The organism is Aurantiacibacter xanthus (genome assembly GCF_003584015.1).
In the GTDB taxonomy this organism is placed as follows: Bacteria; Pseudomonadota; Alphaproteobacteria; order Sphingomonadales; family Sphingomonadaceae; genus Alteraurantiacibacter; species Alteraurantiacibacter xanthus.
The window spans coordinates 1-57043 of sequence record NZ_QXFM01000135.1 but is presented as its reverse complement, the minus strand read 5'-3'; the positions used below and the strand labels follow the sequence as shown (position 1 = coordinate 57043).

Below are 57043 nucleotides of genomic sequence, written 5' to 3'. Positions count from 1 at the left end.
TTAATGCTGCTATGCAACATGGGTTGGGATTCCTGCGCATCCGGCCAAAATCCTTGTTATTTCGAGACTCTTGGCGCAGAAAATTCGAGCGTTATTGCCGGATTTTTTCCGGAATGTGTCTGAAGTGTAATCGAGATGCCACAGGTCGGGCCGGGCCGTGCGCGAATCGGTGCGCGCCTCCCCAAATGCCAAGCGGCGACGAGCAATGCTCCCGTGCAGGAGTGCCGCTCATCGCCTTGGCTTTGCTGGGGATTGCGAAGGGCGGTGTTCAGTTGCTGGCCGCAGTCCACCATGTCAGCGAATGGACGTCGTGGGCGCTGGTCCAGATGCCTTCCGGCGTATAGCGCAGCGCGCCGCTGCCTTCGGCGCGGCCGACACGCGCGATCACCTCGGCACTGGCGGCGTCGATCACCACGAAGGTCTGGTCGTCGGTGGTGCGCAGGAACACCTTGCCGTCGCCGGTGTCGATGTCGCCCCACTTGAGGTTATCGCCGACCTTGGTGCGGCCGACCACCGTGCGCGTTTCCGGGTCGATCCGTGCCAGCGTGCCGTCGCCCTGTTCCTGAATCCACACCATGCCTTCGCCCGCGACGAGGAAGCCGGGAGTCTTGCCCAGCTCGATGGTGTCGGTGACGGTGTTGGTCTGCGGGTCGATCCGCTGCATGGTGCCGCCTTCGCCGCTCGCTGCCCACAGTGCGTCGAAGCCATAGGCGAGATAGGTGGTGCCGGCGGCGACCGGGATGCTGGCGATGATGGTGTTGGTTTCCGGGTCGATGCGCGAGATCGTGCCCTTGGCCTGATTTGGCGCCCAGACCGAGCCTGCGCCCGCCACCACGTTCTGCTCGCCGCTCGGCCCGATGCCGGCGGGGATTTTCTCGAGCACCTCTCCGGTGCGCGGGTTCACCCGGTAAAGCTCGCCGCCGTCGCAGTTGCCGACCCACAGCGACTCCGCCGCCATGGCCATCGTGCCGCAGGGGCGCGGCACCGCGACCGAGGTCACCTTGCCCATGGTCGACCACTGCTCGATCCGGCCCTTGTTGGTGGCCCAGACCGTGGCTCCGTCCACCAGCAGGAAATCGGCAAAGTCGGGCACTTCGATCACCTGTTCGGCATATCCGCCGTTCGCCGCGTCGCCATCGGCGGGATCGGCCTCGGCAGCGCTACAGGCACCGAGCAACAAGGCGGCAAGGGCGATGGATGTCTTCATGGGTAAGCTCCTCAAACGAACCGCGCCGGGCTCAGCTGTAGCGGTAGGGGTTGACGTCGATGGTGGTGGTGCCGCGCGTCTGGTTGCACAGGAACACGGTGCCGGTGAAATAGATGCCAGGTTCGGTGATGGTCTTGGCGAATTCGTAGGTTTCGCGCAGTTGCTCGACGGTCATTTGCACGGGCGCTTCGTCGGGTTGCCAGGTCATGCCATAGGGGTAGTCCTGACCGTCCTTGCTGATTTCCACGTGGCAGCCCATCACGTGGGTCACCGGATGGGTGTCGACGAAATCGATCAGCCGACCCATGCTTGCAAACCACGGCTCCCAGAAGCTGATGTAGCAGCGGCCGCGGTAGAACATGTCGCCGGTGTAGAGGATCTGGGTGTAGCTGTCGTAATAGGCGAATTCGGAGATTACGTGGCCGGGCGAGCCCCAGATCAGGATTTCACGCCCGCCGAGATCGAGCGTGACCTGCTCTTCGGGAAAGTTGGTCATGCCCCAGAAGCCGACCATCTCTTCGTGGGTCAGGCCCATATAGCGGGTCTTGGGCCGGTCGGCGAACTGGTTGACGGCGGCATAGTGGTCGGCGTGCAGGTGGCTGAAGGCGACCAGCAGCTCCATATCCGCCGGATCGCGCCCGTTGCGTGCGCACCAGTCGTTGATGCATTCATCCACCACGCCGCGCAGATCCCAGTCGTTGCGCCAGGTGGTAAAGCCCTCGTCCAGCAGCAGCACCCGGTCGTTGCCGAAGTAGAGCGGGGCGAACGGCGCTTCGTAGCTGTAGGCCTTGTTCTGCCGCAGGATCGCGGAATGGGCATTATACCAATGGACCTGAACCGGCGGATCGGTGTTGTCCATCAAGGATTCCGAACCGCATATCCACTTGTCGGGAAAGCTGCCGGGAGCGGGCAGGTTGCTGGTGAAGTCGATCGGCTCGGGGCTGGTGGCGGCCTTTGCCGCGCTGCTGAAGGTGGTCAGCGCCGTCGGCACGGCGACCGCTGCGGCATTGTATGACAGGAAGGTGCGACGATCCATCTGCTTGGGTCTCCTGCGAAAATCTTAGTAGGGCCGGGGCGGATTGATGTCGGGCACGCCCTCTGGCCATTCGCCCGCGCGTGCATCGGGGCTGACCCCGTTGAACAGGACGAAATCGGGCCGGATGAACTTGACCTCGCGCCCCTGCACCGCGCGGGCGCTGGCGAGCGCATCGTCGATCAGGGCAGGCGTCATTTCGAGCACCCGCTCATACGGTTTGTAGGCGGCAAAGCGGGGGTAGTGCTTGCCGGGGACGAACATCATGTCGATGTGCCCGCCGAGGATCCATTGCACCGGATTGGCCGCCGCAAAGCCCTGCAGGCGTTCCAGCGAGGTGATGAAATCACCCTCGTTGCTGATGTTGATGCAGCCGGGAAACAGCAGGTCGCCGGTGAACAGGATGTCGCAATAGGGATCGTAGAAGCTGACCCCGTCCTTGTGCGTGCCGGGCGTGGGGATGACGGTGATTACGCGGTCGCCAAGGTCGATGGTGCCGGTGCCATCGGGCCAGCTCGATGACAGGCCATAGTGCTGCTTCATCACGCCCAGCGGCTTGGGCACCACGGTGGTGTCGGGCCGGTCCATGAACTGCACGAGGCCCTGATTTTGCGCCACGTCCTCGCCACTGGTGAAGGCGATGGTCAGCGGCACTTTCTTGCGCCCGCGCGCATAGGCCCAGCGTTCGATCACCGCATCGACGGTTTCGCGCAAGGGGTAGTAAGCGCCATTGGCGGTAGCGCCGGTGTCGATGAGCAGTGCGCCCTTGTTGCCGAACAGAAGGTGGGTGAAAGGGGCCTGCCAGTCGATGCAGACGTTCTGGCGCATCACGAAGGTATCCTCGTTGTATTGCACCACCTGCACGCGCGGATCGCGGTTCTTGGCCGCGACGTTGCTGCCATAGGTCCAGCGGAACCCCAGCTGGCCGGCAGCGGGGCCCTCGGCATCGTAATTGTGCATGACCGGCTCTGCCGGATGCAGCGGCAGCGCCGAATCCGTGTTGCGCACGCCGGGCGGGTTGTAACCCGCATCGGGGTTGCCGTTCGGATAGCTCCGCGACGTCGCCGATTGCGGATTCCCTGACAGCGCGGGGCTGTAGGTCGGCTGGGACTGCGGCATCGAAAACTCCATGCTTGGGCCGCCGGGTTGGCGGCCGTGCCTGTGCCTTCGATGCATGCCCTCATCCTGCGGAGGGTTCGCGCCCCTCACGTCTGAATGGCCGCGAGCATATGGATATTACGCAAGATGACAATAGTAATAAATTGCGCTGGACATGCCTTGCGTTTGCGGCAATGCTGCGATTGCGAAAAAGGAGTTGTGCCGATGATGAGTGCTGTACGCCGCCTTGGTTCTATCGCGATGATGGCAGGCGCTTTGATGCTGGCCTCGTGCTCCTCGGGGGGCGAAGAGGCGGCCGAACCGAAGACCTCGTTCAAGATCGGCTGGTCGATTTACGCCGGGTGGATGCCCTGGCCCTATGCCGAGCAGGCGGGAATCGTGAAGAAGTGGGCCGACAAGTACGGCATCGAGATCCAGATCGTGCAGGTCAACGACTATGTCGAATCGGTCACCCAATATGCCGCAGGCCAGCTCGACGGTGTGACCGTGGCTAACATGGACGCACTCACCATTCCGGCGGCGCAGGGGCACGATACCACCGCGATCATCGTCGGCGACTATTCCAACGGCAATGATGGCGTGCTGCTCAAGGGCAGCGACCAGCTCTCCGCGATCAAGGGGCGGCAGGTCAATCTGGTCGAGCTTTCGGTGTCGCACTATCTGCTGGCGCGTGCGCTGGAAAAGGAAGGCCTCGCGCTGACCGATGTGCGCACGGTCAACACCGCCGATGCCGATATCGCCAGCGCCTTCACCTCGCCGCAGGTGACCGCGGCGGTGGCGTGGAACCCGCAGCTCACCACCATGATGCAGCAGCCCGATGCGCACCTCGTGTTCAGCTCGAAGGATATCCCCGGCGAGATTCTCGACCTGCTGGTGGTCGACACCAAGGCGGTGGAAGCCAACCCCAATCTGGGCAAGGCGCTGGCCGGCATCTGGTACGAGACGCTGGCGCTGATGGAGCAGCAGAACGAAGCCGGGGCCAAGGCCCGAGCCGCCATGGCCGAACTCGCGGGTACGACACCCGCAATGTTCGACAGCCAGCTGGCGACCACCTTCCTCTATGTCGATCCGAAGGCGGCGGTCGAAGCGACCCGCTCGCCGACGCTGATCGAGAACATGACCCGCGTGCGCGACTTCAGCTTTGCACAGGGCCTGTTCGGGCAGGGCGCCAGCTCCGCCGACGCCATCGGCATGGCGTTCCCCGGCGGCAAGACGCTGGGCGACACCAACAACATCACCCTGCGCTTTGACGACAGCTTCATGCAGATGGCTGCCGATGGTGCGCTCTAAGCCCGCGCTGTTCCGGTTCGGCTCAAGCAAGCAGGAGATTCCATGCGCTGGGTAAACCGCCATGTCAGCCGCAGCCGTTCGGCGATGATGGGCGCCATCCCGATCGTGCTGCTGGTGGTGCTCTACCTCGTGATCGCCGCCGAGCGGCACGCAGCCAACCCCAGCGACAAGATCCTGCCGCTGCCCGGCGCGATGGTCGAGGCGATGTGGGGCCTGCTGTTCGTGCCCGACCAGCTCTCCGGGCGGCTGCTGTTCTGGGCCGATACGCTGGCGAGCCTGCAGCGGCTGTTCCTGGGGCTGGGCATCTCGACGCTGAGCGCCCTGTTGGTGGGGCTGTTGCTCGGCCTGCTGCCGCCGGTCCGGGCGACCTTCGGCACGCTGGTGACAGGCATTGCGGTGATCCCGCCGATTGCGCTGCTGCCGATCCTGTTCATCGCCTTTGGCCTCGGCGAAACGGCCAAGGTGGCGCTGATCGTGATCGGCATCGCGCCGTTCATGATCCGCGACATCGCCGGCCATGTCGCCGCCCTGCCGCGCGAACAGATCCTCAAGGCGCAGACGCTCGGGGCGAGCACCTGGCAGCTGATGATCCGTGTGGCGCTGCCGCAGGTCTTGCCGCGCCTGATCGAGGCGGTGCGGCTGTCGCTCGGCCCGGCCTGGGTGTTCCTGATCTCGGCCGAGGCCATCGCCGCCGATATCGGGCTCGGCTACCGCATCTTCCTCGTCCGCCGCTATCTCGCGATGGACGTGATCCTGCCCTATGTCGCCTGGATCGCGCTGCTGGCCGCAGTGCTCGACATGATCCTCGTCTGGACCAACCGCAAGGCCTTCCCCTGGGCGCATGGAGGCCGCCGATGACCGCGCTGCTGTCGTTCAAGGACGTGTGGGTCGAGTATGGCGACAAGATCGTGCTCGAACGCATCAACCTCACCATCGAGGAGGGGGCCTTCGTATCGGTGATCGGGCCTTCGGGTGCGGGCAAGAGCAGCCTCCTGCGGCTGGCGCTCGGGCAGGAAGCGCCGACGCGCGGCACGATCCTGCTCGACGACATTCCGTTGGCTCCCGAATGCGGGCCGGATCGCGGGGTGGTGTTCCAGCACTATTCGGTGTTCCCGCACCTCACCGCGCTGGGCAATGTGATGTTCGGGCTCGAATGCGCGCAGTCGCCGCTGCTAGCCAAGCTCACCGGAGCAGCCCGGCGGCAGGCGCGCGAAGAGGCTGCGGCCATGCTCGAAGAGGTCGGGCTCAAGGAGGCCATGCATTCCTACCCGGCGCAGATGTCGGGCGGGATGCAGCAGCGACTCGCCATCGCACAGGCACTGATCAAGCGTCCGCGCATCCTGTTGCTCGACGAGCCGTTCGGCGCGCTCGATCCGGGCATCCGCAACGATATGCACCAGCTCATCACCCGGCTCTGGACCGACTACAAGCTGACCGTGATCATGGTCACGCACGATATCGGCGAGGCCTTCAAGCTGGGCACACGGGTGCTCACGCTCGATAAATGGCGGCATGACCCGCACGCCCCGCACCGCTACGGCGCCAAGGTCGTCTACGACATCCCGCTCGAACGCAACAAGCAGGAGAGCCTGTCGCAAGACGATGCCACACAACCCCTGTCGATTGTGCCGGATGACGCCGGTATTACGATTGACAGATTCGATAATAACTGAGAGGACAAAGCCATGTCCACCGAACCTACCAGCCTTGCCCGTCTGAGCATGAGCCTGCCCGCCGAACTGTTCCGCCAGCTTGATGCGATGGTGGAAGAGCGCGGACTGCCTTCGCGCTCGCAACTGATTGCCGAACTGATCCGCCACGCGCTCGTGGCGCACGAGGCGAACGTTCGTCCTGAAGAGACGATAGCGGGAACTATTACATTGGTTTACCGCGGCGATCGTGGCTCGATTCGCCAGCAATTGGCGAAGACGCAGACCGACTATCTGAAGGAGGTCATCTCCTCGCAGCACGTGTTCCTCGAAGAGGACCAGTCGCTCGAGGTGCTGCTGGTGCAGGGCCCGGCGGTGCGCCTGAAAGAGTTGTGCGATGCCTTGCGCAGCATTCGCGGCGTGCACCAGCTGCAGCTCGTCTCGACCACCGCGCTGCTCCCGCCGCTGCACGATCACAGCGAGGATGAGAGCGCCGAAGCGGCGGCCAAGGATGATGCCGAGGTCGTGCCCGTCAAGAAGGGCAAGCGCGGGAGGGCTGCGGCATGAGCGACACGGCAACCAGCCCGCTCGCCAACCCGCTGGCCGCGCGCGACCATGCTCGCGCCATGGCGGGGACGAAGGTCGAGGCCATGCCGATGTTGCCGCCCGAGGCGGACGACCTGCCTGAAGGCGTGTCGGCGGACGATCTGCTGTGGGAAGAGACCGTGGCCGCCGGGGGCTATTCCTCGCGCAAGCTGCCGCGCGGTTCGCGGCTGCGGCTGATCGACCTTGCGGGCGATGCCTGCGCCTCGCTGCTGATCTACAACGCCGAAATGCCGACCGAGCGGCTCAACGTGGCCGACACGGTGAAGGTGCAGTGGAACGCCTATCTCGGTGAGGGCAAGCTGCTGCTCAGCGACATGGGCCGGGTGCTGATGAGCATCACCGACGACAGCGCGGGCACCCACGACGCCTTCTGCGGCACCTCGAACGCCGCCACCAACGCGGCGAAGTATGGTGAGGGCCGCAACAGCGGGGCCTATCCCAACGGGCGCGACCGGCTGCTGTTAGGCTCGTCCAAGCACGGCCTGCTGCGCCGCGATGTCCACCCGTGCGTCAACCTGTTCAAGGGTACGAAAATCGAGCCCGATGGCACGATCACCCCGCAGGTCGGCCCGTTCGCGGGTGGTCGGCAGGTGGTGCTGCGCGCCGAAATGGACGTGATCGTGGTGATCGCCAATTGCCCGCATGTGCTCGACCCGCGCGACAGCTGGAGCGTCACGCCGCTGCGGCTCACCGCCTGGCGCGGGGCGACTACGCCGGCGGGCGATCCCATCCGCCTCGCCACGCCCGAGGGCCTGCGCGCCTTCGAGAACGTCGAAGATTACTACCGCCGCTAAACGGAAAGGTTTGCCCAACGATGACTGCTGACCCGGGAACTGAAGGCCTTTCCGGCACCATAATCCACGACGAACTGGTGCCCGCTCGCGCGCCATGGCTGCACCACGTGGCCAAGGGCCAGACCCTGCGCATCGTCGATGTCGAGGGCAATCAGGCGGTCGACTTCCTGCTCTATTCCGCCGCCGACGATGTCGAGCGCTACAGCGCGCAGGACACCGTCTCGGCGCAGGGCAACCTGTTTCTGCGGCAGGGCAGCGTGCTGCGCTCGAACGAGGGGCGGCCCATGGCGACGATCACCGGCACCTCGGTCGACTATCACGATACCATCGGCGGCGCCTGTTCGTGCGAATCGAACACGCTGCGCTATGGCCACCACACCAAGGCGCAGCATGCCTGTGTCGACAACTTCCTCGAAGCCAACCTCACCGAGGGGCGGGGCAAGCGCGACATGGTGCCCAACATCAACTTCTTCATGAACGTGCCGGTCGAAGCCGATGGCTCGCTGGGCATTGTCGACGGAATTTCCGCGCCCGGCCTCACGGTCGATCTGCGCGCCGAGATGGATATTATCGTGGTCGTTTCGAATTGCCCGCAGATCAACAACCCGTGCAACGCCTTCAACCCCACCCCGGTGCGGATGATCGTCGCAGCATGAGCAAGGGCACGGTTCTGATCGCCAACCGTGGAGCGATCGCCACCCGCATCATCCGCACCGTCCGCCAGATGGGGCTGCGCTCGGTCGCGGTCTATTCGGAAGCTGACGCGGAATCGCTTCACGTGGCGCAGGCCGATGCCGCCGTGTGCATCGGCCCGGCAGCGGCGGCGGAAAGCTATCTCAACGTGCCCGCGATCCTCGCCGCCGCGAAGGAAACCGGCGCGACGATGATCCATCCGGGCTATGGCTTCCTCGCCGAGAACGCCGAATTCGCCGAGGCCTGCGAGGCGGCGGGCATCGCCTTCGTCGGCCCGCGCCCCGAGCATATCCGCGTGTTCGGCCTCAAGCACAGCGCGCGCGCCTTGGCCGAGGAGCACGCGATCCCGCTCGCGCCCGGCACCAACCTCCTCACCGACGAGGACGAGGCGGCGGCGGCGGCGAACGCCATCGGCTATCCGGTCATCCTCAAGGCGACCGCTGGCGGCGGCGGCATCGGCATGCGCATCTGCCAGAGCGAGGCCGAGGTGCGTGACGGCTTTGCTGGGGTCGCACGGCAGGGCGGGGCGAGCTTCGGCGATACGGGTGTGTTCCTCGAACGCTACATCGCGAAGGCGCGCCATATCGAGGTGCAGATCTTTGGCGACGGCGAAGGCCGCGTCATGGCGCTGGGCGAGCGCGACTGCTCGCTGCAACGGCGCAACCAGAAGGTGGTCGAGGAAGCGCCCGCGCCGCTTCTGCCGCAGGCGGTGCGCGAGAACCTGCTGGCGGCGGCAGTGCGGCTGGCCGAGGCGGCCAGCTATCGCTCGGCGGGGACGGTGGAGTTCCTCTACGATGCCGAGCGTGAGGAGTTCTACTTCCTCGAAATGAACACCCGGCTGCAGGTCGAACACGGCGTCACCGAAGAGGTGATGGGGATCGATCTGGTCGAATGGATGCTGCGCGGCGGCACGGGCGACTATGCCTACCTCGACGCCCCCGCGCCCGAGCCCAGGGGCCACGCGGTGCAGGTGCGCGTCTATGCCGAAGATCCGGCGCTCGACTATCGCCCCACCACAGGCACGCTCACCGCGCTGCAATTCCCGGCCAATATCCGCGCCGATACCTGGTGCGAGGCGGGCAGCACGGTCAGCGCCTGGTACGATCCGATGATCGCCAAGCTGATCACCCATGCCGAGAGCCGCGAAGCCGCCATTGCCGCCATGCAGAGCGCGCTGGGCGAAAGCCGGATTGACGGGATCGAGACCAACCTGCGCTGGCTGCGCGATGTCGTGCGCGACGAGCGGTTCGCAAGCGGACAGGTCTACACCCGAATGCTCGACACCGTGGGCTATCACCCGCGCTCGGTCCGCGTGATTTCCGGTGGCACCGCGACCACCGTGCAGGACTGGCCGGGCCGCGAGGGATTGTGGTCGATCGGGGTGCCGCCGTCAGGTCCGATGGACGATAACTCGTTCCGCATGGGCAATCTGGCGCTCGGCAATCCGGAAGGGACGGCGGGGCTCGAAGTCACCTTCACCGGCCCGACGCTCCAGTTCAACGCGCCCGCCACGCTATGCCTGACCGGGGCCGATTTCGGTGCAAAGCTCGATGGCGAGCCGGTGGCGCGCGGCGTGCCCTTCTCGGTTGCCGAGGGGCAGACGCTGGCGCTGGGCCGGGTGAGCGGCGGCGGGATGCGCGGCTATATCCTGTTTGCGGGCGGGCTCGATATCGCGCCCTATCTCGATAGCCATGCGACCTTCGAGCTGGGCCAGTTCGGCGGCCATGCCGCGCGGCGTCTGCTGGCCGGCGATACGCTGCACCTTGGCGGCGCTCCGGTCGATCCGGCGCTGGCCGAGGGTGTGGGCGCGCAGGAGGACTATGGCCAGCGCTGGGAAATCCGCGTGCTGTACGGCCCCCACGGCGCGCCTGACTTCTTCACCGAGGCCGACATCGCCAGCGTGGTCGAGGCCGAGTGGAAGGTGCATTACAACTCCAACCGCACCGGCGTGCGGCTGGTCGGCCCCAAGCCCGAATGGGCGCGCAAGGACGGCGGTGAGGCGGGGCTCCACCCCTCGAACATCCACGACAACCCCTATGCCATCGGTGCGGTCGACTTTACCGGCGATATGCCGATCATTCTCGGGCCGGACGGGCCGTCGCTGGGCGGGTTCGTCTGCCCCTTCGTGGTGATCGCGGCAGACCGGTGGAAGATCGGCCAGCTCGCGCCGGGCAACCGGCTGCGCTTCTTGCCGGTCGATATCGCCACGGCAGAGGCGGCCAACCGCGAGGCGCTCGCTTTCGGCAAGCCCGAGGTGGCGGAGAGCGGCAAGGCCGTGGCCGACCTCTCGCCGGTGCTCGCGCAGACCGAGGCCAGCGGGCACCGTCCGCGCACCGTCTATCGCCAGCAGGGCGACCGCAATATCCTCGTCGAATATGGCCCGATCGTACTCGATCTGGAGCTGCGCATCCGCGTCCACGCGCTGATGACGGTGCTGGAGGCCAAGGCATTGGCGGGCGTGATCGACATCGTGCCCGGTATCCGCTCGTTGCAGCTTCACTTCGATGGCAAGCAACTCGATCAGGCCGCCGCGCTCGCGGCGCTGATGGCGGCGGAAGAGGAGCTGGGCGAACTCGACGATTTCACCATCCCCTCGCGCATCGTCCACCTGCCGCTGAGCTGGCGCGATCCGGCGACGCTCGAAACCATCGAGAAGTACATTGCCGCCGTGCGCAAGGACGCGCCCTGGTGCCCCGACAACATCGAGTTCATCCGCCGCATCAACGGGTTGGAAGACGAGGACGCGGTGCGCTCCGTGGTGTTCGACGCCAGCTATCTGGTGATGGGTCTGGGCGACGTTTACCTCGGCGCGCCGGTCGCCACGCCGGTCGATCCGCGCCACCGGCTGGTGACGACGAAGTACAACCCCGCGCGCACCTGGACCCCGCCCAACGTGGTCGGCATCGGCGGGGCCTATATGTGCATCTACGGGATGGAGGGGCCGGGCGGTTATCAGCTGTTCGGGCGCACCATTCAGGTGTGGAACACCTATCGCCAGACCGACGCCTTCGTCGATGGCAAACCGTGGCTGCTGCGCTTCTTCGACCAGATCCGCTTCTATGAGGTCAGCGCCGAGGAGCTGGAGGAATGGCGGCGCGATTTTCCCGCCGGTCGTCGCAGCATCGAGGTCGAGCAGTCGGAGTTCCGGCTGGCCGACTACCGCCAGTTCCTCGCTGATAACGCGGAGTCCATCGAGGCCTTCCAGCAGCACCGCCAGGCCGCGTTCGACGCCGAACGCGCCGAGTGGGAGCGTAACGGAGAGTTCGACCGTGTGTCCGAACTGGTCGAGGATGCGGAGGGCGCGGTTCTGGACGAGCCGGCGGTCGAGGTGCCCGAGGGCTCCGAGGTGGTGGAGGCTCCGTTTGGCGGCAACGTGTGGAAGCTGCTGGTCAAGCAGGGCGACGCGGTCGAGGCGGGCCAGACCATCGCCGTGATCGAGGCGATGAAGATGGAATGCCCGCTCGAAAGCCCCGCTGCGGGGACCATCTCCGCGCTCTATATCGAGGAGGCGCAGAACATCACCCCCGGCGCGCCGCTGCTGGCGCTGGCGGCTGGCGCATGAGCGCGCTCGAACGCCTGAGCGCGGGGGCTATCGCCGCCAAGGTCAATGCCGGGGAGACCTCGGCGCAGGACGTGATCGCCGACGTGCTCGAACGGCTTGCGCTCTACGACAAGGTCCAGCCGCAAGCATGGATCAGCCGTGCCGAACCTTCCGCGCTGCTGGCGGCGGCGCAGGCGGTCGATGCGCGGATTGCCGCGGGCCAGAGCCTGCCGCTGGCGGGCGTGCCCTTCGCGGTGAAGGACAATATCGACGTCCTCGGCTTCATGACCACCGCCGCCTGTCCGGACTTCGCCTACGATCCCGACGATTCGGCCACGGTGGTGCGCAAGCTGCTGGCGGCGGGGGCGATCTGTGTCGGCAAGACCAACCTCGATCAGTTCGCCACCGGGCTGGTCGGCACGCGCAGCCCTTATGGCATTCCGCGCAACACCTCGAACCTCGCTTACGTAAGCGGCGGATCGAGTTCGGGCTCGGCGGTGGCCGTGGCGGCGGGGCTGGTGGCCTTTGCGCTCGGCACCGATACCGCCGGTTCGGGCCGGGTGCCTGCGGCGTTCAATCACCTCATCGGGCTCAAGCCGAGCAAGGGGCGCTGGAGCACGCAAGGACTGGTCCCGGCCTGCCGCACGCTCGACTGCATCTCGGTGTTCACCGACAAGCTCGACGATGCCGCGCTGGTCGACGAGGTGATTGCCGGGTTCGATCCGGTCGATGCCTATTCCAAGCCACTGGTCGACCGTCCGCTGCCCTCGACGCGTATTGGCGTGCCCATGCGCAATCAGCGCCAGTTCTTCGGCGATGCGCGCTCAGAATACCTCTACGATCAGGCGCTGGAAAAGCTGGCGGGGCAGGGCGAGATCGTCGAGATCGACACCGCTTTTCTCTCCGAAGCGGCGGCCTTGCTCTATTCCGGCCCGTGGGTGGCCGAGCGCACCGCCGCCATCGAGGCGCTGCTCAAAAGCAACCCCGAGGCCATCGACCCCACGGTTCGCACCGTGGTCGCGCCGGGGGAGGACATTTCGGCGGTCGCGTTGTTCAACGGGATCTACCGCCTTGCCGCACTGCAACGGCAGGCCGAGCAGATGTGGGAAGAGGTGGGGATGCTCGCCTTCCCCACCACCGGCACCACCTACCGCGTGAGCGAACTGGCCGCCGCGCCGGTCGCGCTCAACTCGAACCTCGGGGCCTACACCAATTTCGTGAACCTGCTCGACATGGCCGCGCTCGCGCTGCCGGCGGGCCAGCGCGCCAACGGGACCGGCTTCGGCATCACGCTGATCGGCCCGGCGGGCAGCGACCTGGCGCTGGTCGAGGCCGGAAAAACCTATCTCGCCGGAGCGGAGCTGCCTGCTCCGCCGCCGCTCGACATGGAGGGAAAGATGGAAACCGTGAAACTGGCCGTCGTCGGCGCGCACCTCAAGGATATGCCGCTGCACTGGCAGCTGACCTCGCGCGAGGCAAAGTTCGTCTGCGCGACCGAAACCGCGCCCAGCTACCGCCTCTATGCCATGGCCAACAGCGTCCCGCCCAAGCCTGCGCTGGTCTACAGCGAGGATGGCGCGGCCATCGCGGTCGAGGTCTATGAGCTGGATGTCGCCGCCTTCGGCAGCTTCACCGCCGAGGTGCCCGCGCCGCTCGCCATCGGCACCGTCACTCTCGCCGACGGCACCAGCGTAAAGGGATTCGTCGCCGAGCCGCGCGCCACCGATGGAGCGGAGGAAATCACCTCTCTGGGTGGTTGGCGTGCTTATATCGCGCGCGGTTGAGCCGCAATCGTGCGTGGTTGACTCGCAAAAATTGACTTTTCCTGCGTTATTACGCTTGACCTGATCGTTAATACCTATAGCCTCCTCTTCATAGCCATAAGAGCACAACGTTCGCCGGGAGAGATTCTGCAATCGCCCGGGCCGCAGAGGCCCGGCAAATGGAGAATGCGCATGGCCGGGGTCCGAGTAGGGAACAGAATCATTGGCACCGAAGCACCGGTAACGGTGGGTTGGGAGAATGTACCGAAGGTGCAGGGCGGGCCGTGGAAAGTGGCTTTCTTCACCTATTTTCAGCCCGCGAGTCTGCTCGCGCTGCTGGCCTTCTGGTATTACGCGCCAAATTCCATCGCCACTGCGCAGACGGCGATCATCATCAGCCTGAGCTTCCGGGCCTTCCTGATTGCGCTCGAATTCATGGCGCCGCGCCACCGCAGCTGGATGTTGACCTGGAAAGAGGCGGTGACCGACCTGTTCTACGTCGGCATGGGCTACACCGTCGTGCGCATGATGGGCGCCTATCTGGGCGACGATGTCATCATCGAGGCGGTGCAGGGCGCCGCCGACTGGAGCAAACTGGACTGGTTCGCAGGGATGCCGCTGCTGATACAGGCGCTGGCGATCTCGCTGCTGTTCGACTTCGGCCAGTACTGGATGCACCGCGGGATGCACAACTGGTATCCGCTGTGGCTGACCCACGCGCCGCACCACTACATCACCCAACTCAACATCAACAAGGGCGCGGTCGGCAACCCGGTCGAGTTGTTCCTGATCGGCCTTGGCGTCGGCGGCTTCTTCGACTTCCTGCCGCGTGCGGCGCTGCTGGCGGGCACCTTCGGCCTCGCTATCGGCACCTATCAGCACATCAACGTGCGCTTCAATACGCCGGGCTGGTGGCGGTTCCTGTTCAACACCACCGAGCATCACAGCGTGCACCACTCGCAGGACTATGAAGCCAGCCGCAGCAACTACGGCTCCACCTGGATCATCTTCGATCGCCTGTTCGGCACCTGTGTCGATGGCGAGGCGGAAAAGCTCGGCATGGAGGGTGGCCGCCGGATGACGATCTCGGAAGCCATGCATTTCCCGTTCTCCGAGGGATACAACACCACCAAACAGTGGCTGCGGGCGAAGTTTCACAAGCCGAGCGCCGTACCCGCTGAATAATACCCCACCCCCGGCCTGACACGCGGGCCGGGGGCCCCAGCCAAGTTCATTGCAAGCACGCCGTCACCACCTCGCCCCCTGTTCGGGCGGGACGGTCGGCCTGTGCCTGCGCGCCAGGAACCGGAGATTGCCACAGTGAACCTGCCTTTCATCGACTGGGCCTGGCGCACCCGCGGTGCGATCGCCATCGACCCGCCGCTGACCACCGAAGAGACCTTCGCCCGGCTCAAACCGCTGGTCGACGAAGACAGCACCCGCTGCGACTATGGCGACAACACGCTGACCTATGTGAAGGGCAATCCGGCGGCGCAGGACCGGCTGGCGACCTTCTCCCGAGGCGTGTTCGCCGTCGAGCAGCAGGGTGGACTGACCCGGCTCCTCTACGATGTGAAGAGCAATGCGCTGGCGCTGGTGCTGCTGGCACCGCTGTTCTTCGTGGGTTTTGCGCAGATCGCGGTCGCCATCAACCATTGGGAAGACCGCAAGGCCGAAGCGGTGGAGGCCAAGGGCGAGAAGGCCGGTGACGAGGAAGAGAAAGAGCCCGCGCCGCATCACTGGATCGACGAGGCGCTGGGCGCACCGGCTCCCGAAACGCTGGAGCAGAAGAAGGCGCGGATGGAACAGGAGGGCGAGCAGAAGAAGGAAAAGCTGCCGACGACGCCGTCCTATGTTCTCGCCGGTCTGTTCGTTGCGCTCTATCTTCTCGGCCGCTTCCTTGAGCCCTACCTGTTCCGCCGCACCCTCAGGCGCGCGCTTGATCTGGAGCTGGCCGAGACGGCGGACAGCCCGGCCGAGACACTGGAACCCGGCCACGCAGGCTGAGCCTGCACCGCAGCATCCATCTACACCCGGCGCGATCCGCGCCCACAGGAGCATTGTGCAATGATTACGTTCACCCTCACCGATCGCGATGGGAAGACCCATGCCATCAAGACCACGCCCGATGGCACCTTGATGGAGGCGATCCGCGACTATGGCCTGACCGACGAATTCGCGCTGTGCGGCGGCCATTGCTCGTGCGCCACCTGCCATGTGATCATCGACGAGGCCTTTCTGCCGCGGTTGTCGCCGGTTTCGCGTGACGAGGGCGGCCTGCTCGACGGTTCGGACCATCGCGCGGCAGGTTCGCGTCTGGCATGTCAGGTGCCGCTCGACGCGACGCTCGACCTTGCGCACATCACGGTCGCGCCGGTCGACTGAGCCAGCGCGGTTCCGGCAGCCAATTGTCAGGTGGTCGGGAGCGATCCCGGCCATCTCCTCTTCCGTCTTGCCCGGCGAACCTCTAGGCGGACTTCGAACGAAGCGAGAAGAGGACCGCCTGTGAGCGAGAAGCCCAGCGACCGCGATTTGGTCGACCACAAGTTCTATCATGCCGATGCCGAAGCCGGGTTCGCCGACCGTGCCCCCGAGGATACGGCGCAGACGCGCCACCCCAGCTACAAACTGGCCTTCCGCGACACCGATTTCCTGTTGCGCGAGGAACTGCGCCCGATCCGCTTCCAGCTTGAACTGCTCAAGCCGGAGATGGTGCTGGAGGAAGCGCGGGTCGGCTCGACGCTGGTGATGTACGGTTCGGCCCGCATCCCCGCGCCCGAGCAGATCGACGAGGTGATGGCGCGCGCAAAGACGCCGGAAGAAAAGAAGATTGCCGAGAAGCTGGCGGAGAAGTCACGCTACTACGTCGAGGCGCAGAAGCTGGCGAAGCTGGTGAGCGAGAAGAGCATTATCGAGAACGGGCAGCGCCAGTTCGTGGTCTGCTCGGGCGGCGGGCCGTCGATCATGGAGGCGGCCAACCGCGGCGCGAGCGAGGCCGGGGCCGAGAGCGTCGGACTCAACATCGTGCTGCCGCATGAGCAGGCGCCCAACACCTATGTGACGCCCTATCTGTCGCTCAACTTCCACTATTTCGCGCTGCGCAAGATGCACTTCCTGATCCGCGCGCGGGCCGTGGCGGTGTTCCCCGGCGGCTTCGGCACCTGTGACGAGCTGTTCGAACTGCTGACGCTGATCCAGACCGGCAAGATGAAGCCGATCCCGGTGCTGCTGTTCGGCAAGAATTTCTGGGACCGGGTGATCAACTTCGAGGCGCTGGTCGAGGAGGGCACGATCAATGCCGCCGACCTTGACCTGTTTCAGCGGGTCGAGACGGCCGAGCAGGCGTGGAAGCACATTGCCCAGTTTTACGAGCTGGAGGCTTAGGGGAACACCTCCAGTCTTTTTCCCGCTCATGCTGAGCTTGTCGAAGCATTGTTCTTTGCCTTGAACCTTGGCGCGGAAGGAAAAGCAGTCCTTCGACAAGCTCAGGATGAGCGGGTTTGGTGTGCTTAATCCAGCCGCACCGCCTGATGCCCCATCGGCCCCGCGCCGCCACCATAACCGGGCGCGGCGTGGAGTGCCTCGCGCACGAACTGACGGGCTTTCTCAATCGCTTCCTCAAGCGGAGCCCCGCGCGCGAGGTGTGTCGCGATCGCGCTGGCGAGCGTGCAGCCGGTGCCGTGGGTGTGGCGGGTGACGATGCGCGCCTCGCTCCACACCTTGTCCGGCTTGCCCGGCAGCACGAGCCGGTCTTCCACCATCGGTCCATCGGCATCGCCGCCCTTGGCGAGAAAGGCAATGCCCTTGCTCGTCAGCGCCGCTGCACCGCCAAGCACTTCGAGTTCGGGCACATTGGGTGTCGTCAGCGTGGCCAGCTCCATCAGCCACTCGAACACCTCTATGGTGGCTTCGTCTGCCAGCACCGAGCCGCTCGTCGTCACCATGACCGGATCGAACACGATCGGGCAGGGCAGGTCTTCCAGCCGGTCAGCCACGACCTCGGCGACATCGGCATTGCCGAGCATGCCGATCTTCACCGCCTCAACGCCGATGTCCTCCATGCAGGCGTCGATCTGCGCCGCCACGAAGTCGGGCGACAGCACCTCCACCCCGCGCACGCCGCGGGTATTCTGTGCGGTGACGGCGGTGATCGCGGTCATCGCATAGCCGCCGAGCATGGTGATGGTCTTGATGTCGGCCTGAATGCCCGCGCCGCCGGAGCTGTCCGATCCGGCGATGACGAGGACGCGGGGAGGGCGCTTGCTCATTGTCGCCCCTCCCGCTCATCCTGAGCTTGTGGAAGGATAGCCACAGCCCTTGCCGCAATGTGGTGGCTGCCCTTCGACAAGCTCAGGGCGAGCGGGGGTGGGCTCAGGGCGAGCGGCTGGACAGTCACGCCGCTGCCTGCACCGCGTCGCAGATCCGGTCCACCACCGCCTCGACCTGCGCCGCATCGTCACCCTCGGCCATGACGCGCACCAGCGGCTCGGTGCCCGACTTGCGGATCACCAGCCGGCCCTTGCCGACCAGCTCGCGCTCGGCCTCGGCGATCACCGTCTGCACACTGTCCGCCGCCAGCGGGTCGCCGCCATCGTAGCGCACGTTCTTCAGCAGCTGCGGCACCGGATCGAACAGGTGGAGCAATTCGCTCGCGGGCTTGCCGCTCTGTACCAGCGCCGCCAGCACTTGCAGCGCGGCCACGGTGCCATCGCCGGTGGTGGCGTGGTCGAGCAGGATCATATGCCCGGACTGTTCGCCGCCGACGTTGTATCCGCCCGCCTTCATCGCTTCGAGCACGTAGCGGTCGCCGACCTTGGCGCGCACCAGCGCCAGCCCGCGCGCATCGAGGAAGCGTTCGAGCCCGAGGTTGCTCATCACCGTCGCCACCACGCCGCCGCCCTTGAGCTGGCCGCGTTCGGCAAGGCGCGAGCCGATCAGCGCCATGATCTGGTCGCCGTCGACCGCCTCGCCTTTCTCGTCGATCACGATCAGCCGGTCGGCATCGCCATCGAGCGCAATGCCAAGGTCGGCCCCTTCCGCGACCACGCGCGCCTTCACCGCATCGAGCGAAGTCGAACCGACGCCGTCGTTGATGTTGAGGCCATTGGGTTCGACACCCATGGCGATGACCTTCGCGCCCAGCTCCCAGATCGCGGTGGGGGCGACCTGATAGGCCGCGCCATGGGCGCAATCGACCACGATCTTGAGGCCGTCGAGCCGCACGTTGCTTGGCAGCGACTGCTTCACCGCGTGAATATAACGCCCGCGCGCGTCTTCGATCCGGCGGGCACGGCCGATGTCGGCCCCCTCGGCGAGAGTCTGTTCCTCGCCGAGCAGTTGTTCGATCTGCCGTTCGTCCTCGTCCGACAGTTTGAACCCGTCAGGGCCGAACAGCTTGATGCCGTTGTCACCGAAGGGGTTGTGGCTGGCCGAGATCATCACGCCAAGATCGGCGCGCATTTCGCGCGCGAGCAGGGCCACAGCGGGGGTGGGCAGGGGGCCGGTCATGATCACGTCCATGCCCACGCTGGTGAAGCCTGCCACCAGCGCGTTCTCCATCATGTAGCCCGACAGGCGCGTGTCCTTGCCGATCACCACCCGGTGCCGGTGCGTGCCGCGCAGGAAGTGCTGGCCCGCCGCCATGCCGACCTTCATCGCCAGCGATGCGGTCAGCTTTTTGCCGTTGGCGCGGCCGCGAATGCCGTCGGTTCCGAAGTAGGTGCGTCCCATTGAATTCCCTGAACTTGTCGAAATGCGCGTGCTGGCTCTGCTTTGCCGCTTGAAATCGGGCTTGTCACGCCCGAGATGGCTCCTTGTCTTGCTTATGCAACCCGGCTGCGGTTCGCGCGTTGGGAAATCAGTTACGACCCGAGAGACAGGAAGGACCCTCAAATGGCATTCACCCTTATCGACCTGCCCTACGACAGCGAAGCGCTGGCCCCGGCCGTCACCGCCGAGACGCTCAGCTTCCACCACGGCAAGCACCACAAGGCCTATATCGACAAGACCAACGCTGCCGTCGAAGGCGGCGAGCTTGATGGCAAGCCGCTCGAAGACGTGATCGTGGCCGCGCGCGGCTCGAACCAGGGCCTGTTCAACAACGCGGCGCAGAGCTGGAACCACGGGTTCTACTGGCACTCGCTCGCTCCCTCGACCAATGGCCCCTCGGGCGATCTCGCCAGCAAGATCGACGAGGCTTTCGGCTCGCTCGACGAGCTGAAGACCAAGCTGAAGGATCGCGGCGCCGGTCACTTCGCCAGCGGCTGGGTGTGGCTGGCCGAGAAGGACGGCAAGCTCTCGATCGAAGAGACCCACGACGGCGACACGCTGGCCGACAGCGGCTTCAACCCGCTGCTGACCATCGACGTGTGGGAGCACGCCTACTACCTCGATCACCAGAACGCCCGCCCGAGCTATCTCTCGGCGGTGGTCGATGGCCACCTGAACTGGGACTTCGCGGCGGATAACCTCGCCCGCGGTTCGGCCTGGACCTACCCGGCCTGATCTGACGGTCCGATAATCACGAAAAGACCCGCTCTGGCATCAGGCCGGGGCGGGTCTTTTCGTATCGGCGTCAGTCGTCGTTTTGCAGATCGAGCACGTTGGCGGCGAACAGCGGCTCGCCGAACAGGAAGCCGATGAAATTGGGCCGGCCGAGGTGATCGATCAGCGCGGTCAGCGTCAGCAGGATCGGCACCGACAGCAGAGCGCCCGCCACGCCCCAGATCCACCCGAAATAGGTGAGAGCAAGCAGGATCAGCACCGGGTTCATCGTGAAGCGTGCGCCGAGCACGGCGGGGGTCACGATATTGGCTTCGATCGTGTGCAGCCCGAGATAGGCAGCCGCCGGAATGAGGCCGACCAGCAGGTGATCCGCCGAGCCGATCCCGAACAGCGACAGCAGCCCGACCATCGCCAATGGGCCGACATAGGGCACGAAATTGAGCAGGGCAGCAAGGCCGCCCCACATCATCGGCGCATCAAGACCCATCACCCAGGCCCCCAGCGTTACCACGACACCGACCCCGGTGTTGATGAGCCCGACGGTAAGGATATAGGCCGCGACCCGGTCCTGCACCTCGCGCATGGCGCGCGCGGCCTTGAGGCTGGCGCCCACCTGCTGGCGATCAAGCAGCAGGCGGCGGCGCAGGCGAATGCGCGCTTCGATCATGAAAAAGGCCATCATGAAGGTGAGCAGCACCTCCAGCAGCACGGTTGGCGTGGCAAAGGCCAGCTGTTCGAGGAAACTGGGCGTCGCCAGCACCACCTCGCGCACTTCCTTGCCCTCGTCGAAGCCGCCGAGTTGCTGGTTGAGGTCGGTCACCCAGCTGAAGGTCACGCGCAGTTCGGCAAAGTGCTTCTGCACCTGCGCCACCATGGCGGGTACGTCGTCGAACAGCGACACCGCCGGTTGCAGCACGACCGTGAGGGCGAGTGCCAGCACGCCGAGAAAGGCCAGCAGTGCCAGCAGCGACGCCGGGAAGTTCGGCACCCCCCAGCTCGCCAGCTTGTCGGCCAGCGGCGAGAGGATAATGGTGAGGATCACCGCCGAGACCAGCGGCAGGAACACCACCGAGCCGATCGACAGCACAAAGGGCAGCGCGAGAAATAGCCCCAGCGCCATCAGGAACACCAACGCCGAAATCAGGCGCAGCTCTTGCGCGGCAAAGCTGAGTTGCTGGCCGGGCTGGGGATCAGGTTCGGCCGTGTGGCCCGTCGGCTCGACGCTCACCCGACGCTCACCGGGTGCTGGTCATCGGGTCGGTTCGGCCACGCCCATTCCGGCGGCGACCCTGCCCAGCTCATCGAGAATGGCGCGGTGGGCGGATGGATCGTCGCTTGACCGGTCGGGAATGTTACCGCTTTCGAGCATGGCCGACAGTGCCGAGCGGGCCCGGCCCACGCGGCTCTTGATCGTGCCCACAGCACAGCCGCAGATCTCGGCAGCCTCTTCGTAAGAGAAGCCGCCTGCGCCGACCAGCAGCAGCGCCTCGCGCCGTTCTGCCGGCAGCGTCAGCAGCGCACGGTGCATGTCCGACAGGTGCATCGGCTCTTCCTGACCGGCGGGCTCGGTCAGCGTGCGTTCGGCCACGCCTTCGTCGTATTCGCCGCGGAAACGATTGCGGCGCATGTCGGTGAGATAGGCATTGCGCAGGATCACGAAGGTCCATGCGCGCATCGACGTGCCCGGTTCGAACCGCTCTTGCGCGGCCCAGGCTTTCATCAGCGCTTCCTGCACCAGATCGTCGGCCATGTCGGGCCTGCCGCACAAACCGCGCGCAAAGGCGCGCAGGTGGGGGATGACCTCGGTCAGTTCCCGTTTGAAATCGCTACGATCAGCGGCGCTACGCTCGCGCTTGCTCGGCGCTTCCCTCACAGAGCCGCTCATTGCTGTGCGCTGCTTTCTCCCTGGGCGCTGCCGTCGAGTTTGGACAGAAGATCGCGAAAGGAATCGGGCAGTGGTTCATCCACGACGGAGTCATAAAGTTGTTTGAGCCCATTGGCCCATTCGGGTTCACCCATCGCTTTTTCCTTGCCGGTTTGGCCTTTCGTCATCGTTGGTCCGCACTTTTCCGTTTATCAGAGTGTGCCCATCGGTGTTCGGGCATATGAATTGGCTTTCTTGGAACGAAACGGCTCGCGTCTGGTTCCCCGAATTGCTTGTGAAGTAAATTGAGCCGGAGAAATTGCCAAGAGGGCTGATCCGGCTATGGGCAGTTACAGGATGCCACGAGTGACGGTAGTGTGCGCATCCGGGGTGTTGAAGGGCAACTGGTGAACTCTCAGCAGCAGGGCAGACGCAAGGATGCGAAGCGGTGGCTGGTGCAGTTCCCGCGAGCCCTGCCGCTTGGCATTTTTCTGCTCATCAGCGCCATCGCCGTGCTCAGCGCTTTCGCCATTGAGCGTGGCGAGGCACAACGCGCTTCGGCGCAGTTGACCGCGCGCACCGATGCGATCGCCTCCGCGCTGGAACGCCGCGCCAATGCCTCCAGCGCTTACCTGCGCGCCGGTGCCGCCCTGCTGTCGACGCTTGGCGAAATCCCGGAAGGGGAATTCCGCCGGTTCGTATCCGAATTGCGGCTCGATTCCGATTTCCGCGGCAACGACGGCATCGGTTGGGCGGCAGTCGTGCGGCCAGGCGAGGAGGATGCGTTCAATGCGCTGATGCTGCGCGACTACGGCTCGCCGCATCCGCTGTATCCGCGCCCTGACGGCAGCCAGCCCTTTGCCGTCCCGGTCACCTACCTTCATCCCCAGAACGATCGTGCGCTGCGTGCGCTGGGCTATGACATGTATTCGGAGCCCTTGCGCCGGTCTGCCATGATCGAGGCGGCGGTCTCGGCCAGCCCGACGGCGAGCGATGCGGTGGTGCTGCAGCAGGAAGGCGGCGGCGATGCGCCGGGCTTTCTGATCTACATGCCCGTCTATTCTCCGGCCCGCGGCGGGCGTGCGCTCAAGGGGTATATCTACAGCCCCTTCAGCGCCGACCAGTTCCTCCACGCGGCGCTCGAACTTGAGGAGGCCGGGCAATATGGCGTCCAGCTGTTCGATGGCGACCGGGCCCACCCCGGCACGTTGATGGCGAGCACGATCGGCGAAGAGGACCCCGGCGCCCATCGCAACCGGCGCGAAGTGACCATTGCCAACAACACCTGGCTGCTGGTGGTAAGCCGCAGCGGTGGCGGATTGCTGTCGGGCCTTGCCTTTGCGACGCTGATCTTCGGCCTGCTGGTGGCAAGCCTGCTGGCCGTGGTGGTGCGCCTGCTCACGCAACAGGCCGAGGAGGACGAGGCGGCGCTTGCCTGGTATGGCGAGCAGGCTTCGATCCGCAATTCTCTCACGCGCGAGCTGAACCACCGGGTGAAGAACACGCTCGCCAACGTGCTGTCGATCATCTCGCTGACCCGCCGTCGCAGCGAGGATCTCGACAGCTTCGCCGAATCGCTTACCGGGCGCATCCGCGCGCTGTCGGCCACGCACGATCTGCTGACCCAGTCCGATTGGGGATCGACCCCGGTCGGCGCGGTGATCGAGGCCGAACTGCTGCCCTATGCCACCAGCGGCGATCATACGCTGGTGATCGAAGGTGAGGCGGTGAACCTGGCCCCCAACGAGGCCCTGTCGCTCGGGCTTGCGGTGCACGAGCTGGCCACCAATGCCGCCAAATACGGCGCGCTCAGCGTGCCCGATGGCAATCTGCGGGTGACTTGGGAGATCGTCAGCGCCGAGCTGGTGCGGATCGAATGGCTGGAGCGCGGCGGCCCGCCGGTCAAGCAGGAGCGCGGGCGCGGGTTCGGCACCGATCTGATCGAGCGTATCGTTGCCCACGAACTCAGCAACCCGGTCGAACTGACCTTCGAGCCCGAGGGCGTGCGCTGCGTGATGTGCGTGCCGATCCGGCGTCCGCGCGAATTTGCCCTGCGTGCAGGAGCACTCACGAAGCAGGGCAAGCGTGCGCGCAAGGGGCGCATCGCTTCGCGGGTCGAGGCGCAAGGGCGCTAGAAAGCTGCATTCCCGTCAGGCCGGTATCGGCGTTTGCGATGGACCTGCCATATACATGGATATATAGCGTGCGGAACATGCGCAGTTTTCCGTCATTTTTCGCCCTGTTTCTGGCTCTGGTCAGTGCCTTGCTGGTTGCTTGCCAGGGCGAGAGCGAGGCGAGCGATGCGCCCGTGGTGCTGGCCGCGGCAAGTATGCAGGAAGCGCTGGAGGAAGCTGCCCAAAACTGGGCCGACACCGGCCATGCGCGTCCGCTGCTGTCCTTCGCATCGAGCGCGGTTGTCGCGCGTCAGGCCGCCGAGGGCGCGCCGGCGGATCTGGTCGTGACCGCTGACGAGCAGTGGATGGACTGGATGGAGGGCGAGCACCTGCTGCGCCCCGGCACGCGGCGCACTGTCGCGGGCAATACGCTGGTGCTGGTGGCACCGGGCAAGCCTGAAAGCAGCAGCGCGGAGGCCGCTGACGTACTGCGCGCCTATAGCGGACGCCTTGCCATCGCCGAGCCGGAGACCGTGCCCGCGGGTCGCTATGCCATGGCGGCGCTCACGCAGATGGGTCTGGCCGGGAGTTTTGCCCAACGGATCGTCCCGGCCGAGAACGTGCGCGCCGCGCTGGCGCTGGTCGAGCGGGGCGAGGTCGACCTTGGCATCGTCTATGCCACCGATGCGCTGGCTTCGGACAAGGTCAGGGTGCTGGCTACCTTCCCCCCTGAAACGCATGAGCCGATCCGTTATCCGATGGCTGCGCTGGCTGCTTCCAACCATCCGGAGGCAGAGGAGTTCGCCACGTACCTGGCATCCCCCGCAGGTCAGGCGATTCTTGCCCGGCACGGCTTTTCCGCCAGTCGATGAGCGGCTGGTTGTCAGCAGCCGAATGGGCGGTGATCGCCCTGTCGCTCAAGGTGAGCCTCGTGGCGGTGCTGGCGAGCCTGCCGGTGGCCTATGCGCTGGCCTGGCTGATCGCGCGGCGGCGGTTTCCGGGGCGGATGCTGCTCGATGCCGCGGTACACCTGCCGCTGGTGCTGCCGCCGGTGGTGACGGGCTGGCTGCTGTTGCTGGCCTTCGGACGCAACGGACCGATTGGCCACTGGCTTGAACAGACCTTTGGCATCTCGCTGGTGTTCACATGGGCCGGCGCGGCGCTGGCGGCGGCGGTGATGGCGCTGCCGCTGATGGTGCGCGCGATGCGGCTCTCGATCGAGGCGGTGGACCGCAAGCTGGTCGAGGCGGCGCGCACGCTGGGGGCATCGCCCTTGCGCGCCTTCGTCACGATCACCTTGCCGCTCAGCCTGCCGGGGATTGCGGCGGGCGCAATGCTGGGCTTTGCCCGCTCGCTGGGCGAGTTCGGCGCGACCATTACCTTTGCCGCCAATATCGCGGGGCAGACCCGCACCCTGCCGCTCGCCATCTACACCGGGCTGCAAGTCCCGGGCAGCGAGGGGGCGGTGGCGCGGCTGGCGATCATGGCCATCGTGCTGTCGCTGGGGGCGCTGATGGTGTCGGAGTGGCTGGTGCGCCGCTCGGGCGGGAGCCGTGCCCATGTCCTTTGAGGTGCGGCTGAGACTGTCGCTGGGGGAGGCGGAGATCGCCGCCGACTTCGCCTCCGAGGCGCGGCTGACCGCGCTGGTCGGCCCCTCGGGCGCGGGCAAGACCAGCGTGCTGAACGCCATCGCCGGACTGCTGCGCCCGCACGAGGGGCGGGTGGTGGCCGCAGGCGAGGTGCTGTTCGACAGCGCACAGCGGATCGACCTTGCCCCCGAAGCACGCCGGGCCGGTTACGTGTTTCAGGACGGACGGCTGTTCCCGCATATGAGCGTGCGTGCGAACCTTGCCTATGGCGAGCGGCTGGCCCTGCCTGCTGAGCGCTGGATCACGCGCGACGAGGTGGCGGGCCTGCTCGACATTGGCGATCTGCTGGACCGGCGGACCGCCAATCTCTCGGGCGGCGAGGTCCGCCGTGTGGCGATTGCCCGTGCGCTATTGGCGGCCCCGCGCTTCCTGTTGCTCGACGAGCCGACCGCTTCGCTCGACGCCGCCCGCGCCGAGGCGCTGCTCGGCCTGATCGAGCGCATTCGCGATGCGATAGGCGTGCCGATCCTGCTCGTCAGCCACAGCCGCGCCGAGGTCGAGCGGCTGGCAGGGCAGGTGGTGGAGATGGGGTGAGGGAGGCGAGGGTCGTGCCCTCTCCGCCTTGCCTCGGCCCACACGTGATGCGGGCCGGGGCGCAGCTTCTGATGACATTACGCTGATCCACCTTGCTCCCCTCCCCTTGGGGAGGGGCTGGGGGTGGGGGCTCGACGCTGGCTGGCGTGGGAACCCCCATCCCAACCCTTCCCCACAGGGAAGGGCTTTGGGCGTCGATGCTATGGCATCCCACTCCAGGCCAGGAAAGCCTGGCCCCGCATCAAGCGCGGGGTGACGGATCGGGGCGGGGTCAGGAACCTGAGTCCTGACCCGTCACCCTCAGGCAAACAGGCTCGTATCGATCGGCAGGCTGCGCACGCGCTTGCCGGTGAGGGCAAACAGCGCGTTGGTCAGCGCCGGGATCACCGGCGGCAGGGCCGGTTCGCCAAGCCCGGTCGGCGCATGGTCCGACTTCACCCACTCGATGTGGATCTGCGGTGTCATCGGCATGCGCGGCAGCGGGTAGTTGTGGAAGTTCGACTGCTTCGCCGCGCCGCCCTCGATCTCGACCGCGAGCTGCATGGCCTGACCGATGCCGTCGATGATCGAGCCCTGCACCTGATTGAGCGCGCCGAACGGGTTGATGATCTGGTTGCCGACATCGCCCGCACACCAGACATTGTGCACCTGGACCTGCTTGCGGTCGGACAGCGACACCTCGACCACCTCGGCGAAATAGCCCTGGTGGCTCCAGTAATAGCCGAAGCCAAGCGCGTGCCCGTCAGCCACCGGCTTGCCCCATTCGGCCATGTCCATGACCTTGCGCGTGACTGCGCGCAGGCGGTCGGGGTTGAAGCCGGGGGTGGGGCCGGTGAAGCCCATGGTGGTCGGTTCGGTCTCGGCGCCCTCCACGATCTCCATCAGCAGCGTCGGCAGATCCTTGCCCGTTTCGTGGGCCACCTCGTCGAGGAAGCTCTGCGTGACGAAGGCCAGCGCGTTGCTGTTGGGCGCGCGCAGGGCACCCATCGGGATCGCGGTCCGCAGCATGTCCTGCTCAAGCAGCAGGTTGTCCATCAGCTTGGCGGGGAAGGTGTCGGGCGCCATCAGCGCCGGATTGAACGGGCTGTCGCCCAGATCGAAGGTGACGAAGTGGTCCTTCAGGCCCGTCATCTTGCCGTCGGCGTCGAGCGAGGCGGTCAGGCGGTGCCAGCCGGCGGGGCGATAGAAGTCGCTCCGCACGTCGTCCTCGCGGCTCCAGATCAGCTGCACCGGGGTGCCGGGCATTTCCTTGGCGATGGCCGCGACCTGCACCATGTAGTCGTTGTTCAGACGCCGCCCGAAGCCGCCGCCCATGCGGGTGATGTGGACGATCACCTTCTCCGGCGGCACTCCGAGATACTCCGCTACGGAGGCAAGGCCGCCCTGCGGAGTCTGCGAGGGAGCCCACATCTCCATCACGCCGTCTTCACGCATCAGCGCGGTGCAGTTCATCGGCTCCATCGCCGCGTGGGCGAGGAACGGATAGGCATAGTCGGCCGTGACGACCTTGGCCGCCGAGGCGAGCGCTGCGGCCATGTCGCCGCGTTCGCCGAACACCTGGGCCGCCTTGCCGCCGTCCATCAGCTCCTTGGCCCGCGCGGCATAGCCTGCGGTGGAGTGGCTGGCCCATTCGCCGTTGTCCCACTCGGGCTTCAATACGCTGCGGGCGCGGTTGGCGAGCCACCAGTTGGAGGCGACCACGGCCACGCCGTCGACCAGCTCGTCGGCCTTGCCGTTGCCGCGCACGATGAAGGCGTCGATCACGCCGGGCTGGGCCTTGGCGGCCTCGACATCGGCGCCCTTGAGCGAGGCACCGAACACGGGCGAGCGCTCGTAGGCGGCATAGACCATACCGGGCAGCTGCGTATCGACACCGAAGATCGGCTCACCGCGCACGATCTTCGGGCTGTCGATCCCGCCGATGGCGCGACCGATGATGCGGAAATCGGCCTGATCCTTGAGCGTCAGGCTCTCGGGATCGGGCACCGGCATGGTGGCAGCGAGACTGGCCAGTTCGCCATAGGTCGCCGAGCGGCCCGAGGCTTTCTCGACCACCTTGCCCGGCTCGGTGCCGAGCGAAGCGACGGGGACACCCCACTTCTGCGCCGCGGCGGCGATCAGCATCGCGCGCGCCGTGGCGCCGGTCTGGCGCATCGGCATCCAGTTCATCGGAGTCGAGAACGAGCCGCCTGCCAGCTGAGGGCCGTATTTGGCCATGTTGGTATCGGCCATCTCGATTCTGACCAGATCCCAGTCGGCATCGAGTTCCTCGGCCACGATCATCGGCAGCGAGGTCTTGATGCCCTGACCGATCTCCGGGTTCTTGCCGATGATGGTGATCGTGTTGTCGGGCGCGATGGTGACGAAGGCCGTCAGCTCGGCCGGAGCCGCCGCCTCGGCGCCAACGGCGCGGGCGACCATCGGCATGGTGGCGCTCAGCGCAAAGCCGCCGCCGGCCAGCGCCGAAACCTTGAGCAGGGTGCGGCGCGAAAGGGTGGTTGCCTCAGACATTGACCGTGTCCTCCTTGCGCGAGACCTGCGCGATGGCGGTCTTGATCCGGGTGTAGCAGGCGCAGCGGCAGATGTTGCCCTGCATGGCCGCGTCGATCTCGGCATCCGAGGGGGTGGCGTTCTTGTTGAGCAGCGCGGTGGCGCTCATCAGCTGTCCGGCCTGGCAATAGCCGCACTGCATCACGTCCTCATCGAGCCACGCCTGTTGCAGCGCCTGTCCGACCTCGGACTGCGCGAGGTGTTCGATGGTGGAGACTTTCTTGTCGCCAATAGCCGAAAGCGGCAGCGAGCACGAGCGCACGGCCTGCCCGTCGAGGTGGACGGTGCAGGCACCGCACATGCCGATGCCGCAGCCGAACTTGGTGCCGACCATGCCCAGTTCCTGGCGCAGCGCCCAGAGCAGGGGCATCTCGCCCGGCGCGTCGATCTCGCGCGTTTCGTTGTTGATGGTGACCGTGATGGCCATGTCGCTATTCTCCCGCATTCATGAGCGCCCGGGGCAGGCACAGTGATCCGCTTAGCAGCCTATCGGTTTTGTGCTTTCAAGCCAATGACAAAGGACGATGCGCGCGCTGTCTCGCGAGCCCTGAAGCGGACGCGCTGGAATTGGCCTGCGGGATTGTGAGCTGGCGGGAGCGGTCTGCTGGCGCTCAGGAGAGCAGGTGGAAGCAGGCAATTGCGGCGAAATTGCCGAGCATGATGCCAGCCAGTCCGCACAGGATCGACGGCATGACGAGGTCTTCACGCCCCTGCGCCGCAGCGACGGCGGCAGCCGAGGGCGGGCCGCCGACTCCGCACAGCGAGGCGAGGAACAGCTGGTGCGGATCGGCGCGCAGAATGCGTCCGCCGATCAGCAGCACCACCAGATGGATGACCAGTGCCAGCGTCGCAAACAGCGCGACCTGCAGCGCCTGCTCGCCCATGCTGAACACGTCGATCTGGGCGGCGATGGCGCTGACGAACAGGAACATGAGGACAAGGCCGAGTTCACGGTCGCCGCTGACAAGTCGGCGGATCCCCTTGAACAGGTTGGGCACTGCAATCGCCACCACGGTGATCGCGAGGATCGTCAGGTGGCCAAGGCCGAGTGCGCGCATCACCCAGTCCACCGCAACGAAGATGCCGATGCCATAGAGCAGCGCGATCAGCATCCCCATTGGCGGGCGCGGCGGGGCCTGTTCTTCGACCGGTTCGGCTTCGGCGACGGAGGGCGCAGCGGCGGCGAGGCTGGAGCCGGGGGCGGCGCGCAGGAACCGTCCAAGCGCCTCGCTGCGCATCAGATAGGTGGCCGCGCCGAGATAGGCGGGCAGGACAAAGGCACAGCCCGCAATCGCGGCGGTGAGGAAGGTTGGGTCCATCTGCACGGCCTGCGCGGTGGCCACCACATTCACCGTGCTTCCGGTAAGATAGGCGACCAGAACCGCCGCCACATCGGCCCCGTGTACGCCCACATCGACGGTCATGAAGGCGATGCCGATGCCGATGTAGCTGGCGAGCAGGCCGACGAAGAACAGGCCGAGCATGCTGCCCGAGCGGCGGACGATTTCGCCGATGTCGGCGCGCAGCAGCAGCAGCGCAACGCCGACCGGCACGCTGAACTGGTAAATCGCATCGTATTCGGGCGCGGACGAGGGGATGACCCCCAGATTGGCGAGCGCACAGGGGATGATGATCACCGTGACCGGGCCGGGCAGATATTTCTTCAGCCGGCTCCGTTCCAGCGCCAGCGTGAGCGCGATGATGGCCAGAAAGACCCAGATGATCGGAAAGATCGCGCCTGCCGGGATGAGTGGCGCGCTCACATGGCCCTCGCTTGCGGACATGGCCCGGCACATGCGGCTTCCGATTCAGGCCTGCCCCCTGCGGCAGAACGAAGCAATCCGATCATTTCGACAACCCTCCCAAGGTCATTCAAGTAATCGTTTACTTACCATCCTCGAGCTTGGCAACCGGTCTCCGTCGGCGAAATGACGAAAGAGCGGGGCGGGAGGTGCCTTACTCGTCTCGCGTGGGTTGCAGCAGGAGCCGCCCGACCTTCTTCAGCGCCTTGCGGTAACGCGCCTGGAATTCCTCGCTTTCGGGGTCTTCGTTAAGCGCGATGCTGACCGACTGGGGGAAGCTCATCGGGTAAATCGCCAGCGCGACGAGGATCAGATAAAGCACTTCGGGCTCGATCTCGGACGAGGCTTCGCCGCGTTCCTGCGCCTCGCGAATCGTGTCGACCCGGCGTTGCAGGGCGGCCCTGCGGCCCTCGACATCGGTCACGTCGCGGCTCGGCGGGCGGTCGGCGCCGACAGCGGTCGCTTCGAGCGCTTCCCATTCGAGCAGGCGCACCCGGTGGCGGTCGGAGGCATAGCCGTCGAACAGGAACAGCAGGAAATCGTCGATCCGCTCGGGCAGCGTGCCCATCTGTTCCTGGCGGCTGAGGAAGATCTCCGAAAGAACCGCTTCGAGCAGGCCGAGCTTGTTGCCGAAATGATGGTAGATCATGCGGACGTTGACGTCGGCGGCGGCGGTGATGCGCTCGATCCGCGCGCCCGAAAAACCGTTCGCGGAAAACTCCTCGTAGGCGGCCTTGAGCAGTCGTTGCCGGCTATCGGGCCCCGCCGCGCCAGTCTCGCTCTTTTGGTCGGCTTGCGCCTTTTTCGTCTGACGTTTCACGGTATCACTGTCGTCCTTGATGGAACCCGGGCCAATCGGGGGGGCGCTTTGGCAGCGCATCCCGTCGGCGCGACCTGGCATTCCTGCCAACTTCCCCATGCGCCGATGGAGGTCAACCCCGCTCCGCGCTCATCCCCGCCAATTGCGCCGTGCGCGGTACGAGCGGGGAAGGCCGACGCCTCCCGGCCGGAGCATGCAGCGCACTCTTGACGAATCGATACGTCAATGTAAGCATTTACTTACTGTCTCGTCTTGGGCGCTTGTCAGGGCGGGGGAGAAGAGGGTGCTGCTTGTCCAAATATGGTAAGTAAGTACTTATTGCGAATGCCGGTGAAGAGTGCTGTCGACCCGCTGCGAAGGCTGCTCCAGGCAAGCGGAAGAGGAGAACAGAGGATGACAAAGGGCTTCGCGATTGCCCTGATGCTGTGCGGATTTGCCAGCCCGGCGATTGCCCGGATCGATCGTCCCGTGGCGGTTGACGGCGGCGAGGTGGTTGGCGTGGCGGCGGGGGGCCTTGTCGAGTTCAAGGGCATTCCCTTCGCGCGCCCGCCGGTCGATGCACTGCGATGGCAGCCTCCGCAGCCGGTCGAGCGCTGGCAAGGCGTCTTGCGGGCCGACCGTTTCGCTCCTGCCTGCCCGCAGCTCGGCGGTGGGGCCATGGCGGGCGACAGCGCCGTGCTTCCCGAGCGCGAGAACGAGGATTGCCTCTACCTCAATGTCTGGACCGCAGCGGACAGCGCGGAGGAGAAGCGGCCGGTCATGGTCTGGATCTACGGCGGGGGCTATCGCGCCGGGGCCACCGATCTGCCCCAGTATGACGGGGCGGCGCTGGCCGGGAAGGGCGTGGTCTTCGTCAGCATCGCCTATCGCGTGGGCGTGCTCGGCTTTCTGGCGCATCCGGGGCTGTCGGCAGAATCGCCGCGGCATGTCTCGGGCAACTATGGCTTGCAGGACCAGATTGCCGCGCTCGACTGGATCAGGCGGAACATCGCCTCGTTCGGCGGCGATCCTGAGCGGATCACGATCTTCGGCCAGTCGGCGGGGTCGATGTCGACCAGCTATCTCTCGGCCTCGCCGCTCGCCACGGGCAAGTTTCACCGGCTGATCGGCGAGACGGGGGCGGGCTTCGGCCTGCTCACCCCGCGTCCGCTGGCGCAGGCGGAGGCGGAAGGGCTGAACTTTGCCCGCAAGGTCGGCGCCGAGGGCGTGGACGATCTGCGCTCGCTCCCGGCAGCCACGCTGGTGCGAGCGGCGGGGCCTGCCTCGGGCAGCTTCGAGCCCAATCGCGACGGCTGGCTCGTGCCTGCGACGCTTGCCGAGATCTACCGCAACGGCGCGCAGAACGATGTCGATATGCTGATCGGCTCCAACGCCGACGAGGCGGGCGAAGATCCCGCGATGACGCTGGCCGCCTATCGCGACCGTCTGCAATCGACCTATGGCCGCGATGCCGAGGCGCTGCTGCGGCTGCACCCGGCCACCAGCGATGCCGAGGCGCGCGCCAGCCATCGCCAGCTCTCCACCATCACGCTGGGCGACTACACGATGTACAGCTGGGCGCGGGCGCAGGCGCGCACCGGCACCGCGCCGCTATACGTCTATCGCTTCATCCAGAACCCGCCGATCCCGAAATCCGAACGGCCCGGTGGCCCGGACGCGGCTTCTCCGGGGGCCTGGCACGGGGCGGAGATTGCCTACGCGCTGGGCAATCTCGACAGCAAGGCCTGGCCCTGGTCTGCCGCCGACCGCCGGCTGTCTGACCAGATGATGGCATACTGGGTGAACTTCGCGGCGAACGGCACCCCCAACGGGCCGGGCCTGCCCCACTGGCCGACCTATCACGAGGCTCCCGACAAGGTGATGCAACTGGGCGGTGAGGTCGGCGCAACAGCGCGGCTGTTCCTGCCCACGATGGAAATTCTGGACCGGCATCTGGGTCGCTGAAGGCGGGGCGTGCCGGCGCTTTGAAAACACAACAGGTGAGAGGGAAATACCATGAGACATGCCAGCTATAGTTCATTGATGTCGCGCCGCTGCCGCAGCGCATTGCTCGCAGGCGTGGCGGCGGCCTTGCTGCCGTGGGGCGCGGCCAGCGCGCAAAGCGCGGACGAAGGCGCGCAACAGGCCGGGGATGGCGAGGTCATCGTCGTCACCGGCAGCCGTATTCGCGGGGTGGCACCGGTCGGGTCCAACCTCATCCAGATGGGGGCCGCCGACATTGCCAAATCGGGCTCCACCACCGTTTCGGATGTGCTGCGGCAGGTGCCACAGGTCACTTCGCTGAGCATCAATGCCGAAGGCGCGACCGGGGCGGGGGCGAGCAGCAATATCACCCGCGCCACCGGGCCGAACCTGCGCGGGCTTGGCTCCACCGCAACGCTGGTGGTGTTCGATGGCCTGCGCGTGCCGGTCTCGGGCACGCAGGGCAATTTCGTCGATCCCTCGTTCGTTCCCTCGCTGGCCCTGCAACGCATCGAAGTGATCGCTGACGGGGCCTCGGCGATTTACGGGTCGGATGCGGTGGCGGGTGTCATCAACCTCATTCCGCGCAAGAATTATGAAGGCGTTGAGGTGAGCGGCCGGGCAGGCTTTGCCGATGCCTATTCCGAGTATCAGATCGGCGGCCTTGCCGGCACCTCGTGGGGCAGCGGCAATATCGTCATCGCCGCCGACTATGTGCGTAACGACGCCCTGCTCGGGACCGACCGCGATTTCGTCTCGTCGGACCGGCGGCATGGGGGCGGCGCGGACGGGCGCTCGGTCGCCTGTCAGCGCTCCACGATCAGCAGCGGCGGTGTCACCTATGCCGTGCCCGACAGCGCCACCGGGGTGCTCGACTTCAATGACCTTGCGGCGGGCACGGTCAACCGCTGCGATCTGGTCAAGCCGAGCTTCCTGATCCCGCAGCAGGAGCGGGTCAGCGTCTACGGCAGCCTGCAGCAGAGCCTTGGCGAGGTGTTCAGCGTGTTCGCGCAGGGCTTTTACACCCGGCGCGAATTTTCGGGGCCCTGGACCCTTTCGGCGGTCAACAACGTCGTGGTGCCGACCAGCAACGCGTTCTACCCCACCAATGCCCCGGCCACGCCGATTTCGATCAGCACGAACTTTGCCGATGCCAGCGGTGAGCGGAACACGCAGGGGCTGTCGAAAAGCTATCTGATCAATGGCGGGCTGCGCGCCAGCCTCAAGGCCTGGGAAGTGACCCTCGCGGGATCCTATGGCGAGAGCTACGACGAGGAAAAGCGCGATCCCACGCTGAGTGCCTCGGCGCTGTCCGCTCTGCTGGCCAATTCCGATCCCGCCACCGCGATCAACCCTTTCGGCACCACGCCGTTCGATCCGGCCCTGGCCGATGCGGTCTATGTCGATACCTTCAACCCCACGGCCACGAACCGCCTGAAGTCGGTCGCGCTCGACGCCAATGGCCCGCTGTTCAGCCTGCCGGGCGGGGAAGTGCGCATGGCGCTGGGGGCCGAGTATCGGCAGGAGCGCCAGTTCGGCGCCTTCACCTTCGGCCGCGTCACCGCGCCGATCAGCCTGCCGACAGATATCGATCGCGACGTGAAGGCCATCTTCACCGAGGTGTTCATTCCGATTGTCGGGGACGACAACGCCAGTCCGGGGCTGGCGCGCCTCGATCTGGTCGCGGCGGTGCGGCATGAGGACTACAGCGACTTCGGCTCGACCACCAATCCGAAGATCGGCCTCAACTACAGCCCGATGGACGGGGTGGTTCTGCGCGGCAGCTATGGCACCTCGTTCCGCGCGCCGGGCCTTGCCGAAGTGAACGCGAATTCGAGCGGGGCGGGCATTCGCACCCAGTCGCTCAATGTGCCGGGCAACCCGGTGCCGCGCACCTTTGCCGTGCTGGCGGCGGGCAACCCCGATCTCCAGCCGGAAACCGCGACCACCTGGTCCGCCGGAATCGACATCACCCCGACCGACGTGCCCGCACTCCGGCTCAGCGCGACCTATTTCGACGTGAAATACGAAGCGCAGGTGCTCGACGTTTACACGATCCTGCCGCAGGTTCTGGCCGAGCCGCAGAACTTTGCCGACATCCTCACCTTCAACGACGGCAGCGCGAACTGGCAGGATGCCGTCACCTGGCTGAGCGGCACACAGTATTATGATCCCGGCTCGATCAACTTTGCCCAGCTCGATGGCATTATCGATGCCCGCAAGGCCAATCTCGGCAACACGCTGGCCAACGGCATGGACTTCGAACTGGGCTACAGCTTCGCGGCGGGGCAGAACGACTTCAGCCTCGCGGCCAATGCGACCGTGTTCTTCAGCTACAGGAACTCGACCGGCTCGGGCCAGCTGATCGACCGGCTGGGTACCTACGGCTATCCCAACGATTTCCGCGCGCGGGCCATGTTCGGCTGGGATCGCGGCCCGATCGCGACCCGCACAACGGTCAACTATCTCGGGGCCTACCAGAACATGACCAGCAATCTGGTGCGCGACGTATCGAGCTATCTGACCGTCGACGTCGACCTCAGCTACAGCTTCGGTGACGGCACGGGCAGTGTTGCCGACGGGGTGAGGCTGGGCGTGAATATCCGCAACCTGTTCGACCGCGATCAGCCCTTCGTCGATGCCGGGCTGGGCTACGATCCCTCCTCGGCGAGCGCGCTGGGGCGGGTGGTCAGCTTCTCGCTGGCCAAGGCCTTCTAGGTCAGGCACTCAGGCCGTCATCGGTGTTCGCGCCGATGACGGCCTTTCTTGGTGAAGAGCCGCAGCTGCCTTCAGGTGGGCAGCTGCGGCTCTTGTCGTTTCGTCTGCCTCAGAAGACCGAGGTTGTTGCGCCGCCGTCGATCACCAGGCTTTGCCCCGTGATGTAGTTGGCCTGCTCGCTGCAGAACATTGCGACGAAGGCGCCGACATCGTCGCAATCGCCGAAGCGTTCGGCCGCGATGCGCCAGTCCTGCGCGAACTCTTGCACCACCTCGTCGTAGGTCTTGCCCGCCGCTACCGCGCGTTCGCCAAACTGTTTCTCCACGAAGGCGGAGTGGTGCATGCCGGGCAGCAGGTTGTTGATGACGACATTGTGCTTCGCCACCACCTTGGAAATCGCCACCGTGTAGTTGGCGAGCGCCGCCCGCGTGCTGCCCGAAAGCAGGCGGATTTCGGCCGGATACTTGGCGGCGACCGTGGCGATGTTGACGATCCGCCCCCACTTGCGCTCGACCATTCCATCGAGCACCTCGCGCATGAAGCGGATCGGCGACAGCAGCGAAATGTCGATCGCCGAGCGCCATTGCTCGTCGGTCACGTCGCGATAGTCTGGCGTCATCGGCGGGGGCGCGCAGGTGCCCACCAGAATATCGGGATCGGGGCAGGCGGCGAGAATGCGCTGGCGGCCTTCGTCGCTGCTGTGATCGGCGCAGACCGGCGTCACGCTCGCGCCGGTCTCGCGGGCGATTTCCTCGCAGGCGGCAACAAGCCGATCCTCGGTGCGCGCGGTCACGAAGATGTCTGCCCCTTCGCGCGCCAGAGCGAGCGCCGCGCTGCGGCCCATGCCCGCACTGCCCCCATTGATAAGCGCCTTCCGGCCTCGAATTCCTATGTCCACCTGTGCTCTCCTTTCTGCAATCCAGGCAGGCGGCCAGCCACCGTCATTCCCTCGCGGATTGTGCTGGCAATCGCCTTGTCGGCTGAGGCGGTCATGCCACTTTGATAGCGGGTAATAAAGTACTTACTTTCTTAATCTGGCTTGGTTATGAGGAAGAGGAATCATGGTCTCCCGATGGCTGTGGTCGGCCTCCGCCAGAAAGGGCGGCGGCGGCCGGAGAGGCCGTCGGAATTGAATGCGAACAGCTGAAAGGGAAGCGAAAATGCGCGAACTGGAAACCACCAGGATCAACGGAGTTGCCATCATCGACCGGCTGCAAATCCTCGATGAGGTGAACCGCTATGCCTGGGCCTGGGATAGCGGCGATATCGAGGAGTACCTCGATTGCTATGCCGAGGATGGCGCGCTTGAGCATCCGACCAAGGACGGCAAGCCCGGCTACCACACCGGGCGCGATGCGGTGCGCGCGGCGATTCTGGCCAATATGGAGGCCCGCCCCACCAATGCCTACGGGCTACAACACCATTTCGGTTCGCCACGGCTCGAACCCGATGGCGACGATGTGATCGTCAACGCCTATTGCGCGGTGCTGCGGCACGAGTTCCACCGGACTTACTGGCCCAGCGGCCCGAGCTTCCGGATCGGCACCTGGCATTGCCGCTATACCCGCACCGCCGCGGGATGGCGCATCAAGGTGCTTTCGGTGAAGATGTGGACCGACACCGCCTTCAATTCCGGTATTGCCATTCAGGATCGCAAGCCCGGCATGGTGGGCACGGGCACGCCGTTCGGCTGACCCGGCCTGCTCCGGCACCTGAGACTGCAACTTGAAAGATGGGAATTTCCAAATTGGCCGCCACACCTTCACTTGAACATGCCTTCAGCGTACGCCTGCGCTTCCCCGAGGGGCCGCGCACGCGCTTCCAGCCCGCCTTTTCGCAGTTTACCCGAGGCTTTGTCTCGGTTGCGGGGGGTGATGTCTACGGACCGCAGCTGAACGGCATCGTGGTTCCGAACTCGGGCGGCGACTGGCCGATGATGTGGGCGAGCGGGCTGATCGATTTCGAGGCCCACTACATGCTCGAAACCGATGATGGCACGCCGATCTATGTCCACAACCGGGGCATCGCCTATTCGTCGCCGGAAACGCTGCGCAAGATCGAAGCGGGCGAGCCGGTGGCACCGGAGGATACCTATCTGCGCATCACGCCGCGTTTCGAGGTGCCGGCGGGCAAGCATGCGTGGCTCGGGCGTACGATCTTCGTAGGCACGGCCGAGCGGCAGGGCAACGAGACGCAGTTCGAATACTACGCCGTGCGCTAGGCGGCGGGCCGCCCGATTGCCATGCAAGGTCCGGCGGCGGGCGCGCCTTTGCCGCTCAGGCAGCGCACAGCGGCCATCTGCCGGACCTCTGCGATTGGCCTGCTAGCCAAAGGGCAGGTTTTGCTCAAAGGCCGTCGCCATTCGGGGTGAACCGGTGGCGCCGAACTGACGGTCCTGCTCCGGTCTTTTCGCTTGCGCGCGCGCCTGATGCAGAACCGGCTCGGTGTAGCCCGAAGGCTGGCACGTGCCTGTGAAAATCAGGTCGCTGGCTGCGGTGAGGGCGATGGAGCGCGGCCCATCCCGCACCATCGGGACATAGTCCGCGCTGCCGGCATTCTGGGCATCCACCCTGGCCGCCATGCGTTGCAGCGCCTCGTCGACCATGGAGCGGTCAACCACGCCGTGGAGAAGCCAGTTGGCAATATGCTGGCTGGAAATGCGCAGCGTGGCCCGATCCTCCATCAGCCCGATGTCGTTGATGTCGGGCACCTTGGAGCACCCGATCCCGGCATCGATCCAGCGCACCATATAGCCGAGAATGCCCTGCACGTTGTTGTCGAGCTCGGCCTGAACCTCCTCCGGCGACCACCTGGGGTCTTCCGCCAATGGCACGGTGAGCAACTTCTCGCACGGCACCACCGGTTCAGCGCGGCGTTCCTGCTGGCGCTCGGCAACGTTGCAGCGATGGTAATGCGTGGCGTGCAGCGTGGCCGCAGTGGGGGACGGAACCCAGGCCGTGCTCGCCCCGCTCATGGGGTGCGCGATCTTGTCGGCCAGCATCGCGTGCATGGCATCGGGCGCGGCCCACATCCCCTTGCTGATCTGCGCCCGCCCGGCAAAGCCGCAGGCAAGGCCGATCTGGACATTGCGATCCTCATAGGCGGCGATCCACTCGGCCTGCTTGATGTCTGCCTTGCGCAGCATTGGCCCTGCCAGCATCGAGGTGTGGATCTCGTCGCCCGTACGGTCGAGGAAGCCGGTGTTGATGAAGAACACCCGGTCCTTCACGGCATGAATACACGCGGCAAGGTTGGCGCTGGTGCGCCGTTCCTCGTCCATTACGCCGATCTTGAGCGTGTGGCGAGCGAGCCCGAGCATGTCTTCGACCGCGTCGAACAGGTCGTTGGCGAAAGCGCATTCTTCGGGGCCGTGCATTTTCGGCTTCACGATGTAGATCGCGCCGCTCTCGCTGTTGCGCAGCGGCCCGAGCCCCTTGAGGTCGTGCAGCCCGGCGAGCGCGGTGACGGCGGCATCGAGCACTCCCTCGAACATCTCCGAGCCATCGGCAAGCCGCACGGCGGGCGTGGTCATCAGGTGGCCGACATTGCGGACCAGCAACAGGCTGCGGGTGCGCAACGCGCGCTCTTCCCCGTGAGGATCGCGATAGGTGCGGTCGGGCTCGGCCCTGCGCTCCACTGTGCGATTGCCCTTGGTGAAACTGGCCGTGAGGTCTCCGCGCAGGGCGCCGAGCCAGTTGCGGTATCCGGCAACCTTGTCCTCACCATCAACCGCCGCGACCGAGTCTTCGAGGTCGATGATGGTGGACAGCGCGGATTCGAGGCGAATATCGGCAATGCCGCCGGGGTCGCTGGCGCCGATGGGGTGCGCGCGGTCGATCACCAGTTCGATCAGCAGGCCATTGTTGCGGAGCAGAATGTTGTCTCCTGCCGTGCCCGCGAACTGCTCGTCGTCGGCCAGTTGCGGCGCACTGCCAGTCCAGTCCGACCAGCTGCCGTTCGCCAGCGGAACGCACGCGTCGAGAAAGGCCTTGCCCCAGGCGATGACCTCGGCGCCGCGACCGGGATCATAGCCACCCGCTGATGGCAGCGAGCCGTCGACAGCGTCGGTGCCGTAAAGCGCATCATAGAGGCTGCCCCAGCGCGCGTTGACCGCGTTGAGCACGAAGCGGGCGTTAAGCGCGGGCACGACGAGTTGCGGCCCCGCCAGCGCGGTGATCTCGCGGTCGAGGCCCTGCGTGCCGATGGTGAAGGGGGCCGGCTCCGGCGCCAGATAGCCCATTTCGCGCAGCAGGCGCGGGGGCACTCCGGTTCCGCTCTGGGGGTTCTGCCGGTGCCAGTTGTCAATCGCGGTTTGCAGGTCTTCGCGCCGTTCGAGCAGGGCCCGGTTCCGGGGCGTGAACGCATCTGCGAGGCGCGCGAGGCTGGCCCAGAAGCTGTCGGAATCGATGCTCGTTCCGGGCAGCGCTTCGGTCTCGATGAAGCGGGCAAGAACCGGATCGACGGCCAGTCCCGCGCGACAGACGAAGCTGTCGCGCGGTCCGGTGGTTGCCCCTCGTTCCAATGTGGGTGCAACTGCGGGTGTCATCGGCCGAAGCGTCCCAGCCGGTGGTGGAGGTTCGCCAGCTTGCGGTTCTCGGCGGTGTCCTCGCTGTTGCGGATGGCGATCGCCAGCGCGTTGCGGATCAGACCAAAGTCTTCGGTCGAGAAGACCGGGCGAGCCATTGTTGGGTGTGCCATCTTAACTTCTCCTTCGCTTCGTGAATCGCGGCGTCAGGCCGCAAACTGGTTCATGGTGTTGTGTGCACCGCCTGCCTTCAGCGCCGCTTCTCCGGCAAAGGCCTCCTTGTGGTCGTCCCCGATGTCGGAGCCGGCCATGTTCTGATGCTTCACACAGGCAATGCCCTGGCGGATTTCCTCGCGCTGCACCTGCTTGACGTAGCCGAGCATCCCTTCCTCGCCGAAGTAACGCTTGGCGAGATTGTCCGTGCTGAGCGCTGCCGTGTGGTAGGTCGGCAGGGTGATCAGGTGGTGGAAGATTCCCGCCCGCGCAGCAGCATCGCGCTGGAAGGTGCGGATCTTCTCGTCCGCCTCGATCGCGAGCGCGCTGTCGTCGTAGTCCACGCTCATCAACCGCTCCCGCTCGTATTGCGACAGGTCCTTGCCCTCCGCTTCCCAGGCGTCGAACACCTGCTGGCGGAAGTTCAGCGTCCAGTTGAAGCTGGGCGAGTTGTTGTAGACCAGCTTGGCGTTCGGGCAGACCTCGCGGATGCGGTCGACCATGCCGGCGATCTGTTCGATATGCGGCTTCTCCGTCTCGATCCACAGCAGGTCGGCGCCGTTCTGCAGCGAGGTGATGCAGTCGAGCACGCAGCGGTCCTCGCCGGTTCCGGGGCGGAACTGGTAGAGGTTCGAGGGCAGGCGCTTCGGACGCATCAGCAGGCCGTCGCGGTTGATCAACACGTCGCCCGGCTGGCCAGCACCTTCCACGGTCTCGCAATCGAGGAAGCTGTTGTACTGGTCGCCAAGGTCGCCCGGCTCGCGGCTGAAGGCGATCTGCTTGGTGAGGCCTGCGCCGAGCGAGTCGGTGCGGGCGACGATCACGCCTTCAGGAATGCCCAGTTCGAGGAAGGCATAGCGGACCGCGCGGATCTTCTGCAGGAAGTCCTCGTGCGGAACGGTGACCTTGCCGTCCTGATGGCCGCATTGCTTTTCGTCGGACACCTGATTTTCGATCTGGATGGCGCAGGCTCCGGCCTCGATCATTTTCTTGGCCAGCAGATAGGTCGCCTCGGCATTGCCGAACCCGGCGTCGATATCGGCAATGATCGGCACGATGTGCGTTTCATGGGCGTCGATGGCCTGCTGCGCACGCGCGGCGGCAGCTTCGTCGCCAGCCTTGCGGGCCTTGTCGAGATCGCGGAACAGGCCGCCCAGTTCACGCGCATCGGCTTGGCGCAGGAAGGTGTACAGCTCCTCGATCAGCGCCGGGACGCTGGTCTTCTCGTGCATCGACTGGTCGGGCAGGGGGCCGAACTCGCTGCGCAGCGCGGCGATCATCCAGCCCGAAAGGTAGAGGTAGCGGCCCTTGGTGGTGCCGAAGTGCTTCTTGATCGAGATCATCTTCTGCTGACCGATGAACCCGTGCCAGCAGCCCAGCGACTGCGTGTAGTTGGCCGGATCGAGATCGTAGGCCGCCATGTCGGCGCGCATGATGCGGGCGGTGTGGCGAGCGATGTCGAGCCCGGACTGAAAGCGGTTCTGCACGCGCAGGCGCGCGGCGAACTCCGGGTCGATGCCCTGCCAGTCATCGCCGAGACGGTGCTTGATGCTCGACTGGCGGTGGATTTCTTCAAAATAGCTCATGGAAACGAGATCCTTCGGGTGATTGGCGTGCCTCCTTGTGTCATCCGAAAGTGGGGCCGTCGCGCGCCTCGGTGTAAGGTTGTCAAACTTTACAAGATTTGTATGTAATGTTGTAAATTGCTGCACTGCACAGGGAAGGCGCGCATGGCGGGAAAGACCCTTTATCTTGGCCCCCGGCTCAAGAAGCTGCGCCGCGAGCTTGGCCTTACGCAGTCGAATATGGCCGCCGATCTCGATATCTCGGCGAGCTACATCGCGCTGATGGAGCGCAACCAGCGCCCGGTGACCGCCGAAATGCTGCTCAAACTGGCGACCACCTACCGGATCGACGTGGCCGACCTTGCGGACAAGGACGCCGACGAGACTTCGGCGCGCCTGCATTCGGCCCTGCGCGATCCGTTGTTTTCGGACATTGCCATCGAACCGCTCGATATCGAGGATATCGCCACCAGCTATCCCGGCATGGCCGAAGCCCTGTTGCGGCTGCACACGGCCTTCGGGGAAGAGCAACTGGCGCTCGCGTCACGGCGCGAGGAAGGGCCGGTGCGCGCGGACATTGCCGTAGCCGATCCGGTGGCCGAGGCCCGCGCTTTTCTGGCAGCGCGCCGCAACTGTTTCCCCAGTCTCGATGACAGCGCCGCAGAGGCCTCGCGCAGGCTCACGAGTTTCGACTCGATGAAGGATCATATGGCCGAAGTCTACGGGCTGGAGCTGTGTCTGGCGGATGACGGGCTGCTGCTGGGGAGCGTGCGCTGGTACGATTACCATCGCCGCCGGGTGCATATCTCGGAACGGCTCGACAGCACCGGCAGGCGTTTTCAGGCGGCCTTGCAGATTGCGATCATGGGCCACGGCCCGGCTATCGACAAGCTGATTGCGGAAGGGCGGTTTGCCGATGAGGATGGCGCGCGCCTGGCGCGCCGGGCGTTGCAATCCTATTGGGCTGCCGCGCTGCTCATGCCCTATCGCGCCTTTCGCAAGGCTGCGGCGGAGCTGCGCTACGATGTCGAGGCGCTGGCGGCGCGGTTTTCGGTCAGCTTCGAACAGGCCGCGCATCGTCTCACCACCTTGCAGCGCCCCGGAGAGGAGGGGGTGCCCTTCTTCTTCCTGCGGGTCGACCGGGCGGGCAACGTGTCGAAGCGGCTCGACGGGGCGGGCTTTCCCCTCGCCCGCCATGGCGGGGGGTGCCCCTTGTGGAATATCCACGAGGTCTTCGCCACGCCGGGCAATGTCGATGCCCAGCTGATCGACCTGCCCGATGGCCAGCGCTATGTCTCCATCGCGCGCACGGTCCGCGCCGGGGGTGGCGGCTTTGGCGCGCGCAGCGTGCTGCGCTCGGTGGCGCTCGCCTGCTCGGCCGAGCACCTCGATGCTCTGGTCTATGCGCAGGCCCTCAAGGGAGCCGAGCCGACCCCCATCGGCGTTGCCTGCCGGTTGTGCCACCGGCCGCGCTGCATTGCCCGTTCGGCCCCTCCGATCGGCCGCGAACTCACCCCGAGCCGCTTTCGCGACAGCGGGGTGCCGTTCGATTTTTCACAGGATTAGGGCAATCGATCCCGCGCTGCTGCGCTTCGATCATGACCTTGTTCTCGGCCACCGCCGCCGGCTTGGCAGTGCCAACAAGCCTATCCAGGCGGCGAGGTGCAGGCGAGCAGCTGGTACCTATGCTCGTCGGCCGATTACGAGAGCAACAATGAGATAGGCGGCCCCCAGCAAGAGCAGTTGGCCCAGCACCGGCAGCACCACCGCCGTGGGCGCGCCCATCTGGTCGGCGAGGAGCAAGGCGCGGGCTCCGTGGGTGGCGGGCAGCAGCGCGCCGATAAAGGCCACCCAGTCCGGCATTGCTGCGCGCGGCCATGTCGCGCCGGAGAGGAAGAACGCTGTCAGGGTCGTGGGCATAAGGATCAGCAGCGCGGTTTCGCTGCGCCTGAACAGTGATCCCACCGCCAGGGCGAAAGCCGCCGTGGCGCCGCCCATTGCCAGCGCTATCGCGACGCGCAGGGCAACATCGGCCTGCTGCGGCAGACTCTGGAAGGCGAAGAACCAGCCGAAATAGAACAGCGCCGCCAGCACCGAGAGTGTCGTCAGCGCGGCCCATGTTCCGGCAAGATCGCGGGCGTCGGCAAGCGCTGCCCGCCCGCTCCTGCGCCGGAAAGCCAGCAGCACGGCCGTTCCGAACAGCAGCGTTTGCTGGAGGATGACCGGCGTGACCGCCGGGAAGATGTAGTTTGCATAGCCGCCGCCGGGGTTGAACCTCTGCGTGACGATCAGCGGGGCAGCGACACCGTGCCCACCGAGATAGGGGCCGGAAAGATCGGCGAAGATGCCGGCAAGAGCGCTTTGGAGCGCGGCCCCGATGCTTTTGGCGCGCACCAGATAGACGCCGTCGATCCACAGCGCGATCCGGGGGCCTTCGCCGCGCAGGGCCGCCCGTGTCACCCCGCGCGGGATCAGCAGCACCGCCTCGACCTTGCGCGCCTTCAGCAACTGCTGCCCCTGCGCAAGGCTGTCGGGCTGCGCAACCACCGCAGCGCCGTCGCTGGCGTCGAGGGTGGCCACCAGCCTGCGGGTAAGCGCGCTGTCTTCGAGGTCAACGACGGCCATCGGCACTTCGCGGGCGCGCTGATGAGCATAGGGTGCGGGGTAATAGATGCCGTAAAGCAGCACGGCCAGCACGACCAGCGAAGCAACGTCGCGCTGGCGCACCACTTCGCGCAAGGTGCCGAAAAAGGCCTCGCGGATCGTCACGCCGCGTCCCTCGTGGCGAACAGGCACAGGCCGAGGCCAGCGGCGAAATAGGCGAGCAGCAGCGCCAGGTCGGCCAGATCAACGCCGATTGGCGAGCCGAGGAACTGATCCATCTGGATGCGCAGGTAGTGCGTGAAGGGCAGCGCCTCGCTCCACCACACCACGGGCGCTGCGGAGCCTTCAATCGGCAGGGAGCCGCCCGAATAGGCCAGCGCCGAACCCGCGTAGAGCGCGCTGGCGGAGAACGCGATGCCGCTTTGCCGGGTCAGCGCGGCAATCGCCCCCGACAGGGTGAGGCTGGCGGCGATCAGGGTTGCCTGCGCCAACATGGCGAACAGCAGCGAGCCCTCCATGCGCCACTCGCGAAAGCCGACCAGCCAGATCATCCACATGGCTCCCCACCAACTCAGGATCGCCAGATAGGGCAGGAACTTGCCCGCCCATGCCGCGATCCCGCCTCCGGTCTCTGCCACCCACCGAGCGAGCGAACCCTCGCGCATTTCGGAAACGACCACGAACACACCCACACAGGCTGCCATGAGCTGCAGTATCGCCGGCTGGATCAACGCTTCGAGATAGAATTCGAGGCTCGACTGGGGGTTGAAAAGGAGATTGACCTGGATGCCGGGCAGATCATCGCCATCCACAGCGAGACCGCTGCGCGACACCTGATCCTGCACCTCTTGTGCAAAGGCACCCAGAACGGCGCGGCGCATCTTTCGTTCGACGATCGAACCGACCGACAGATAGGTCGCATTGACGTCAATGCGGACCGGGTCTGCGCCCAGCGCCGTGTCGCCCAACGTTTCAGGAATGACCGCGTAGGCCCAGATATCGCCGGATCGCAGTAGGGCATCCGCTTCGCTTTCGGTGGCAGGGGCCGCCGCGATAACCAGTCCGCCTTGCGCAACGATATCGCTGGCGAGGCTGCGGCTGGCCGGGCTGTGGCTGGCATCGACGATGGCGATCGGGAGGTCGCCAAGCGCGCCTCGCGACAGCATCGCAGCAATCAGCAGCAGCGACAGCGCGGGCAGGATCGTCACCGCCGCTAGCAGCGGGCGCGACGAGCGGATCAGCGTCAGTTCACGGAAAAACGCGGCGCGAAAGGTGTTCACTGCGGCCAATCGCTCCCGCCAATCACTGCGGCCAGTCGAACAGCACGCTCATGCCCGGCAGCAGGCCGCCATCGTTCTGCACGGGGGCCAGCTTGAGTGCGAAGCTGCGCGCATCGTAGTCGCCGCCTTGCCGGGTTGCCTGTTCGCTCGTGTAGTCCGCGCTGGCCGAGATCGAGGTGACGACGAATTCCAGTTCACGCTCGCCGAGCGCCGGCACCCGGCCTGCCAGCCTTGCGCCCTTGCGCAGGCCTTGCAGGCGGCTTTCGCCGACGCGCAGGGTCACATAGGGGTGCGCAGTGTCGATGATGCGGAATATCGGCACACCCGGACCGACCACCTCGCCGGGAGCCGCCAGCCGTCGCTCGACCGTCCCTGACATGGGCGCGATCAATTGCTTTTCCGCCTCCGCCTCGCGCGCTGCCTCAAGACGCTCGGCCGCGGCCTTGTCCTGAGCAGCGGTGATTGTCCTGGTCTCTTCGCGCCGTCCGGCCAGGGCGCGCTGGTATTGCGCCCGCGCCGCAGCGGCATTGGCGACAGCCGCAGTGCGGCCTGCGGTGGCCTCGTCGCGGCGCTGGGCGGAGATCACGCCCTGCGCATAGAGGCGCTCCATGCGCTGTGCGGTCACCGTTGCAAGACCGGCGGCTGCGTCGGCGGCGACCGAAACTTCGCGCAGGCTGGCGATATCTTCCGGTCGCGCGCCGTTATCGGCGAGCGCATTGAGAGCATCGGCCGTGGTCAGGCCTGCCTCGCTTTGGTTGACCAGCAGATCGAGTGCGGGGCTGGACAGCTCGCCGAGAATCTGCCCCTGCCGAACCTCGTCGCCCTCGTCGGCAGCGAGCGAAACCACCCGTGCGAAGGCCTTGGTCGCGACGCTGGCTTCCTCCGCTTCCACCACGCCCTGCAAGGGGGCCGGGGCTGGGCGCGATGCGTACCACAAGCCGGCAGCGGCGAGCCCCACGGCAAGTGCCAATCCGGTCAAGGCCAGACGATGCGAGGGCGAGCGCGCGCCGCCTCGGGGCGGATGGTCGGTTGCGAGATCAGCTTCATTTGCCATCGACGGTCACCCTGTCTTCCCGACGCGCATAATCGCTCATGTCTTGCGGCGCTCCGCTGGCGGCCAGCAAGGCGGCAAGCGAGACATCGTATTCGTAGGCAGCGGCGGCGCGCTCGCTTTCGGCCGAGGCCAGCGCTGCCTGTGCCGCCATCAGCCGGTCCACCGTGCCAACGCCCTCATGAAAGGCGATTTCCTGAAGACGCAGATTTTCCTGCGCCGCCGCCACGCTGGAGTCCATGGAGAGGAAGGACCGGCGCGCGCTGTCCGCCATCGCGTGGGCGCGTTCTATCTCTCCGGCGACGCGGTCTGCCGCGGCACGCTGATCGGCGGCTGCCGCAGCGCTGCGGGTCCGTGCCGCGTCGGCCAGTCTCCCGCGGTCGACCGGCGAGATCAGCGTGTAGCTGACCGTAGCGCCGACGACCCAGTCGGGCTCGGTCGGCAGGTTGGTTGTCGGATCGACGCTGTAGGCGCCGAAGGCAAAGGCGCGCGGGCGCCGGGCCGCGCGGGCGAGCCGTTCCCCGGCCTGCGCCACTTCCTGCTGACCTCTGGCGAGGCTCGTCTGCCCGGTGCCATTGGCTTCGGCGGCGTTCTGGAACCGGGCGAGGGGAGGCAGCGGGCCGGTGTTGACGAACAGCGGCGTTGCCAGGGCATCGACAGAACGGCCAAGCATGCGTTCGAGCGAGAGGACTGCGAGGGACTCCTCCCTCACCGCGCGGTCGTGGCTGCGCTGAGCGGCATCGCGCAGCACGGTGACATCGAGCACTGCGCTGTGGGGGAGAATGCCGGCGCTTTCCATCGCCTGCGCGCTCGACAGGTGGCGCTCGCTGGCGGCAAGGCGTTCCTCGGCGGAAGCGCGCAGATTGCGGGCCAGTTGCAGCCCGAAGTAGCGCTGTACCAGCGATACTTCCTGCGCAGCTGCGGTGATCTGCCTGCGGCCTTGCGCAATGGTCACTCCGCCACGCGCCGCATCCGAGACCGCCTCCAGCGCACCGCCGGTATAGAGCGGCATCACTGCGCTCAGCGTCGGGCGCACGATGGTATCGCGCGCGGTATAGTCCAGTTGATCGGGCAGCTGGCCGATGAGCCCAGGCAAGGCACTTTCGATCCGCCCCGCGACCGCCGACACCAGAGCCGAGAATTCGGGAGGGAACTGGCCCGGCAGCCCGGCCAGAAACTGTCCGGTCTGCTGCATGACGTCGGCCTTGGCCCCCGACAGGTCGACGCTCAGGGTCTTCTGGTAGGCGATGACGCTCGCTGCTGCGGTGACGGTGGGGCGATAGAGATTGTCGAGCGCCGCCGCATTGTCTTCGGCGGCGGACAGCGAGAGATCGGCTGCCTGCGTGGAAGGATCGCTGGATTGCGCCGCTATCCGCGCGGCGTCATAGGTTATCCCGGACTGCGCCGATGCCCCTGCGGGTGCCAGCATGGCTGCAATCCCGAGCAGCATCCGTGAACCGCACCGTATCATTGGCAAACCTCGCGTGGCGATCACTCACGATCCCTATGCATGTCGGTGCGCGATGGAAAGCCCTCTGGCCACAAGCCGCCGGAGAACGAGGATCACATCAGGCGTGAAGAACAGGGTGTCATGGTGAGTGTTCTGACCTGGCCCTTGCGCAATTGCGCCACCTTTTTGCGCCAAGCCCTGCTATGAAGGGAGTTTGAAGGAAGGCGTCATATCATGACAAGGATTCATGCCCGATGATCGACATTCAACCCCTGGCGATCCTCCGCGAGATCGATCGCATGGGCAGCCTGAGCCGCGCTGCCGACCGGCTTAACCTGACCCAGTCTGCGGTCAGCCATGCGATCCGCCGGTTCGAAGATCGTCACCAGGTCAAACTGTGGGAGCGCGAGGGGCACAAGCTGCGTCTGACACCGGCGGGACAATATCTGCTTGCGCTTGCACTGCGCGTACTGCCGCAACTTGAGCATGGTGCAAATGTGATCGCGGACTATGCGCGCGGGCGACGGGGGGCGATCCGGGTCGGGATGGAATGTCATCCCTGCCAGGAATGGCTGATGCGGGTGGTGGACCCGTTTCTGGCGCAATGGCCCGATGTCGATCTCGATGTGACGACCGCCTTTCAGTTCGGCGGGCTGGCGGCACTACAGAACCACGAAATCGATATTCTCGTGACCCCGGACCCGGTGGAGCAGTCAGGCATCGCCTATACGCCCGTGTTCGACTACGAGCTGGTTCTGGCGGTGTCCGACAGGCATCCTCTGGCGCAAAGACCGCATATCGCGCCTGAAGATCTGGCTGGTGAGGTGCTGATCACCTATCCCGTCCCGCGCGAGAGGCTGGATATCTACACCGGCTTTCTGGTTCCGGCTCATGTCCTGCCCGGCCGCCATCGCACGGTCGAGACCACCGATCTGATGCTGAAACTCGTGGCATCGGGCCGCGCTGTCAGTGCGACGCCCGACTGGTTGTTGCGCACGGCCAAGGGGGTGACGGGGGTGCGGCTGGGGCAGGGCATCGCCAAGTCCATCCATCTTGGCCATCGCTCGGGCCCCGCCGCCAGCTACATGGAGGAGTTCATCGAGCTGGCGAAGAGCGTCCGGCTGTAAGCTATTGTCCCACGCCGACAGCAAATCATGACATGTCGTCATGATATCCTGAGAAATGATCATTTTTTCTCATGTAAGGTCTTTGGCATAGGGCCGGTCTCGCCGCCCCTGTCGATGCAGATCGAGCACCGACAGACCATGCCTGCCTGAAAAGGATCTGTCCCGTGCCTCGGCTCGGGAAGCTGGAGACCAGACTGCCATGCCCCATGCCTTCACCTTCACGATCACACGCACGCGTTTCGACGAGGATTACGCGCCGGCTGAAAGTTCCCGGCTCACCACCAATTTCGCCAATCTTGCCCGAGGGAACTGCCGGCAACAGAACCTTCGCAACGCATTGCAGATGATCGACAGCCGGCTCAACGCGCTTATCCCGTGGGATAATCCCGCTGGCGACCGCTACGGTATCGAACTCGATATCATCTCGATCGACCTCGACATCAACGCATCGGGCAAGGCGTTCCCGGCGATCGAGATGCTGCAGGCGGCGATCCTCGACCGCACGACCGGGGCGCGGATCGCAGGCATCGTCGGCAACAACTTCTCATCCTATGTGCGTGACTACGATTTCAGCGTGGTTCTGCCCGAGCACAACAAGGGCCGCGACAGCTACAGCGTTCCCGAGGACTTCGGCGACCTGCACGGCAACCTGTTCAAGAGCTTCGTATCCTCGGCGACCTACCGGGAGAATTTCGCCAAGCCGCCGGTCATCTGCCTGAGCGTTTCGCACAACAGCACCTATCGGCGCACCGCCAATTGCCACCCGGTGCTGGGCTTCGAATACTGTAAGAGCGCCAATTCGCTCACCGAGCAGTACTTCCGCAAGATGGGGCTGCAGGTGCGCTATTTCATGCCCGCGAACAGTGCGGCGCCGCTGGCGTTCTATTTCTCGGGCGATCTGCTCAATGATTACAGCAATCTGGAGCTCATCGGCACCATCGCCACGATGGAGACGTTCCAGAAAATCTATCGGCCCGAGATCTACAACGCCAACTCCGCCGCGGGCGAGACTTTCCGACCCAGTCTGGAGAACCCGGACCACTCGCTGACCCGGATCGCCTACGATCGCGAGGAACGCAGCCAGTTGGCCGTCGCACAGGGCAAGTTCGCGCAGACGCACTTCATCGAGCCCTATCACGCCATCCTCCACGACTGGTCCGCGCGCCAGGCCGCCTGAACTGCCACACCTCATGCAAGGTCAATGCCCATGAACACACTGCTGCCAACATCGACCGTCGGGAGCCTGCCCAAGCCCTCCTGGCTGGCGGCGCCGGAAAAACTCTGGTCGCCGTGGAAGCTGGAAGGCGACGAACTGACGGCGGGCCGTCAGGATGCCCTCCTCGTAACCCTGTCCGAGCAGGACCGGGCAGGGATCGATATCGTCAGTGACGGCGAGCAAACCCGCCAGCACTTCGTCACCACCTTCATCGAGCATCTCGCCGGGGTCGACTTTACCCGGCGCGAGACGGTGAAGATCCGTGATCGCTATGATGCGAGCGTACCCACCGTGGTAGGCCCGGTGTTCCGTGAGAAGCCGGTGTTCGTCGACGATGCGAGGTTTCTGCGTGCGCACACCGACAAGCCGATCAAATGGGCGCTGCCGGGACCGATGACGATGGTCGATACGCTGTATGACGCGCACTATCGCAGCCGGGAAAAACTCGCCTGGGAATTTGCCGGTATCCTCAACGAGGAAGCGCGGGCGCTTGAAGCCGCAGGGGTGGACATCGTCCAGTTCGACGAACCGGCTTTCAACGTGTTCTTCGACGAGGTGAACGACTGGGGCATCGCTGCGCTGGAAAAGGCAGCAGAAGGCCTGCGCTGCGATACGGCGGTCCATATCTGCTACGGCTACGGGATTGAGGCGAACACCGAGTGGAAGAAAACGCTCGGCTCGCAATGGCGGCAGTATGAGCGGACCTTTCCCAGCCTTCAGGCATCGAGCCTCGATCTGGTTTCGCTGGAATGCCACAATTCGAAGGTGCCGCTCGACCTGATCGAACTTCTGCGCGGCAAGAAGGTGATGGTCGGAGCGATCGACGTGGCGACGACTGCCATTGAAACGCCGGAAGAGGTGGCCGCTACCCTGAGGCGGGTGCTGGACTTTGTCGATGCGGACAAGCTTTATCCCTCGACCAACTGCGGCATGGCACCGCTCTCACGCGATGTGTCGCGCGGCAAGCTGGCGGCCCTCAGCGCTGGTGCGGCAATTGTCCGGCAGGAAGTCTCGCCACGCATGGTCGCTGCCTAGCGCACGCAAGGCCTGCGCTTTCCCGGCGATACTGGCGAGCGATAATCCCGCACCGTGTGGTTAGCGTGAGCGGTCGGGGCAACTGGAAACGAGAACCAGCAGGGGGCCGGCCCTGGCGGCGGCATCGAGTGCATCGTGGGGGGATGTAGATCCAGCCATCGCCCGAGGTCGACATTGGCGCAATGGTCAAATAGGGCGCGGTGCCCAGGATCGAGGAGGTCGAGAGAAGCGCACATGGCTGGCGTAATCCTGCTGAACAAGCCTTACGGCGTGCTCTCCCAGTTCACCGACGAGCGGCAGGGCGAACCGCGCCCCACGCTGGCGGACTTCGTCGATGCGCCAGGCTATTATCCGGCAGGGCGGCTGGACTTCGACAGCGAAGGTCTGATGGTCCTCACCAACGATGGCCGCCTGCAGGCACGCATCGCCAGCCCGCGCTACAAGCTCAGGAAGACCTATCTGGTGCAGGTCGAGGGTGAACCGATGGATGAGGCGCTTCACCTGTTGCGGCAGGGCGTTCGGTTGAAGGACGGGCAGACCTTGCCGGCGACGGTGGAGCGAATTGCCGATCCCATGCTCTGGCCGCGCGACCCGCCGATCCGGGTACGCAAATCCATACCCGACAGCTGGCTGCGCCTCTCCATACAGGAAGGTCGCAACCGGCAAGTCCGCCGCATGACGGCGGCGGTCGGACATCCGACCTTGCGACTGGTACGCTGGGCGGTCGGCGACTGGACACTGGACGGGCTGTCACCCGGCGTGTGGCGCGCCGCCTGACAGAGAGTGTGTGGTTATAGGGCGCGGTCAGTCTTCGGACGTGATCGCGACGCTCCCGCCATTGGCAAGTTCGCATATCAGGCCCACGATTTGGGGAGATCCGGCCCATGCTGTGTCGATGCTCAGCGACGCGTGATCGCACAATTGCTCGGCAAAGAGCGCGACCGCGCCATTGCAATCATACGCCTCGCCATCGACGAAGAGCGTAAGCCCTTCCAGCCCTGAGCGAATGAACCCGAAGCGGCTCGCCGGATTGCGTTCCAGCAGCCCGCCTGCAACCAGTTCGTCCTCAATCTCCTGCGGGGTGACCGCATCCTCCGGGGCCCAGTCGATAAGATCGTGCTTGGGCGCGGTGACGAGAGCGCCCGCCCAGCGAGCGAAGCTTTCCCGGTTTGCCAGCGCTTCGGTCACCATATGGTGCAGTTTGTCGAGTGCTTCTTGTGCGATCTCGCCCGGATTGACGGCGGGCTCGAGTTCTGGATCGCAATAGCGGTCGTCGTCATCGAGCGTGTCGATGATATGATCGGCCCAGCCCGTAACCAGCTCGGCACGCGAGGGTGCGCGAAAGCCGATCGAATAGGTCATGCAATCCTCGCCCACTGCAATCCCGTCGTGGGCGAAACCGGGGGGCAGGTACAGTATGTCACCAGGCTCCAGCACCCATTCCTCAGACGGCTGAAAATCCGCCAGCAACCGCAAGCTGTCATGGGGAAGGAGCGGGGTGCGCTCATCGCAGCGCGCGCCCACCTGCCAGCGCCTGCGCCCGAGTCCCTGCACCAGAAAGACGTCGTACTGATCGAAATGCGGTCCCACTCCGCCGCCATCGCTTGCGTAGCTCACCATCACATCGTCGATCCGCCAGCCCGGAATGAAGCGGAACGGTTCCAGCAATGCGGCAACGTCGGGGACATGATGATCGACGGCCTGCACAAGCAGCGTCCAGGGCACCGCGCCCACCTGTGCGAAGTGTGCGCTCGACAGAGGGCCGTCGGTCAGATCCCATGATCCGGGCGCCGTCCGGCGCACGAGCCGCGATTCGACGCCCTCTTCGCACGCCAGTCCGGCAAGCTCGTCCGGCGTCAACGGATTGACCCAACCCGGCCAGGGGTTGCGGATCAAGGTCGGGGTCTTCTGCCAATGGTCGCGAAGGAAGGTAGCGGGGTCAAAATCCATACTGGCCTGTAGCGTTGATCGGGCACGATACTCAACTGGTCGATTGCCGCCTGAATGGCCGAAGCGTTCGCTGAAACGGCGATGACAGGGGAAGGGGGCAGTTGCCTAGCCCACCAGAACCCAAGCGCTCTACCAGCCGAAAGCAACTTCGACAGAAAGCTTTCCGTTTGTTTGCTGAAAGCCATGGTGCGCTTACAGGACCCCAAGCAATGGTTTAACAGATTGATTTTACGTTATATTCCTGATGTGATTTTCCCAAAGGCCCCCGGCAGGGCCCCCAAGAAAATTTGAACTGTTGCGGACTCAAACCTGGTGCGGGAAACACGCCGATAGCTGCGTTGAACGCGAATTCCACATAGACCTCTCGATTGATTTGCCCTCTGCATATTCATGGCCTGCGCGACTTGGGTCGGCAGCCGCAGAACGTCAGGCATCGGTGGTAGGAGACGTCGATGGCGCCCTCTCACGGTGAAAACACGGGTTCAATTCCCGTATGGTCACCTTCCTTTTCAATGGTTTAGGTGAAGCGGCATCCAATCTGTCAAGTATTCGCCAAATATCTTTTGGAGGATGCGTGCGCGCTCGCCCGGACAAGATTAGCCTTGTGATCTGGTGTCGCTCGCTCCGGAGCATCTCGCGATTCGTGGCACCAGCTAGCGGCAGAAAGTGGGCCGCTTTCTGCCAAGCAGCTTTTCAGTGGCATTGTCGACAAAGCGGTCGTTCGAGCCAACTGACTTGCATCCTGCGCACTGCTATGGCGAAATCCGAAACCGCATGGCCATCTTCGCCCGCCGCCGCCTCCAGACGATGCTCGACGAACTCGGCCCGCTGATGGACGAGGAGCAATCTCGCGGTTTGATCCGGCGCATGGAGAGCAAAGAAATCGAACAGGCCTTGCCTGCAGAAATGGAACTCGGCCTCACATGGGCGATCGCCAAACTCGGACCGGTCGAGATCGAACCGGAATGGTATAGTGAAAAGCGCCTACCCGACCTATTCTCCGACGATCTTCTCCCCGGACGGGAAACCATCATCGAGATTACTGCCCTGTCCGACGCGGTGCTGCCCGCCGATGAGGGTATGCGCAATGCATCGCGCAAGCTTTCCCAAGAAGCCGGCAAACTTCGGCGCGGCGCCGGGCGGCACCTCTCCTACTATTTTTACGAGGAAACGGTGGTTTCGATCCGACGCGTATGCGTCCCGCGCGATCTGGTCGTATCCAATGCCATGCGGGCAAAGCTTTGCCACTGGATCAAGGGTCAGGACCGAAAGGACGGCGACAAGCTCCAACTGGTAGAGGGCCTGCTGAAAGTCGTGCTAACATGGCATGACCGCGTGCAGAGCCGCTACAATTTCACAACCTCGATGCCGCCCGAAATTCGGCATATCTCGGATAACTACTTCTTCCGCGCGCTGGAGGCAAAGGCGAAGCAACTCCGCAATGCCCATTTCAAGGGCATCCGGTGCGTGATCTTAGCGGACGTCGGTAGCACCGCGCTGCGCCGGTTCGATCAATCCGACTCTACGGGCCGCGTCTACTATGGCAGTCAGATCGTCGGTCATTACCTCAGCGGTAAGGCTGACCCTGGCATTGATGTCGTCGCGATTGTCACGCCGAACCGCGGAAGCTCAGGCCTGACCGGCTACCGCGATACAATCGAATGGAAGATCGGACTACGCTGCCGCCCAGACGTCAAAATCGATCCCGCCGGGTTCGAGCGTCTCGCCGCGACACTGCCCCCACCTCAGCGCGAAGGGTATCAAAGTAGACAGCTGCACGAGCAATCTGTCTTCGCACCTACTGCAAAGGGAAGATATTTGAGCACCAACATCTCTTGGCGGAAAGGCGACAAGTCGGAGATCAAATTCTCCGCCCGCGCGTTCCTCGATCTACTCGCCGGCCGGATCACGCCGGAGCAGGCGAAGCGGATCTTCGACTCCTCCGCTGGCAATGTCGTCAAAGCCCATCTCGATCGCGGCGAGACAATCGCCGATCTGCGTCTCGAACCGGGCGGCCCCGAGTTCGACGATGACCATATCGTTATCACCTTCAGCGATGACCCTGCGGCCCGCCAGCTCAAGGCTTCCGGGTAGAAATGCGCTGCTTTGCAGAAGCAACTGAGCGTGGCCTGCTCGTCCGTACTATTAGTGAGACGAACGGCCGGTTTCGGGATCAGCCGAGCCTTGGCTGAACGGCCGAAATTAGGGCGCGAAGCAGCCAGTGTGGAAGTGGCGTTTCGCGCCATCTGGCGCGACCGTGCTCTATTCCGCTTGCGCTCCACCGAGCCCCTTTCGGGTCTCGGCCGCTGACGCGGTGACGATCAGCTAACGCGATCATATGCGGTCAGCGCGGCCGCGCTGGCGTTTGGTTTTTCGGCCGCGGGAGGGGGGTAGGCGACGCTCCCCTCTAGTCCCGTCGCGACGTGCCGCAACCCGCCTTTGGCGGGTCCTCCACCCTGTTTCGGGCCTTCGGGTGCACCCCGCCGCTCAAGCGGGACTGCCGGTCCGCTCCTCGCCGCCCACCCCCCTTCCGGGGCCGGTGTGGTGTTTGAGGAAGGAGTGAGGACATGAAGCGGAACAGCGGGAATGTACGACAGAGCCTCTATTCTGAGGTGACCGACCGTGTGATTGCAGAACTTGAAGCGGGGCGGCTGCCCTGGGTGCAGCCTTGGGAGGCGAGCGCCTGTGGATGTGCCCTGCCAGAAAATGGCGTGACCGGGCGCCGCTATTCAGGGATCAATATCCTGATCCTTTGGGCGGCTGTCATGGAGCGTGGCTATGGCGTGCAGCGCTGGCTGACCTTTCGCCAGGCACA

The 57043-nt window shown here is 65.3% G+C and carries 50 protein-coding genes; 29 read left to right on the top strand and 21 right to left on the bottom strand.

Features of this window, described 5'->3' with window-relative positions; genetic code table 11:
* Window positions 1-268: 268 nt before the first annotated feature.
* From D2V17_RS17075 to D2V17_RS17065, 3 genes are read right to left on the bottom strand one after another with little or no spacing between them, the layout of a single operon-like run.
* Window positions 269-1207, bottom strand: coding sequence for a Vgb family protein (locus tag D2V17_RS17075; protein WP_119594204.1), 939 nt, complete (start codon window positions 1205-1207; stop codon window positions 269-271).
* Between the two features lie 31 nt (window positions 1208-1238).
* Window positions 1239-2243: an MBL fold metallo-hydrolase gene (locus D2V17_RS17070; RefSeq protein WP_119594202.1), complete on the bottom strand. Its 1005-nt coding sequence runs from the start codon at window positions 2241-2243 to the stop codon at window positions 1239-1241.
* A 24-nt stretch (window positions 2244-2267) separates the two neighbouring features.
* On the bottom strand, window positions 2268-3359 hold the full coding sequence (locus D2V17_RS17065) for an MBL fold metallo-hydrolase (RefSeq protein ID WP_119594248.1): 1092 nt from the start codon (window positions 3357-3359) through the stop codon (window positions 2268-2270).
* A 204-nt stretch (window positions 3360-3563) separates the two neighbouring features.
* Between D2V17_RS17065 and D2V17_RS17060 the strand changes: the two genes are divergently transcribed.
* The 12 genes from D2V17_RS17060 to D2V17_RS17005 all read left to right on the top strand — a co-directional run bounded on the left by D2V17_RS17060 (window position 3564) and on the right by D2V17_RS17005 (window position 17079).
* Window positions 3564-4649 (top strand): putative urea ABC transporter substrate-binding protein, encoded by a 1086-nt coding sequence (locus D2V17_RS17060; RefSeq protein WP_119594200.1) that lies wholly within the window; start codon window positions 3564-3566, stop codon window positions 4647-4649.
* A 42-nt stretch (window positions 4650-4691) separates the two neighbouring features.
* Window positions 4692-5507 carry an ABC transporter permease gene (locus D2V17_RS17055; RefSeq protein ID WP_119594198.1) on the top strand — a complete coding sequence of 272 codons (816 nt, stop codon included), beginning with the start codon at window positions 4692-4694 and terminating at the stop codon, window positions 5505-5507.
* Window positions 5504-6322, top strand: coding sequence for an ABC transporter ATP-binding protein (locus D2V17_RS17050; RefSeq protein WP_119594196.1), 819 nt, complete (start codon window positions 5504-5506; stop codon window positions 6320-6322). Before D2V17_RS17055 ends, D2V17_RS17050 begins: the two co-directional genes overlap by 4 nt.
* 12 nt (window positions 6323-6334) lie before the next feature.
* Window positions 6335-6865, top strand: coding sequence for a nickel-responsive transcriptional regulator NikR (gene nikR / locus D2V17_RS17045; protein ID WP_119594194.1), 531 nt, complete (start codon window positions 6335-6337; stop codon window positions 6863-6865).
* Window positions 6862-7698, top strand: coding sequence for an urea amidolyase associated protein UAAP1 (locus D2V17_RS17040; protein ID WP_119594192.1), 837 nt, complete (start codon window positions 6862-6864; stop codon window positions 7696-7698). The genes nikR and D2V17_RS17040 overlap by 4 nt, the downstream gene beginning before the upstream one ends.
* A gap of 20 nt (window positions 7699-7718) precedes the next feature.
* The gene (locus D2V17_RS17035; protein ID WP_119594190.1) at window positions 7719-8354 is read left to right on the top strand and encodes an urea amidolyase associated protein UAAP2; all 636 of its coding nucleotides are present in this window, start codon (window positions 7719-7721) and stop codon (window positions 8352-8354) included.
* Window positions 8351-11953, top strand: coding sequence for an urea carboxylase (gene uca / locus D2V17_RS17030; protein ID WP_119594189.1), 3603 nt, complete (start codon window positions 8351-8353; stop codon window positions 11951-11953). Before D2V17_RS17035 ends, uca begins: the two co-directional genes overlap by 4 nt.
* On the top strand, window positions 11950-13716 hold the full coding sequence (atzF, locus tag D2V17_RS17025; RefSeq protein ID WP_119594187.1) for an allophanate hydrolase: 1767 nt from the start codon (window positions 11950-11952) through the stop codon (window positions 13714-13716). Before uca ends, atzF begins: the two co-directional genes overlap by 4 nt.
* A 171-nt stretch (window positions 13717-13887) precedes the next feature.
* Entirely contained in the window at window positions 13888-14880 is a 993-nt protein-coding gene (locus D2V17_RS17020) for a sterol desaturase family protein (RefSeq protein ID WP_119594185.1), read from the top strand.
* 135 nt (window positions 14881-15015) lie between these two features.
* A complete protein-coding gene (locus D2V17_RS17015; RefSeq protein ID WP_119594183.1) occupies window positions 15016-15702 on the top strand; it encodes a hypothetical protein in 687 nt (228 codons plus the stop codon).
* 60 nt (window positions 15703-15762) lie between these two features.
* Window positions 15763-16080, top strand: a complete 318-nt coding sequence (locus D2V17_RS17010) for a 2Fe-2S iron-sulfur cluster-binding protein (protein WP_119594181.1) — start codon at window positions 15763-15765, stop codon at window positions 16078-16080.
* 120 nt (window positions 16081-16200) lie between these two features.
* The gene (locus tag D2V17_RS17005; RefSeq protein ID WP_119594179.1) at window positions 16201-17079 is read left to right on the top strand and encodes an LOG family protein; all 879 of its coding nucleotides are present in this window, start codon (window positions 16201-16203) and stop codon (window positions 17077-17079) included.
* Between the two features lie 125 nt (window positions 17080-17204).
* Here the strand turns inward: D2V17_RS17005 and thiD are convergent, their stop codons facing one another.
* Together thiD and glmM are read right to left on the bottom strand one after the other, a co-directional pair.
* Entirely contained in the window at window positions 17205-17963 is a 759-nt protein-coding gene (thiD, locus tag D2V17_RS17000; protein WP_119594177.1) for a bifunctional hydroxymethylpyrimidine kinase/phosphomethylpyrimidine kinase, read from the bottom strand.
* Window positions 17964-18087: 124 nt separating this feature from the next.
* Window positions 18088-19425 (bottom strand): phosphoglucosamine mutase, encoded by a 1338-nt coding sequence (gene glmM / locus D2V17_RS16995; RefSeq protein ID WP_119594175.1) that lies wholly within the window; start codon window positions 19423-19425, stop codon window positions 18088-18090.
* A gap of 162 nt (window positions 19426-19587) precedes the next feature.
* Here glmM and D2V17_RS16990 point away from each other — a divergent pair, with 162 nt between their 5' ends.
* A complete protein-coding gene (locus D2V17_RS16990; RefSeq protein WP_119594173.1) occupies window positions 19588-20199 on the top strand; it encodes a superoxide dismutase in 612 nt (203 codons plus the stop codon).
* Window positions 20200-20269: 70 nt separating this feature from the next.
* On the opposite strand, the gene D2V17_RS16985 is transcribed toward D2V17_RS16990, so the two are convergent.
* Genes D2V17_RS16985 through D2V17_RS21450 form a run of 3 tightly spaced genes read right to left on the bottom strand, consistent with a single transcriptional unit; the run spans window position 20270 to window position 22251 of the window.
* Window positions 20270-21427, bottom strand: coding sequence for an AI-2E family transporter (locus tag D2V17_RS16985; protein ID WP_245978777.1), 1158 nt, complete (start codon window positions 21425-21427; stop codon window positions 20270-20272).
* Window positions 21428-21448: 21 nt separating this feature from the next.
* Window positions 21449-22084 (bottom strand): sigma-70 family RNA polymerase sigma factor, encoded by a 636-nt coding sequence (locus D2V17_RS16980; protein ID WP_119594171.1) that lies wholly within the window; start codon window positions 22082-22084, stop codon window positions 21449-21451.
* Window positions 22081-22251 carry a NepR family anti-sigma factor gene (locus tag D2V17_RS21450; protein ID WP_191229259.1) on the bottom strand — a complete coding sequence of 57 codons (171 nt, stop codon included), beginning with the start codon at window positions 22249-22251 and terminating at the stop codon, window positions 22081-22083. The genes D2V17_RS16980 and D2V17_RS21450 overlap by 4 nt, the downstream gene beginning before the upstream one ends.
* Window positions 22252-22470: 219 nt before the next feature.
* Between D2V17_RS21450 and D2V17_RS16975 the strand changes: the two genes are divergently transcribed.
* The 4 genes from D2V17_RS16975 (at window position 22471) to D2V17_RS16960 (ending at window position 26360) form a co-directional block, all read left to right on the top strand.
* Window positions 22471-24198 (top strand): CHASE domain-containing protein, encoded by a 1728-nt coding sequence (locus tag D2V17_RS16975; protein ID WP_245978776.1) that lies wholly within the window; start codon window positions 22471-22473, stop codon window positions 24196-24198.
* Window positions 24199-24275: 77 nt separating this feature from the next.
* Window positions 24276-25049 (top strand): molybdate ABC transporter substrate-binding protein, encoded by a 774-nt coding sequence (gene modA, locus D2V17_RS16970; RefSeq protein WP_119594169.1) that lies wholly within the window; start codon window positions 24276-24278, stop codon window positions 25047-25049.
* Window positions 25046-25747 carry a molybdate ABC transporter permease subunit gene (modB, locus tag D2V17_RS16965; protein WP_119594167.1) on the top strand — a complete coding sequence of 234 codons (702 nt, stop codon included), beginning with the start codon at window positions 25046-25048 and terminating at the stop codon, window positions 25745-25747. The genes modA and modB overlap by 4 nt, the downstream gene beginning before the upstream one ends.
* Window positions 25737-26360 (top strand): ATP-binding cassette domain-containing protein, encoded by a 624-nt coding sequence (locus tag D2V17_RS16960; RefSeq protein ID WP_119594165.1) that lies wholly within the window; start codon window positions 25737-25739, stop codon window positions 26358-26360. The genes modB and D2V17_RS16960 overlap by 11 nt, the downstream gene beginning before the upstream one ends.
* A 300-nt stretch (window positions 26361-26660) precedes the next feature.
* Here the strand turns inward: D2V17_RS16960 and D2V17_RS16955 are convergent, their stop codons facing one another.
* From D2V17_RS16955 to D2V17_RS16940, 4 genes are all read right to left on the bottom strand, one after another.
* Window positions 26661-28871, bottom strand: a complete 2211-nt coding sequence (locus D2V17_RS16955) for a xanthine dehydrogenase family protein molybdopterin-binding subunit (protein ID WP_119594163.1) — start codon at window positions 28869-28871, stop codon at window positions 26661-26663.
* On the bottom strand, window positions 28864-29337 hold the full coding sequence (locus D2V17_RS16950) for a (2Fe-2S)-binding protein (protein ID WP_119594161.1): 474 nt from the start codon (window positions 29335-29337) through the stop codon (window positions 28864-28866). Before D2V17_RS16950 ends, D2V17_RS16955 begins: the two co-directional genes overlap by 8 nt.
* 184 nt (window positions 29338-29521) lie before the next feature.
* Window positions 29522-30694 (bottom strand): DUF819 family protein, encoded by a 1173-nt coding sequence (locus tag D2V17_RS16945; protein ID WP_220474148.1) that lies wholly within the window; start codon window positions 30692-30694, stop codon window positions 29522-29524.
* A gap of 172 nt (window positions 30695-30866) precedes the next feature.
* Window positions 30867-31532 (bottom strand): TetR/AcrR family transcriptional regulator, encoded by a 666-nt coding sequence (locus tag D2V17_RS16940; protein WP_191229257.1) that lies wholly within the window; start codon window positions 31530-31532, stop codon window positions 30867-30869.
* A 393-nt stretch (window positions 31533-31925) separates the two neighbouring features.
* On the opposite strand from D2V17_RS16940, the gene D2V17_RS16935 reads away from it, so the two are divergent.
* Together D2V17_RS16935 and D2V17_RS16930 are read left to right on the top strand one after the other, a co-directional pair.
* On the top strand, window positions 31926-33476 hold the full coding sequence (locus tag D2V17_RS16935) for a carboxylesterase/lipase family protein (protein WP_191229256.1): 1551 nt from the start codon (window positions 31926-31928) through the stop codon (window positions 33474-33476).
* 51 nt (window positions 33477-33527) lie between these two features.
* The gene (locus tag D2V17_RS16930; RefSeq protein ID WP_119594153.1) at window positions 33528-36212 is read left to right on the top strand and encodes a TonB-dependent receptor plug domain-containing protein; all 2685 of its coding nucleotides are present in this window, start codon (window positions 33528-33530) and stop codon (window positions 36210-36212) included.
* 109 nt (window positions 36213-36321) lie between these two features.
* Here the strand turns inward: D2V17_RS16930 and D2V17_RS16925 are convergent, their stop codons facing one another.
* Complete coding sequence (locus tag D2V17_RS16925) at window positions 36322-37110, bottom strand: SDR family oxidoreductase (protein WP_119594151.1); 789 nt, start codon at window positions 37108-37110, stop codon at window positions 36322-36324.
* 262 nt (window positions 37111-37372) lie between these two features.
* Between D2V17_RS16925 and D2V17_RS16920 the strand changes: the two genes are divergently transcribed.
* Window positions 37373-37906 (top strand): nuclear transport factor 2 family protein, encoded by a 534-nt coding sequence (locus tag D2V17_RS16920; RefSeq protein WP_191229255.1) that lies wholly within the window; start codon window positions 37373-37375, stop codon window positions 37904-37906.
* A gap of 53 nt (window positions 37907-37959) precedes the next feature.
* Window positions 37960-38433: a DUF3237 family protein gene (locus D2V17_RS16915; RefSeq protein WP_191229254.1), complete on the top strand. Its 474-nt coding sequence runs from the start codon at window positions 37960-37962 to the stop codon at window positions 38431-38433.
* A gap of 102 nt (window positions 38434-38535) precedes the next feature.
* Here the strand turns inward: D2V17_RS16915 and D2V17_RS16910 are convergent, their stop codons facing one another.
* The 3 genes from D2V17_RS16910 to D2V17_RS16905 are packed head-to-tail and all read right to left on the bottom strand — an operon-like array spanning window position 38536 to window position 42536.
* Window positions 38536-40758, bottom strand: a complete 2223-nt coding sequence (locus tag D2V17_RS16910) for a malate synthase G (protein WP_119594145.1) — start codon at window positions 40756-40758, stop codon at window positions 38536-38538.
* A complete protein-coding gene (locus D2V17_RS21445; RefSeq protein ID WP_191229253.1) occupies window positions 40755-40910 on the bottom strand; it encodes a hypothetical protein in 156 nt (51 codons plus the stop codon). Before D2V17_RS21445 ends, D2V17_RS16910 begins: the two co-directional genes overlap by 4 nt.
* 33 nt (window positions 40911-40943) lie before the next feature.
* On the bottom strand, window positions 40944-42536 hold the full coding sequence (locus D2V17_RS16905) for an isocitrate lyase (RefSeq protein WP_119594143.1): 1593 nt from the start codon (window positions 42534-42536) through the stop codon (window positions 40944-40946).
* A 144-nt stretch (window positions 42537-42680) separates the two neighbouring features.
* Between D2V17_RS16905 and D2V17_RS16900 the strand changes: the two genes are divergently transcribed.
* On the top strand, window positions 42681-44081 hold the full coding sequence (locus D2V17_RS16900; RefSeq protein ID WP_119594141.1) for a helix-turn-helix domain-containing protein: 1401 nt from the start codon (window positions 42681-42683) through the stop codon (window positions 44079-44081).
* A gap of 117 nt (window positions 44082-44198) precedes the next feature.
* Here the strand turns inward: D2V17_RS16900 and D2V17_RS16895 are convergent, their stop codons facing one another.
* The 4 genes from D2V17_RS16895 to D2V17_RS16880 are packed head-to-tail and all read right to left on the bottom strand — an operon-like array spanning window position 44199 to window position 48879.
* Window positions 44199-45284 carry an ABC transporter permease gene (locus D2V17_RS16895; RefSeq protein ID WP_191229252.1) on the bottom strand — a complete coding sequence of 362 codons (1086 nt, stop codon included), beginning with the start codon at window positions 45282-45284 and terminating at the stop codon, window positions 44199-44201.
* Window positions 45281-46399 carry an ABC transporter permease gene (locus D2V17_RS16890; protein WP_147367455.1) on the bottom strand — a complete coding sequence of 373 codons (1119 nt, stop codon included), beginning with the start codon at window positions 46397-46399 and terminating at the stop codon, window positions 45281-45283. Before D2V17_RS16890 ends, D2V17_RS16895 begins: the two co-directional genes overlap by 4 nt.
* Before the next feature lie 22 nt (window positions 46400-46421).
* Window positions 46422-47453 carry an HlyD family secretion protein gene (locus D2V17_RS16885; protein WP_119594135.1) on the bottom strand — a complete coding sequence of 344 codons (1032 nt, stop codon included), beginning with the start codon at window positions 47451-47453 and terminating at the stop codon, window positions 46422-46424.
* Complete coding sequence (locus tag D2V17_RS16880) at window positions 47443-48879, bottom strand: TolC family protein (RefSeq protein ID WP_191229251.1); 1437 nt, start codon at window positions 48877-48879, stop codon at window positions 47443-47445. The genes D2V17_RS16885 and D2V17_RS16880 overlap by 11 nt, the downstream gene beginning before the upstream one ends.
* Before the next feature lie 275 nt (window positions 48880-49154).
* Between D2V17_RS16880 and D2V17_RS16875 the strand changes: the two genes are divergently transcribed.
* From D2V17_RS16875 to D2V17_RS16860, 4 genes are all read left to right on the top strand, one after another.
* The gene (locus D2V17_RS16875; RefSeq protein ID WP_119594131.1) at window positions 49155-50027 is read left to right on the top strand and encodes a LysR family transcriptional regulator; all 873 of its coding nucleotides are present in this window, start codon (window positions 49155-49157) and stop codon (window positions 50025-50027) included.
* Between the two features lie 199 nt (window positions 50028-50226).
* Complete coding sequence (locus D2V17_RS16870; RefSeq protein WP_119594129.1) at window positions 50227-51204, top strand: DUF1852 domain-containing protein; 978 nt, start codon at window positions 50227-50229, stop codon at window positions 51202-51204.
* Between the two features lie 30 nt (window positions 51205-51234).
* On the top strand, window positions 51235-52278 hold the full coding sequence (locus D2V17_RS16865; protein WP_119594242.1) for a methionine synthase: 1044 nt from the start codon (window positions 51235-51237) through the stop codon (window positions 52276-52278).
* Window positions 52279-52512: 234 nt separating this feature from the next.
* Window positions 52513-53055 (top strand): pseudouridine synthase, encoded by a 543-nt coding sequence (locus tag D2V17_RS16860; RefSeq protein WP_119594127.1) that lies wholly within the window; start codon window positions 52513-52515, stop codon window positions 53053-53055.
* Between the two features lie 27 nt (window positions 53056-53082).
* On the opposite strand, the gene D2V17_RS16855 is transcribed toward D2V17_RS16860, so the two are convergent.
* Window positions 53083-54228: a cupin domain-containing protein gene (locus D2V17_RS16855; protein ID WP_119594125.1), complete on the bottom strand. Its 1146-nt coding sequence runs from the start codon at window positions 54226-54228 to the stop codon at window positions 53083-53085.
* Window positions 54229-54282: 54 nt separating this feature from the next.
* Between D2V17_RS16855 and D2V17_RS21040 the strand changes: the two genes are divergently transcribed.
* From D2V17_RS21040 to D2V17_RS16845, 3 genes are all read left to right on the top strand, one after another.
* Window positions 54283-54519, top strand: a complete 237-nt coding sequence (locus D2V17_RS21040; RefSeq protein WP_147367453.1) for a hypothetical protein — start codon at window positions 54283-54285, stop codon at window positions 54517-54519.
* Between the two features lie 483 nt (window positions 54520-55002).
* On the top strand, window positions 55003-56322 hold the full coding sequence (locus D2V17_RS16850; RefSeq protein ID WP_119594123.1) for a hypothetical protein: 1320 nt from the start codon (window positions 55003-55005) through the stop codon (window positions 56320-56322).
* A gap of 473 nt (window positions 56323-56795) precedes the next feature.
* On the top strand, window positions 56796-57043 hold a 248-nt coding region (locus tag D2V17_RS16845), incomplete at its 3' end, for an ArdC-like ssDNA-binding domain-containing protein (protein ID WP_119594121.1).

Excerpts from the sequence above, each read along its gene's own strand:
- D2V17_RS17075 (WP_119594204.1), bottom strand. The coding sequence starts at position 1,207 with ATGAAGACATCCATCGCCCTTGCCGCCTTGTTGCTCGGTGCCTGTAGC.
- D2V17_RS17070 (WP_119594202.1), bottom strand. The coding sequence starts at position 2,243 with ATGGATCGTCGCACCTTCCTGTCATACAATGCCGCAGCGGTCGCCGTG.
- D2V17_RS17065 (WP_119594248.1), bottom strand. The coding sequence starts at position 3,359 with ATGCCGCAGTCCCAGCCGACCTACAGCCCCGCGCTGTCAGGGAATCCG.
- D2V17_RS17060 (WP_119594200.1), top strand. The coding sequence starts at position 3,564 with ATGATGAGTGCTGTACGCCGCCTTGGTTCTATCGCGATGATGGCAGGC.
- D2V17_RS17055 (WP_119594198.1), top strand. The coding sequence starts at position 4,692 with ATGCGCTGGGTAAACCGCCATGTCAGCCGCAGCCGTTCGGCGATGATG.
- D2V17_RS17050 (WP_119594196.1), top strand. The coding sequence starts at position 5,504 with ATGACCGCGCTGCTGTCGTTCAAGGACGTGTGGGTCGAGTATGGCGAC.
- nikR (WP_119594194.1), top strand. The coding sequence starts at position 6,335 with ATGTCCACCGAACCTACCAGCCTTGCCCGTCTGAGCATGAGCCTGCCC.
- D2V17_RS17040 (WP_119594192.1), top strand. The coding sequence starts at position 6,862 with ATGAGCGACACGGCAACCAGCCCGCTCGCCAACCCGCTGGCCGCGCGC.
- D2V17_RS17035 (WP_119594190.1), top strand. The coding sequence starts at position 7,719 with ATGACTGCTGACCCGGGAACTGAAGGCCTTTCCGGCACCATAATCCAC.
- uca (WP_119594189.1), top strand. The coding sequence starts at position 8,351 with ATGAGCAAGGGCACGGTTCTGATCGCCAACCGTGGAGCGATCGCCACC.
- atzF (WP_119594187.1), top strand. The coding sequence starts at position 11,950 with ATGAGCGCGCTCGAACGCCTGAGCGCGGGGGCTATCGCCGCCAAGGTC.
- D2V17_RS17020 (WP_119594185.1), top strand. The coding sequence starts at position 13,888 with ATGGCCGGGGTCCGAGTAGGGAACAGAATCATTGGCACCGAAGCACCG.
- D2V17_RS17010 (WP_119594181.1), top strand. The coding sequence starts at position 15,763 with ATGATTACGTTCACCCTCACCGATCGCGATGGGAAGACCCATGCCATC.
- thiD (WP_119594177.1), bottom strand. The coding sequence starts at position 17,963 with ATGAGCAAGCGCCCTCCCCGCGTCCTCGTCATCGCCGGATCGGACAGC.
- glmM (WP_119594175.1), bottom strand. The coding sequence starts at position 19,425 with ATGGGACGCACCTACTTCGGAACCGACGGCATTCGCGGCCGCGCCAAC.
- D2V17_RS16990 (WP_119594173.1), top strand. The coding sequence starts at position 19,588 with ATGGCATTCACCCTTATCGACCTGCCCTACGACAGCGAAGCGCTGGCC.
- D2V17_RS16980 (WP_119594171.1), bottom strand. The coding sequence starts at position 22,084 with ATGAGCGGCTCTGTGAGGGAAGCGCCGAGCAAGCGCGAGCGTAGCGCC.
- D2V17_RS21450 (WP_191229259.1), bottom strand. The coding sequence starts at position 22,251 with ATGACGAAAGGCCAAACCGGCAAGGAAAAAGCGATGGGTGAACCCGAA.
- modA (WP_119594169.1), top strand. The coding sequence starts at position 24,276 with ATGCGCAGTTTTCCGTCATTTTTCGCCCTGTTTCTGGCTCTGGTCAGT.
- modB (WP_119594167.1), top strand. The coding sequence starts at position 25,046 with ATGAGCGGCTGGTTGTCAGCAGCCGAATGGGCGGTGATCGCCCTGTCG.
- D2V17_RS16960 (WP_119594165.1), top strand. The coding sequence starts at position 25,737 with ATGTCCTTTGAGGTGCGGCTGAGACTGTCGCTGGGGGAGGCGGAGATC.
- D2V17_RS16955 (WP_119594163.1), bottom strand. The coding sequence starts at position 28,871 with ATGTCTGAGGCAACCACCCTTTCGCGCCGCACCCTGCTCAAGGTTTCG.
- D2V17_RS16950 (WP_119594161.1), bottom strand. The coding sequence starts at position 29,337 with ATGGCCATCACGGTCACCATCAACAACGAAACGCGCGAGATCGACGCG.
- D2V17_RS16945 (WP_220474148.1), bottom strand. The coding sequence starts at position 30,694 with ATGTCCGCAAGCGAGGGCCATGTGAGCGCGCCACTCATCCCGGCAGGC.
- D2V17_RS16935 (WP_191229256.1), top strand. The coding sequence starts at position 31,926 with ATGACAAAGGGCTTCGCGATTGCCCTGATGCTGTGCGGATTTGCCAGC.
- D2V17_RS16930 (WP_119594153.1), top strand. The coding sequence starts at position 33,528 with ATGAGACATGCCAGCTATAGTTCATTGATGTCGCGCCGCTGCCGCAGC.
- D2V17_RS16920 (WP_191229255.1), top strand. The coding sequence starts at position 37,373 with ATGCGCGAACTGGAAACCACCAGGATCAACGGAGTTGCCATCATCGAC.
- D2V17_RS16910 (WP_119594145.1), bottom strand. The coding sequence starts at position 40,758 with ATGACACCCGCAGTTGCACCCACATTGGAACGAGGGGCAACCACCGGA.
- D2V17_RS21445 (WP_191229253.1), bottom strand. The coding sequence starts at position 40,910 with ATGGCACACCCAACAATGGCTCGCCCGGTCTTCTCGACCGAAGACTTT.
- D2V17_RS16905 (WP_119594143.1), bottom strand. The coding sequence starts at position 42,536 with ATGAGCTATTTTGAAGAAATCCACCGCCAGTCGAGCATCAAGCACCGT.
- D2V17_RS16900 (WP_119594141.1), top strand. The coding sequence starts at position 42,681 with ATGGCGGGAAAGACCCTTTATCTTGGCCCCCGGCTCAAGAAGCTGCGC.
- D2V17_RS16885 (WP_119594135.1), bottom strand. The coding sequence starts at position 47,453 with ATGGCAAATGAAGCTGATCTCGCAACCGACCATCCGCCCCGAGGCGGC.
- D2V17_RS16880 (WP_191229251.1), bottom strand. The coding sequence starts at position 48,879 with ATGCTGGCACCCGCAGGGGCATCGGCGCAGTCCGGGATAACCTATGAC.
- D2V17_RS16875 (WP_119594131.1), top strand. The coding sequence starts at position 49,155 with ATGATCGACATTCAACCCCTGGCGATCCTCCGCGAGATCGATCGCATG.
- D2V17_RS16870 (WP_119594129.1), top strand. The coding sequence starts at position 50,227 with ATGCCCCATGCCTTCACCTTCACGATCACACGCACGCGTTTCGACGAG.
- D2V17_RS16865 (WP_119594242.1), top strand. The coding sequence starts at position 51,235 with ATGAACACACTGCTGCCAACATCGACCGTCGGGAGCCTGCCCAAGCCC.
- D2V17_RS16860 (WP_119594127.1), top strand. The coding sequence starts at position 52,513 with ATGGCTGGCGTAATCCTGCTGAACAAGCCTTACGGCGTGCTCTCCCAG.
- D2V17_RS16855 (WP_119594125.1), bottom strand. The coding sequence starts at position 54,228 with ATGGATTTTGACCCCGCTACCTTCCTTCGCGACCATTGGCAGAAGACC.
- D2V17_RS21040 (WP_147367453.1), top strand. The coding sequence starts at position 54,283 with ATGGCCGAAGCGTTCGCTGAAACGGCGATGACAGGGGAAGGGGGCAGT.
- D2V17_RS16850 (WP_119594123.1), top strand. The coding sequence starts at position 55,003 with ATGGCCATCTTCGCCCGCCGCCGCCTCCAGACGATGCTCGACGAACTC.